The sequence below is a fragment of the Pseudomonas sp. NFPP28 genome (assembly GCF_900115535.1).
GTDB lineage: Bacteria > Pseudomonadota > Gammaproteobacteria > Pseudomonadales > Pseudomonadaceae > Aquipseudomonas > Aquipseudomonas extremorientalis.
Window position 1 is genome coordinate 1 of record NZ_FOWT01000006.1, and the last position, 56,020, is coordinate 56,020.

At 61.0% G+C, this 56,020-nt stretch carries 51 protein-coding genes, 1 rRNA gene and 1 pseudogene (1 of these 53 cut by a window edge); 37 read left to right on the forward strand and 16 right to left on the reverse strand.

The window, feature by feature from the left end:
• Window positions 1-140 precede the first annotated feature (140 nt).
• From rrf to BM110_RS16430, 10 genes are all read left to right on the forward strand, one after another.
• Window positions 141-256, forward strand: a 5S ribosomal RNA gene (gene rrf / locus BM110_RS16385).
• 145 nt (window positions 257-401) lie between these two features.
• Window positions 402-3,854, forward strand: a complete 3,453-nt coding sequence (recC, locus tag BM110_RS16390; protein ID WP_093513836.1) for an exodeoxyribonuclease V subunit gamma — start codon at window positions 402-404, stop codon at window positions 3,852-3,854.
• Complete coding sequence (gene recB / locus BM110_RS16395) at window positions 3,851-7,525, forward strand: exodeoxyribonuclease V subunit beta (protein WP_093513837.1); 3,675 nt, start codon at window positions 3,851-3,853, stop codon at window positions 7,523-7,525. The genes recC and recB overlap by 4 nt, the downstream gene beginning before the upstream one ends.
• Entirely contained in the window at window positions 7,522-9,591 is a 2,070-nt protein-coding gene (recD, locus tag BM110_RS16400) for an exodeoxyribonuclease V subunit alpha (protein WP_093513838.1), read from the forward strand. The genes recB and recD overlap by 4 nt, the downstream gene beginning before the upstream one ends.
• A gap of 142 nt (window positions 9,592-9,733) precedes the next feature.
• Window positions 9,734-10,309, forward strand: a complete 576-nt coding sequence (locus BM110_RS16405; RefSeq protein ID WP_071489142.1) for a regulatory sequestration protein YfiR — start codon at window positions 9,734-9,736, stop codon at window positions 10,307-10,309.
• Entirely contained in the window at window positions 10,306-11,568 is a 1,263-nt protein-coding gene (locus BM110_RS16410) for a diguanylate cyclase DgcN/YfiN (RefSeq protein ID WP_093513839.1), read from the forward strand. Before BM110_RS16405 ends, BM110_RS16410 begins: the two co-directional genes overlap by 4 nt.
• 4 nt (window positions 11,569-11,572) lie before the next feature.
• A complete protein-coding gene (locus BM110_RS16415) occupies window positions 11,573-12,064 on the forward strand; it encodes an outer membrane lipoprotein YfiB (RefSeq protein ID WP_071489144.1) in 492 nt (163 codons plus the stop codon).
• A 485-nt stretch (window positions 12,065-12,549) separates the two neighbouring features.
• On the forward strand, window positions 12,550-13,302 hold the full coding sequence (locus BM110_RS16420; RefSeq protein WP_256575432.1) for a TauD/TfdA family dioxygenase: 753 nt from the start codon (window positions 12,550-12,552) through the stop codon (window positions 13,300-13,302).
• A 53-nt stretch (window positions 13,303-13,355) separates the two neighbouring features.
• Complete coding sequence (locus BM110_RS16425; protein WP_093513840.1) at window positions 13,356-14,204, forward strand: EamA family transporter; 849 nt, start codon at window positions 13,356-13,358, stop codon at window positions 14,202-14,204.
• Window positions 14,204-15,151: a LysR substrate-binding domain-containing protein gene (locus tag BM110_RS16430; RefSeq protein WP_093513841.1), complete on the forward strand. Its 948-nt coding sequence runs from the start codon at window positions 14,204-14,206 to the stop codon at window positions 15,149-15,151. Before BM110_RS16425 ends, BM110_RS16430 begins: the two co-directional genes overlap by 1 nt.
• Before the next feature lie 45 nt (window positions 15,152-15,196).
• Here the strand turns inward: BM110_RS16430 and BM110_RS16435 are convergent, their stop codons facing one another.
• On the reverse strand, window positions 15,197-15,487 hold the full coding sequence (locus BM110_RS16435; protein ID WP_025859400.1) for a DUF3077 domain-containing protein: 291 nt from the start codon (window positions 15,485-15,487) through the stop codon (window positions 15,197-15,199).
• A gap of 314 nt (window positions 15,488-15,801) precedes the next feature.
• On the reverse strand, window positions 15,802-16,749 hold the full coding sequence (locus BM110_RS16440; RefSeq protein WP_092249456.1) for a LysR family transcriptional regulator: 948 nt from the start codon (window positions 16,747-16,749) through the stop codon (window positions 15,802-15,804).
• 129 nt (window positions 16,750-16,878) lie between these two features.
• Between BM110_RS16440 and BM110_RS16445 the strand changes: the two genes are divergently transcribed.
• Together BM110_RS16445 and mmsB are read left to right on the forward strand one after the other, a co-directional pair.
• Entirely contained in the window at window positions 16,879-18,396 is a 1,518-nt protein-coding gene (locus BM110_RS16445) for a CoA-acylating methylmalonate-semialdehyde dehydrogenase (RefSeq protein WP_092249453.1), read from the forward strand.
• Window positions 18,397-18,411: 15 nt separating this feature from the next.
• Window positions 18,412-19,299 carry a 3-hydroxyisobutyrate dehydrogenase gene (mmsB, locus tag BM110_RS16450; protein ID WP_093513842.1) on the forward strand — a complete coding sequence of 296 codons (888 nt, stop codon included), beginning with the start codon at window positions 18,412-18,414 and terminating at the stop codon, window positions 19,297-19,299.
• Window positions 19,300-19,347: 48 nt separating this feature from the next.
• Here the strand turns inward: mmsB and BM110_RS16455 are convergent, their stop codons facing one another.
• Window positions 19,348-19,692: a cupin domain-containing protein gene (locus BM110_RS16455; protein ID WP_010206533.1), complete on the reverse strand. Its 345-nt coding sequence runs from the start codon at window positions 19,690-19,692 to the stop codon at window positions 19,348-19,350.
• 375 nt (window positions 19,693-20,067) lie between these two features.
• On the opposite strand from BM110_RS16455, the gene kynB reads away from it, so the two are divergent.
• Together kynB and kynA are read left to right on the forward strand one after the other, a co-directional pair.
• Window positions 20,068-20,718, forward strand: coding sequence for an arylformamidase (kynB, locus tag BM110_RS16460; RefSeq protein ID WP_093513843.1), 651 nt, complete (start codon window positions 20,068-20,070; stop codon window positions 20,716-20,718).
• On the forward strand, window positions 20,715-21,572 hold the full coding sequence (kynA, locus tag BM110_RS16465) for a tryptophan 2,3-dioxygenase (RefSeq protein ID WP_092249444.1): 858 nt from the start codon (window positions 20,715-20,717) through the stop codon (window positions 21,570-21,572). The genes kynB and kynA overlap by 4 nt, the downstream gene beginning before the upstream one ends.
• 97 nt (window positions 21,573-21,669) lie before the next feature.
• On the opposite strand, the gene BM110_RS16470 is transcribed toward kynA, so the two are convergent.
• From BM110_RS16470 to antA, 4 genes are all read right to left on the reverse strand, one after another.
• Complete coding sequence (locus tag BM110_RS16470) at window positions 21,670-23,073, reverse strand: amino acid permease (protein WP_071489153.1); 1,404 nt, start codon at window positions 23,071-23,073, stop codon at window positions 21,670-21,672.
• A 71-nt stretch (window positions 23,074-23,144) separates the two neighbouring features.
• Complete coding sequence (antC, locus tag BM110_RS16475) at window positions 23,145-24,152, reverse strand: anthranilate 1,2-dioxygenase electron transfer component AntC (RefSeq protein ID WP_092249438.1); 1,008 nt, start codon at window positions 24,150-24,152, stop codon at window positions 23,145-23,147.
• A gap of 216 nt (window positions 24,153-24,368) precedes the next feature.
• Window positions 24,369-24,860 (reverse strand): anthranilate 1,2-dioxygenase small subunit, encoded by a 492-nt coding sequence (gene antB, locus BM110_RS16480; protein ID WP_092249435.1) that lies wholly within the window; start codon window positions 24,858-24,860, stop codon window positions 24,369-24,371.
• Window positions 24,860-26,251: an anthranilate 1,2-dioxygenase large subunit gene (antA, locus tag BM110_RS16485; RefSeq protein ID WP_093513844.1), complete on the reverse strand. Its 1,392-nt coding sequence runs from the start codon at window positions 26,249-26,251 to the stop codon at window positions 24,860-24,862. Before antA ends, antB begins: the two co-directional genes overlap by 1 nt.
• A 312-nt stretch (window positions 26,252-26,563) precedes the next feature.
• Here antA and BM110_RS16490 point away from each other — a divergent pair, with 312 nt between their 5' ends.
• Window positions 26,564-27,544 (forward strand): AraC family transcriptional regulator, encoded by a 981-nt coding sequence (locus BM110_RS16490; protein ID WP_071489157.1) that lies wholly within the window; start codon window positions 26,564-26,566, stop codon window positions 27,542-27,544.
• A gap of 132 nt (window positions 27,545-27,676) precedes the next feature.
• Here the strand turns inward: BM110_RS16490 and BM110_RS16495 are convergent, their stop codons facing one another.
• Window positions 27,677-28,552, reverse strand: a complete 876-nt coding sequence (locus BM110_RS16495) for a LysR family transcriptional regulator (protein ID WP_093513845.1) — start codon at window positions 28,550-28,552, stop codon at window positions 27,677-27,679.
• Window positions 28,553-28,666: 114 nt separating this feature from the next.
• Here BM110_RS16495 and BM110_RS16500 point away from each other — a divergent pair, with 114 nt between their 5' ends.
• From BM110_RS16500 to catA, 3 genes are read left to right on the forward strand one after another with little or no spacing between them, the layout of a single operon-like run.
• Entirely contained in the window at window positions 28,667-29,794 is a 1,128-nt protein-coding gene (locus BM110_RS16500) for a muconate cycloisomerase family protein (RefSeq protein WP_093513846.1), read from the forward strand.
• Between the two features lie 12 nt (window positions 29,795-29,806).
• On the forward strand, window positions 29,807-30,097 hold the full coding sequence (catC, locus tag BM110_RS16505) for a muconolactone Delta-isomerase (protein ID WP_071489159.1): 291 nt from the start codon (window positions 29,807-29,809) through the stop codon (window positions 30,095-30,097).
• A 41-nt stretch (window positions 30,098-30,138) separates the two neighbouring features.
• On the forward strand, window positions 30,139-31,068 hold the full coding sequence (gene catA / locus BM110_RS16510) for a catechol 1,2-dioxygenase (RefSeq protein WP_071489160.1): 930 nt from the start codon (window positions 30,139-30,141) through the stop codon (window positions 31,066-31,068).
• A 122-nt stretch (window positions 31,069-31,190) separates the two neighbouring features.
• Here the strand turns inward: catA and BM110_RS16515 are convergent, their stop codons facing one another.
• Window positions 31,191-31,664, reverse strand: a complete 474-nt coding sequence (locus tag BM110_RS16515) for an Lrp/AsnC family transcriptional regulator (protein WP_003176072.1) — start codon at window positions 31,662-31,664, stop codon at window positions 31,191-31,193.
• Between the two features lie 144 nt (window positions 31,665-31,808).
• Between BM110_RS16515 and kynU the strand changes: the two genes are divergently transcribed.
• On the forward strand, window positions 31,809-33,059 hold the full coding sequence (gene kynU, locus BM110_RS16520; RefSeq protein WP_093513847.1) for a kynureninase: 1,251 nt from the start codon (window positions 31,809-31,811) through the stop codon (window positions 33,057-33,059).
• A 105-nt stretch (window positions 33,060-33,164) separates the two neighbouring features.
• Window positions 33,165-34,571: an amino acid permease gene (locus tag BM110_RS16525; protein WP_093128255.1), complete on the forward strand. Its 1,407-nt coding sequence runs from the start codon at window positions 33,165-33,167 to the stop codon at window positions 34,569-34,571.
• Here BM110_RS16525 and BM110_RS16530 read toward each other — a convergent pair.
• Window positions 34,517-35,407: a LysR substrate-binding domain-containing protein gene (locus tag BM110_RS16530; RefSeq protein WP_093513848.1), complete on the reverse strand. Its 891-nt coding sequence runs from the start codon at window positions 35,405-35,407 to the stop codon at window positions 34,517-34,519. The genes BM110_RS16525 and BM110_RS16530 overlap by 55 nt on opposite strands.
• Before the next feature lie 82 nt (window positions 35,408-35,489).
• Between BM110_RS16530 and BM110_RS16535 the strand changes: the two genes are divergently transcribed.
• From BM110_RS16535 to BM110_RS16555, 5 genes are all read left to right on the forward strand, one after another.
• Window positions 35,490-36,254: a sulfite exporter TauE/SafE family protein gene (locus BM110_RS16535; RefSeq protein ID WP_093513849.1), complete on the forward strand. Its 765-nt coding sequence runs from the start codon at window positions 35,490-35,492 to the stop codon at window positions 36,252-36,254.
• A gap of 120 nt (window positions 36,255-36,374) precedes the next feature.
• Window positions 36,375-36,965, forward strand: coding sequence for an NADPH:quinone oxidoreductase MdaB (locus BM110_RS16540; RefSeq protein WP_071489166.1), 591 nt, complete (start codon window positions 36,375-36,377; stop codon window positions 36,963-36,965).
• 30 nt (window positions 36,966-36,995) lie between these two features.
• A complete protein-coding gene (locus BM110_RS16545) occupies window positions 36,996-37,892 on the forward strand; it encodes a LysR family transcriptional regulator (RefSeq protein WP_092249402.1) in 897 nt (298 codons plus the stop codon).
• A gap of 103 nt (window positions 37,893-37,995) precedes the next feature.
• Window positions 37,996-38,889, forward strand: a complete 894-nt coding sequence (locus BM110_RS16550; protein ID WP_093513850.1) for an NAD-dependent epimerase/dehydratase family protein — start codon at window positions 37,996-37,998, stop codon at window positions 38,887-38,889.
• A 195-nt stretch (window positions 38,890-39,084) separates the two neighbouring features.
• Window positions 39,085-40,530, forward strand: coding sequence for a SulP family inorganic anion transporter (locus BM110_RS16555; protein ID WP_093128265.1), 1,446 nt, complete (start codon window positions 39,085-39,087; stop codon window positions 40,528-40,530).
• A gap of 4 nt (window positions 40,531-40,534) precedes the next feature.
• On the opposite strand, the gene BM110_RS16560 is transcribed toward BM110_RS16555, so the two are convergent.
• Window positions 40,535-40,915, reverse strand: a complete 381-nt coding sequence (locus BM110_RS16560) for a lysozyme inhibitor LprI family protein (RefSeq protein ID WP_071489170.1) — start codon at window positions 40,913-40,915, stop codon at window positions 40,535-40,537.
• Window positions 40,916-41,162: 247 nt separating this feature from the next.
• Between BM110_RS16560 and BM110_RS16565 the strand changes: the two genes are divergently transcribed.
• Genes BM110_RS16565 through BM110_RS16580 form a run of 4 tightly spaced genes read left to right on the forward strand, consistent with a single transcriptional unit; the run spans window position 41,163 to window position 45,248 of the window.
• Window positions 41,163-42,512 carry a GntT/GntP/DsdX family permease gene (locus tag BM110_RS16565; protein ID WP_256575433.1) on the forward strand — a complete coding sequence of 450 codons (1,350 nt, stop codon included), beginning with the start codon at window positions 41,163-41,165 and terminating at the stop codon, window positions 42,510-42,512.
• A 12-nt stretch (window positions 42,513-42,524) separates the two neighbouring features.
• Window positions 42,525-43,385 (forward strand): MurR/RpiR family transcriptional regulator, encoded by an 861-nt coding sequence (locus BM110_RS16570; protein WP_092249390.1) that lies wholly within the window; start codon window positions 42,525-42,527, stop codon window positions 43,383-43,385.
• Window position 43,386: 1 nt separating this feature from the next.
• Window positions 43,387-44,850 (forward strand): N-acyl-D-amino-acid deacylase family protein, encoded by a 1,464-nt coding sequence (locus BM110_RS16575; protein WP_092249387.1) that lies wholly within the window; start codon window positions 43,387-43,389, stop codon window positions 44,848-44,850.
• A gap of 29 nt (window positions 44,851-44,879) precedes the next feature.
• The gene (locus tag BM110_RS16580; RefSeq protein WP_058425714.1) at window positions 44,880-45,248 is read left to right on the forward strand and encodes a glyoxalase superfamily protein; all 369 of its coding nucleotides are present in this window, start codon (window positions 44,880-44,882) and stop codon (window positions 45,246-45,248) included.
• A 326-nt stretch (window positions 45,249-45,574) separates the two neighbouring features.
• On the opposite strand, the gene BM110_RS30185 is transcribed toward BM110_RS16580, so the two are convergent.
• On the reverse strand, window positions 45,575-46,438 hold the full coding sequence (locus BM110_RS30185; RefSeq protein ID WP_370636473.1) for a methyl-accepting chemotaxis protein: 864 nt from the start codon (window positions 46,436-46,438) through the stop codon (window positions 45,575-45,577).
• 39 nt (window positions 46,439-46,477) lie between these two features.
• Window positions 46,478-47,494, reverse strand: a pseudogene (locus BM110_RS30190) (methyl-accepting chemotaxis protein); the annotation flags it as partial.
• A 265-nt stretch (window positions 47,495-47,759) separates the two neighbouring features.
• Between BM110_RS30190 and BM110_RS16590 the strand changes: the two are divergent.
• Window positions 47,760-48,377 carry a BamJ family beta-barrel-assembly machinery protein gene (locus BM110_RS16590; RefSeq protein ID WP_003176055.1) on the forward strand — a complete coding sequence of 206 codons (618 nt, stop codon included), beginning with the start codon at window positions 47,760-47,762 and terminating at the stop codon, window positions 48,375-48,377.
• Window positions 48,378-48,437: 60 nt separating this feature from the next.
• Here the strand turns inward: BM110_RS16590 and BM110_RS16595 are convergent, their stop codons facing one another.
• The 3 genes from BM110_RS16595 to BM110_RS16605 all read right to left on the reverse strand — a co-directional run bounded on the left by BM110_RS16595 (window position 48,438) and on the right by BM110_RS16605 (window position 50,281).
• Window positions 48,438-48,695: a PA4570 family protein gene (locus tag BM110_RS16595; RefSeq protein ID WP_056858344.1), complete on the reverse strand. Its 258-nt coding sequence runs from the start codon at window positions 48,693-48,695 to the stop codon at window positions 48,438-48,440.
• 161 nt (window positions 48,696-48,856) lie between these two features.
• On the reverse strand, window positions 48,857-49,198 hold the full coding sequence (locus BM110_RS16600) for a zinc ribbon domain-containing protein YjdM (protein WP_024077373.1): 342 nt from the start codon (window positions 49,196-49,198) through the stop codon (window positions 48,857-48,859).
• Between the two features lie 114 nt (window positions 49,199-49,312).
• Window positions 49,313-50,281, reverse strand: coding sequence for a polyprenyl synthetase family protein (locus BM110_RS16605; protein ID WP_058425717.1), 969 nt, complete (start codon window positions 50,279-50,281; stop codon window positions 49,313-49,315).
• Window positions 50,282-50,520: 239 nt separating this feature from the next.
• Between BM110_RS16605 and rplU the strand changes: the two genes are divergently transcribed.
• The 7 genes from rplU to BM110_RS16640 form a co-directional block, all read left to right on the forward strand.
• Window positions 50,521-50,835: a 50S ribosomal protein L21 gene (gene rplU, locus BM110_RS16610; protein ID WP_007950961.1), complete on the forward strand. Its 315-nt coding sequence runs from the start codon at window positions 50,521-50,523 to the stop codon at window positions 50,833-50,835.
• A 34-nt stretch (window positions 50,836-50,869) separates the two neighbouring features.
• Window positions 50,870-51,127: a 50S ribosomal protein L27 gene (gene rpmA, locus BM110_RS16615; protein WP_003176049.1), complete on the forward strand. Its 258-nt coding sequence runs from the start codon at window positions 50,870-50,872 to the stop codon at window positions 51,125-51,127.
• Window positions 51,128-51,320: 193 nt separating this feature from the next.
• Window positions 51,321-52,544, forward strand: coding sequence for an Obg family GTPase CgtA (gene cgtA / locus BM110_RS16620; protein WP_010206489.1), 1,224 nt, complete (start codon window positions 51,321-51,323; stop codon window positions 52,542-52,544).
• Between the two features lie 111 nt (window positions 52,545-52,655).
• Window positions 52,656-53,774 carry a glutamate 5-kinase gene (proB, locus tag BM110_RS16625; RefSeq protein ID WP_003176047.1) on the forward strand — a complete coding sequence of 373 codons (1,119 nt, stop codon included), beginning with the start codon at window positions 52,656-52,658 and terminating at the stop codon, window positions 53,772-53,774.
• A gap of 15 nt (window positions 53,775-53,789) precedes the next feature.
• Window positions 53,790-54,254: a CreA family protein gene (locus tag BM110_RS16630; protein WP_015885841.1), complete on the forward strand. Its 465-nt coding sequence runs from the start codon at window positions 53,790-53,792 to the stop codon at window positions 54,252-54,254.
• A 101-nt stretch (window positions 54,255-54,355) separates the two neighbouring features.
• Window positions 54,356-54,838 (forward strand): glutathione peroxidase, encoded by a 483-nt coding sequence (locus BM110_RS16635; RefSeq protein WP_071489177.1) that lies wholly within the window; start codon window positions 54,356-54,358, stop codon window positions 54,836-54,838.
• A gap of 164 nt (window positions 54,839-55,002) precedes the next feature.
• Window positions 55,003-56,020 carry the 5' portion of an NADH:flavin oxidoreductase gene (locus BM110_RS16640; RefSeq protein ID WP_093513852.1) on the forward strand. 86 nt of this gene lie beyond the right edge of the window, so the window shows 1,018 of its 1,104 coding nt (coding positions 1-1,018); it begins with the start codon at window positions 55,003-55,005; its stop codon lies beyond the right edge, outside the window.

The window sequence follows — 56,020 nt, forward strand, 5'->3', positions numbered from 1 at the left end:
TTGACTACTCTAACGAGCATCAGATTGCGGTGTGTGAAGACGAAAATGAACCGAAAGTTCGACGTTCACAAAACACCGAAAGCTGTCACATACCCAATTTGCTGAAGCGAGGCCCAGGCCGCGACTCAGTACCCGAATTTCTTGACGACCATAGAGCATTGGAACCACCTGATCCCATCCCGAACTCAGTAGTGAAACGATGCATCGCCGATGGTAGTGTGGGGTTTCGCCATGTGAGAGTAGGTCATCGTCAAGATTAAATTCCAGAACCCCTGATTGCTAACGCAGTCAGGGGTTTTGTTTTGGGCGGTCGGAAAGACAGCTAACATCCCAATTCGGCCAACAACTGCCCACAGTGCTAAAGTCGCACCCTCGATTTTGCCTTTCCCAAGGAAGCCGTTATGCCGGATGCGACGTCCCTCAGTGCTGGATTCATGGTGGTTCACGGCAACCGCCTGGACGAACTTCGCAGCCTGGTGGTCAGTTGGATGCGCCGGTACCCCTTGGCTCCCTTGGAAAACGAAATCGCCCTGGTACAAAGCAACGGTATCGCCCAGTGGCTCAAGTTGGCTCTGGCCGAAGACCCGGAAGACGACGACATGGGCGGTTGCGGCATCGCGGCGGCAATCGATGTGCAGCTCCCTGGCAGTTTCATGTGGCAGCTCTATCGTATGGTTCTGGGCCGTGACGAAATCCCGCCCAAATCCCTGCTCGATAAAGCCCCACTGACCTGGCGCCTGATGCGCTTGCTTCCGGAGCTTATCGATCAGCCGCACTTCGAACCGCTGCAGCGCTTCCTCACCCACGACACCGACTTGCGTAAACGCTACCAACTCGCCGAGCGCCTGGCTGATCTGTTCGACCAATACCAGGTCTACCGTGCCGACTGGCTGGAAGATTGGGCCGCCGGCCGCCACCAATTGCGTAACGGTCGAGGTGAATCCAAACCCCTTAACCCAGCCAACTGCTGGCAAGCCGAACTATGGCGCGCGCTGCTATTGGATGTTGGTGAAGAAGGCATGGCCGAAAGCCGCGCCGGCGTTCACCAACGTTTTATCGAGCGCATCAATACACTGGAAAAAGCGCCCGAGGGCCTGCCATCCCGCGTCATCGTTTTTGGCATCTCCTCGTTGCCCGCCCAGGCGCTGGAGGCCCTCGCCGGCCTCGCGCGCTTCAGCCAAGTCCTGCTCTGTGTGCACAACCCTTGCCGCCACCATTGGTCCGACATCGTCGCCGACAAAGACCTGCTGCGTAACGAATACAAGCGTCAGGCGCGTAAAGCGGGCATGCCGGTCACCATCGACCCACAAACCCTGCACCAGCACGCCCACCCGTTACTGGCGGCCTGGGGCAAGCAAGGTCGTGACTACATCAGCTTGCTGGACAGCTACGACGACCCCAACAGCTACCGCGCCGCTTTCCGCGACGGCCGCATCGACCTGTTCAGCGACAGCGAGCCGACAACACTGCTCAATCAACTCCAGGACGATATCCTCGAACTGCGCCCACTCAATGAAACCCGCGAACTATGGCCCGCTGTGGATCTGGAGCGTGATACCTCAATCCGCTTCCACATCGCCCACAGCGCCCAACGCGAAGTGGAAATCCTCCACGACCAACTGCTCCAACGCTTCAGCGCCGACCCCACGCTGCGCCCCCGGGATATCATCGTCATGGTCCCTGACGTCGACAGCTACGCGCCGCACATCCGCGCCGTGTTCGGGCAGCTCGAGCGCAATGACCCACGCTTCATCCCGTTCACCCTGACCGACCAAGGCCAACGCGGCCGCGACCCTCTGCTGATCGCTGTCGAACACCTGCTGAAACTCCCCGACAGCCGCTTTCCCGTCAGCGAAATTCTAGACCTGCTTGACGTTCCAGCCTTGCGCGAACGCTTTGCCATCAAGGAGCGCGACCTGCCCACGTTGCACCGCTGGATAGAAGGCGCCGGCATCCGCTGGGGGCTCAACGCCGAACAACGTGCCGACCTCGGCCTGCCAACAGGGCTGGAACAAAACAGTTGGCGTTTCGGCCTGCGCCGCATGTTGCTTGGTTACGCCGTAGGCACAGGTGCAGCGTGTGACGGTATCGAGCCCTATGACGAAATCGGTGGACTCGACGCTGTCCTGATCGGCCCCCTGGTCGCCGTGCTCGACGCACTCAACGATGCGCATCAAGCCCTGTCTCAACCCGCTCCCGCGAAGGAGTGGGGCGAACGCCTGCAACGCTTGATGCAATTGTTTTTCTTGCCGAGTAGCGAACACGACGACTACCTGCTGGGCCAACTCGAACAACTCAGAGAAGCGTGGCTGGAAACCTGCGAGTCCGTCGGCCTTAACGACGACTTACCTCTCACCGTAGTCCGTGAAGCCTGGCTAGCGGGTTTGGACCAAGGGCGCCTGTCCCAACGCTTCCTCGCCGGGGCTGTCAATTTCTGCACCCTGATGCCTATGCGTGCGATCCCTTTCAAGCTGGTGTGCCTGCTCGGTATGAACGATGGTGACTACCCGCGCGCGCAGCCCCCGTTGGACTTCGACCTGATGGGCAGTGACTACCGCCCCGGCGACCGTTCACGCCGCGAAGACGACCGCTACTTGCTGCTCGAGGCGCTGCTTTCAGCCCGCGACCAGCTCTATATCAGTTGGGTCGGCCGCAGCATCCGCGACAACAGCGATCGCCCGGCCTCGGTGTTAATCGGCCAACTGCGTGACCATCTGGCCAGTGGCTGGCACTGCGCTGACAGTGACGAGCCGCTGATCGAAGCCATGACCCAGGAGCATCCGCTGCAACCGTTCAGCGCTCGCTACTTCCATGAGGGCGATTCGCTGTTCAGCTATGCGCGCGAATGGCAGTTGCTCCACGAAGCATCCGATACCACCCCGACAGAACACGACCTGGCGCCCCATCAACAGGACGAGCCCCTGACCCTCGGCCAGCTACAAGACTTCCTGCGCAACCCCGTCAAACACTTCTTCAGCCAACGCCTGAAAGTATTCTTCGAGGCCGCCGAAGTACCGCTGGCCGACGAAGAACCCTTCGTGCTCGACGCGCTGCAACGCTACAGCCTGAGCGATAGTCTGCTCAGTGCAGCACTCACCGAACCCGATCACTTCGACCAGGCGTTGAACGCCCAGGCTTTGCGCCTGCAAAGCAGTGGCCTGTTGCCGATGGTGGGTTTCGGCGAGTGCCTTCGCAACGAACTGATCGAGCCATTGCCCGATCTGCTGCGACGCTACCAACAATTATTGGCCCTCTGGCCCACCCCGCACCCCGGCGCCGAACCGATCAGTTTTGAGCATCGCGGCATTCAGTTGGAAGGTTGGATCAGCGGGCTGCATAGACGCAGTGATGGTGGGTTGCTCAGCGTCACCACCATCCCTAACAGCATCGGCTCGATCAAGACCCGCAAGTGGCATCGCCTGATTCGGCCCTGGGTCAATCACGTGGTTGCCTGCGCTTGCGGTCTGCCGTTAAGCACCGGCTTGGTGGCCAGTGATGACACACTGCTGCTGCCACCGCTGGATCAAGCCAATGCCCAGGAAATTCTCTGCAACTTGCTGCTCGCCTGGCACACCGGGATGAGCAAACCGTTGCCCATCGCCGTCAAGACCGCGTTTGCCTGGCTCGGCCAAACTGACCCGGCCAAGGCCGAAGTGGCCGCGGGTAAAGCCTACGAGGGTGACGGGCTCAATAACGAAGGCGAGCGCCGCGAAACCCCAGCGCTCACCCGGCAATTCCCGGACTACGCCACACTTATTGCCAGCGAAGAATTCGAAGGTTGGTGCGAAACCCTTTATCGCCCCCTGCTCAACGCCCCCTGGCGATCACTCACAAGCGAGGAGGCCGGCGCATGAACCACAAACCCTTGGCCCTGGCCTTCCCGCTCAACGGCAGCCAGCTGATTGAAGCCAGCGCCGGCACCGGCAAAACCTTCACTATCTCCGCCCTTTATCTGCGCCTTGTCCTCGGTCACGGTAGTGAAGGGTCTGGCTTTGGCCGCGAACTGCTACCGCCTCAAATCCTGGTGGTGACCTTTACCGACGCCGCCACCAAAGAGCTGCGTGAACGCATCCGTATCCGTCTGGCCGAAGCCGCACGCTTTTTCCGCACAGAAATTGAACAGCCCGACGCCCTTATCGCTGATCTGCGTGACGAATATCCCGCCGACCAATGGCCGGCCTGCGCCAACCGGCTGGACATCGCTGCGCAATGGATGGACGAAGCCGCCGTTTCGACCATCCACAGTTGGTGCCAGCGTATGCTGCGCGAGCACGCCTTCGACAGTGGCAGCTTGTTCACCCAGACTCTGGAAACCGACCACAGCGATCTGCTCGGCGAGGTGCTGCGCGACTACTGGCGGCTGTTCTGCTACCCGATGCATGACGATGCGCTCAATTGGGTGCGCAATAACTGGGGCGGGCCTGCTGCGTTGATGCCGCGAGTCCGTGCGCTGTTCGGCAGCGAACGGCCCGTCGGAGAGACCCGCGAGCCCGCCGAGCTGATCGACGCCTGCCTCCAAGAACGCCGTGAAGCGCTGATGCAACTCAAGGCACCGTGGCAGCAGTGGGCCGCCGAGCTACGTGATATCTGCCTGCAAGCCGTGGCGGCCAAGGCCGTCGATGGCCGCAAGATGCAAGCCCGCTACTTCGAGCCCTGGTTCGAGAAGATCAGCGCGTGGGCTGCTGACGACACCCTCGAACAACTCGATATCGGCACCGGTTTCACTCGCCTGACACCCGACGGCATGGCCGAAGCCTGGAAGGGCGAGCCGCCGCAGCATCCCGGTATCGATGCCATGGCCGGCCTCAAGGCTGCCCTGGATGCCTTGCCGACGCCCGACGCCGCCGTGTTGCAACACGCGGCCGGTTGGGTCGGCAAACGCTTCGAAGAGGAAAAGCGTCGACGCGCCGAAATGGGTTTCGACGACATGCTCATCCGCCTCAATGCCGCCCTGCAATCCGAGGGAGGCGAGCGTCTGGCGAGCGTGATCCGCGAGCAGTTCCCGGTGGCGTTGATCGACGAGTTCCAGGACACCGACCCGGTGCAATACAGCATCTTCGACAGCATCTACCGCATTGAAGAAAACCACCTCGACAGCGGCCTGTTCCTGATCGGCGACCCCAAGCAGGCGATCTACGCCTTCCGTGGCGCCGACATCTACACCTACTTGCGCGCCCGCCAGTCCACCACCGGCCGCCATCACACCTTGGGTACCAACTTCCGCTCCAGCCATGCGATGGTCGAGGCGGTGAACCATGTGTTCCAGCGTGCGGAAACGGGCCGGGGTGCGTTCCTGTTCCGCGAGCCGGATGGCAAAAACCCCGTACCGTTCCACTCGGTGCTGTCCCAAGGCCGCAAGGAACACTTGCAGGTCGATGGGCAAACGTTGCCGGCATTGAACCTCTGGCACTTGCCCACCGACCAGCCGATTTCCAACGTGCTGTATCGTCAGCAGCTGGCGGCGGCCTGTGCCACGCACATTGTTGAATTGCTCAACGGCGGCCAGCAGGGCAGGGCCGGTTTCCTGCAACCGGACGCGAGCTTCAAAGGCGTGCTGCCGTCAGATATTGCCATCCTGGTGCGCGAGGGCAAGGAAGCCCAGGCGGTACGCACCGAATTGGCCGCCCGTGGTGTGCGCAGCGTTTACCTGTCCGACAAGGACTCGGTGTTCGCCGCCCAGGAAGCCCACGACCTGCTGGCCTGGCTCAAGGCCTGCGCCGAGCCGGACGTGGAGCGCCCTCTGCGTGCCGCCTTGGCCTGCGTCACCCTGAACCTGTCTTTACCGGAACTGGAGCGTCTGAACCAGGACGAACTCGCGTGGGAAAGCCGCGTCATGCAGTTCCGTGGTTACCGCGCAATCTGGCGCACCCAAGGCGTGCTGCCGATGCTGCGGCGCCTGCTGCACGACTTCAAACTGCCGCAAACCCTGATCGCGCGCAGTGATGGCGAGCGTGTGCTGACCAACCTGCTGCACCTCAGCGAACTGCTGCAACAAGCGGCCTCGGAACTGGACGGCGAACAAGCGCTGATCCGCCACCTGGCCGAACACCTGGCGCTCTCGGGCCAGGCGGGTGAAGAACAGATCCTGCGCCTGGAAAGTGATGAGCAACTGGTCAAGGTCGTGACCATCCACAAATCCAAAGGCCTGGAATACGACCTGGTTTTCCTGCCGTTCATCTGCTCGGCCAAACCGGTGGACGGCAGCCGCTTGCCGCTGCACTACCACGATGAACACGGCAAATCCCAGGTCAGCCTGCGCCCAACGCCCGAGCTGATCGCCCAGGCCGACAACGAGCGCCTCGCCGAAGACCTGCGCCTGTTCTACGTCGCCCTGACCCGCGCCAAACATGCGTGTTGGCTGGGCGTTGCCGATCTCAAGCGCGGCAACAGCAACAGCTCCGTACTGCACCTTTCGGCACTGGGCTATTTGCTTGGCGCAGGCGCATCGCTGGGAGAGTCCGCCGGTTTGGCGCGCTGGCTCTTGGACCTTCAAGAAGGTTGCACGGCAATCAACTACGCCCAAGTGCCCGAAGCGCAAGACATCCTCTTCCACCCACCGCGCAACCAAGCCACGCTGCGCGCGCCCCTGCTGCCCAAGCGCAAGGCGGCGGAAAACTGGTGGATTGCCTCCTACAGCGCCTTGCGCATCGGCGACAGCATGAGCGCTGCCACGCTCGAAGCGCCGGAGAGCCCACAGGCCCAAAAGCTGTTCGATGACGAACGCCTCGACCCCGACGCACCCCGCGAAGTGGCGGCGTCCGGCGGTGACATTCACCGCTTCCCACGTGGGCCCAACCCCGGGACCTTTCTCCACGGGCTGCTGGAGTGGGCCGGGGAGGAGGGCTTCAACGTCACACCCGAGGCGATCGAAAAAGCCGTGGGCGCCCGCTGCAATCGGCGCAACTGGGAGGGCTGGATCACCACCCTCGGCAGTTGGCTCGGCCACCTGCTGCAAACACCATTGCCGGTGGAAAACGGTCACGTTTCCCTCAGCCGGTTGCAGCAGTACCAGATTGAAATGGAGTTCTGGTTCGCCAGCCACAAAGTCGACGTACTCGCCCTCGACAAACTGGTGTGCCAATACACCCATAACGGCGTCTCCCGCGTCGCTGCCGAACCGGTGCTGCTCAACGGCATGTTCAAGGGCTTTATCGATTTGACCTTCGAACACGACGGACGCTATTACGTCGCCGATTACAAATCCAACTGGCTTGGCCCCGACGATTCGGCCTACACCCCGGACGCCATGGAACAGTCGATCCTCGAGCATCGGTACGACCTGCAATACGTACTTTACCTGCTGGCCCTGCACCGCCAACTCAAGGCGCGCCTGCCGGACTACGACTACGACCGCCATATCGGCGGTGCGCTGTACATTTTCCTGCGTGGTACGCAGTCCGCGAGCCAGGGGGCGTATTTCACCCGGCCGCCACGAGAGCTGATCGAAGGCCTGGACCTGCTGTTCCAGGGCAAGCCGATCCCGCCCAGGGTTGAGCCCGCCTGGGAACAAGGAGTGTTGTTATGAGCCTGTCGCCATTACCGCTGGAGGAGCTGTCACCCCTCAGCCGCGCCGCCGACCTGGTGCAATTGCTGGCGCGTTGGGTGGAGCGTGGCTGGTTGCGTGCCCTGGACAAAGCCTTCGTCGGCTTCCTGCACGAGCTCGATCCACAGGCTGACCCGCTGGTGCTGCTGGCCGCCGCGCTGACCAGCCATCAATTGGGTCATGGTCACGTCTGCCTCGATTTGTTCGAAACCCTCAAGGCGCCCGATTTCGCCCTGTCGCTGCCGCCTGAAGGCGACCTGCAAACCGGCGCCATGCTGCTGCCATCGCAGTTGCTCGACGGCCTCGACGGCGCCCACTGGTGCCACGCGCTCGCCGCCAGCCATCTGGTCGCCCTGGCCGTCGATGGCAGCGAGCCCGCCCAAAGCCGTCCGTTGGTCCTATCCGGCAAACGCCTGTATCTGCGCCGCTACTGGACCTACGAGCGGCGCATCGATACCGCCTTGCGTCTAAGGCTCGCCACCCAGGAAAACGTCGCCGCCGATCTGCCGCAGCGCCTGAGTCGTTTGTTTGACCAACCGCCGCCCGACGGCGTGATCGACTGGCAAAAACTCGCCTGTGCCTTGGCCACTCGCGGCGCATTCAGCATCGTCACCGGCGGCCCTGGCACTGGCAAGACCACCACCGTGGTGCGCCTGCTCGCGCTGTTACAGGCGCCCGCCGTGGAAGCCGGCAGTCCGTTGCGCATTCGCCTGGCCGCACCGACCGGCAAGGCTGCCGCACGCCTCACCGAGTCCATCAGCCAGCAAGTGCTGTCGCTGAAAGTGCCGGACAACGTGAAGGAAAAAATCCCGACCCAGGTCACCACTGTCCACCGCCTGCTGGGCAGTCGCCCGGGCACGCGGCACTTCCGGCATCACATTGGCAACCCATTGCCCCTGGATGTGTTGGTCGTGGACGAAGCCTCGATGATCGACCTGGAAATGATGGCCAACCTGCTCGACGCCTTGCCGCCCCATGCACGCCTGGTGCTGCTGGGCGACAAGGACCAACTCGCGTCGGTAGAGGCGGGTGCAGTGCTCGGTGACTTGTGTCGCGACGCCGAAGCCGGCTTCTACAGCACCGAGACCCGCCAATGGTTGCAAGCGGTCAGCGGCGAAGACCTCAGTGCCAGCGGCCTGCAGGAAGACCCCGACGCCAGCCACCCATTGGCCCAACAAGTGGTGATGCTGCGTTACTCGCGGCGTTTCGGCGAGGGCAGTGGCATCGGCCAACTGGCGCGTTGGGTCAACCAGCAAAATGCCGAAGAGGCGCGCAAGCTGCTGGCGGCGCGCAGTCACGATGATCTGTTCTGCGTCAGCCTGAAGGGCGAGCACGACCACGCCCTGGAGCGTCTGGTGCTGGACGGGCAGGGTGATGGCGCCCACGGTTATCGCTATTACCTCAACCTGCTGCACAGCGCCCGCCCGTCACTTGATACCCCACGGGAAAGCGACGCCTGGACCCACTGGGCGCAACAACTGCTGCAGGCCTTCGATGCGTTCCAACTGCTCTGCGCGGTACGCAAAGGCCCCTGGGGCGTGGAAGGCCTGAACCTGCGCATCACTGCTGCCCTGCGCAAGGTACGTTTGATCGAAGGCGACGAGCAATGGTACGAAGGCCGCCCGGTGCTGATGACCCGCAACGATTACGGTCTTGGTCTGATGAACGGCGATATCGGCATCGCCCTCAAATTGCCCGAAAGCGACGGCGGCCCCCAGGTGTTGCGCGTGGCCTTCCCACGCAACGATGGCCAGGGCGGTGTGCGATTTGTGCTGCCTAGCCGTCTGAATGATGTGGAAACTGTTTACGCCATGACCGTGCACAAATCCCAGGGCTCCGAGTTCACCCACACCGCATTGATCCTGCCGGATGCGTTGAACCCCGTGCTCACCAAAGAATTGATCTATACCGGCATCACGCGGGCCAAGCGCTGGTTCAGCCTGATCGAGCCCCGAGGTGGTGTGTTTGAAGAGGCGGTCAGGCGCAAGGTCAAGCGCTTGAGTGGGCTGATGCTGGAATTGGGCCACGAACCGGAAAAAACTGACTGACAGGTCATGCCATTTTTCTGATTCAGTCGACTGATTTTTCTGGAAAAATAGCGGCCCCCGTGAAGACCTACTCTTCGCGGGGTTTTGCGCCGCTGTGCTATCGTTGCGGCATCATCTAAAAAACACCTGAGAGAATCGCTGCATGAACGTGGCTGTCTCGCCCACAGAGCGCAGTTTGAGCTGGAGACGCATGCTGCTGGTGGCGTTGCTGTGCGTACTCGCGCCGCGCGCCTTCGCCCAAGCGCCCGACCCCGCTGATCTTGCCGCCCAGCGCGCCCAAGCGGTCACTCAGGTGGTACTCGGTATCCTCAGTTATGCGCGCTGGCCGGTCGAGCCTGCGCAATTGCGCCTGTGCGTCGTCGGCCCGACCCAATACACCGACGACCTGATCAAAGGCACCACCCAGGCCACCGGTCGTCCGGTGGTGGTGCAGCGCCTGCTGGCCAACCATCCCGATATCGTCAACGCGTGCGATGCGGTGTACATCGGCAAACTGAGTGCCGATGAGCGTAGCCAGTTGTTTACCTCGTTGATCGGTCACCCGGTGCTGAGCATCAGCGAAGGCGGCGACCAGTGCACCGTGGGCAGCCTGTTCTGCCTGCGGGTGAGTGATGAGCAAGTGTCCTTCGAGGTCAACCTCGACTCCGTGGCGCGCAGCGGCGTGCGCATTCACCCCAGCGTGCTGCAGTTGTCCCGTCGGCGAGCGCCTGCGCCATGACTGTCACCAAAATGCGACCTACCCTGCGCTCGGTCATCGGCAGGGGGCACCTGATCCTGGCTCTGGTGGCGGTGACCCTGGCCAGCATCTCGCTGACCCTGCTGGGTGTGCTGGCGCTGCGGGTGTATGCCGAACACAACCTGCACCTGATCGCGCGCTCCATCAACTACACCGTGGAAGCGGCAGTGGTGTTCAACGACAGCGCGGCAGCCACTGAAGCGCTCAGCCTGATCGCCTCCACCGAAGAAGTGGCCCAGGCCGAAGTCTTCGACGCCAATGGCAAGTTGCTGGCGCAGTGGATACGTCCGGATACCGGCATGCTCTCGCGAGTTGAACTGGAGCTGGCGCACACCCTGCTCGAACAACCCATCAGCCAGCCTATCCTCCACCAAGGGCGAGTCATCGGCAGCACTCACCTCACCGGTCACGGCGGTAGCCTGCTGCGTTTCCTGCTCAGTGGCCTGGCCGGGATCCTCATCTGTACCGCGCTCAGCGCATGGATCGCTCTGCACCTGGCGCGACGCTTATTGCGCGGTATCACCGGCCCACTGCAAAGCCTCGCCGCCGTGGCCCACGCCGCCCGCAGCGAACGCGACTTCGATCGCCGTGTGCCGCCGGCGCGAATCGCCGAGTTGGACAGCCTGGGCAGCGACTTCAACGCTTTGCTCGGCGAGATGGAAGCCTGGCAAAACCATCTGCAAAGCGAAAACGAATCCCTCGCCCACCAGGCCAATCACGACAGCCTCACCGGCCTGCCTAACCGTGCGTACTTCGAAGGCCGTCTGATCCGTGCCCTGCGCAGTGCGGCCAAGGCCAAGGAACAACTGGCGGTGCTCTACCTCGACAGCGACCGTTTCAAAGAGATTAACGACAGCTTTGGCCACGCCGCCGGCGATGCCGTTCTCGTAGCGGTGGCCGAGCGCGTGCGTGCGCAACTGCGTGAGGATGACCTGGTCGCGCGCCTGGGCGGTGACGAGTTCGCCATCCTGCTGGCGCCGCTGCACAAGGTGGAAGACGCCGAGCGCATCGCCGACAAAATCATCGCCAGCATGGACCTGCCGATTCCGGTGCCCGGCAACACCCAGGTGTTGACCTCACTCAGTATCGGTATCGCCATCTACCCTGATCATGGCGCCACACCCGGCACCTTGCTCAATGCCGCCGACGCGGCGATGTACCAGGCCAAGCGTTTGTCCTCGGGCGGCCAGCAAACGGCGGAGTCGGAGAATTCCGTCGTCAACGTTCAACACAGGAGTTGACCCCTTGTTCACGACCGCGCGTTTCATGTTTATCACCTTGCTGGTGGCCCTGCTCGCCCTTGGCGGCTGCCAGACCGCTCCACCCAAAGGCCTCACCCCGGCACAAGTCGCGGTCCTCAAGCAGCAAGGCTTCGAACTGACCGACGAAGGCTGGGCCTTCGGCCTGTCCGGTAAAGTGCTGTTTGGCAGCGACGTCGAGACGCTCAACCAACCCAGCACCGACATCGTCCAACGCATCGGCAAGGCCCTGCTGGGTGTCGGCATCGAACGCGTGCGCGTTGATGGCCACACCGACGCTTCCGGCAAGGAAACCTACAACCAGCAACTGTCCCTGCGCCGCGCGAAAAGCGTGGCGGCGGTGTTGACCGGTGTGGGCATGAAAGAAGAAAACATCCAACTGCGCGGGTTGGGCAGCAGCGAGCCGGTGGCCTCCAACGATACGGCGGCAGGGCGCACGGAGAATCGGCGGGTGTCGATTGTGGTGATTGCGGACTGAACCCGTCCCGCCAATCTCAATGTGAAACCCAATCAACTGTGGGAGCTGGCTTGCCGGCGATAGCGGTGTCTCAGTAGCGGATGTACTGGCTGACACACAGCCATCGCCGGCAAGCCAGCTCCCACAGTTGGTTTGGCGGTGTGCATGAAACAGCGTTTGCTAAGTAACTTCTACGTAGGAAAGCTCTGCCATGACGAATTTTGATGGCTAGGTTGACGAGGTTTCGCTTTTTCGCAAACGGTGGGCTTAGTTAAATGAACGCTCCAACTAACCACCGTAAAGGATTGCGATGAACATAAACGTCAGTGATTTCCGGCAAGCAGTTTCCAAAGTTAGATATTTCAAAATGTGCCTTCGATGAACTTTTGAGCGCAAGAGAGTTGCTAGCATCTGAAAGTCAGGGGGCTCGATTCGATACCAAGGCTGCCTACATCAATTCTCTACAATCATCCGTCTTGAGTGAGGAGCTAGATAGAATCCGAACCATGATCGACCATGAATGCCATGTCTTGATTCTTGATGGTTTTAAGGTCGAGAAACTTGAAACCTTTAAATCACTGATATGGACATTTGGTTCGCTACTCGGCGTACCCATGGTACAGAATCATCTGGGTCACAAGGTGATTGAGGTTTATGACAGAGGCGTTAAGAGTAACGAGGAGGGGGCTAGATACCATCAAACCCGTCAAGGTGCGTACGTACACAACGATGGAGTGAGCGATCCGCTACCTATCGATTACTTGATCCTGGCTTGCGGACAGCCAGCGCTTTTGGGCGGCGAGAGCATCCTGATTGATGCAAGCGCGGTATATGCGGAGCTGATGGCGTTTCCGGAAATATTGGAAGAGCTTAAATGCAACTTCTTTTTTGAAAACCGCGGTATGTCAGATGAAGAGCAGCTTTTCAAGGCGCCCATTCTGAGTTTTTCCAATGAAGGCATTCCACTGATCAGATACTTTCGGGTCTACATTGAATCCGCCCACATCAAGGTGCGAGTACCGTTAACGGTGGCTCAATGTCAAGCGCTGGACTTTCTGGATACTGTTCTCGATCAGTCATCCGTTCAGCATCGAGTGTTGCTGGAACCAGGGCAGGTACTTATTTCGGCCGATAATAAGTTTCTTCATACTCGCACGCACTTCATTGACAGGAATACGCCACGTTGTGCGATAGATGATGCTGAGTCTTTGAGCGATCTAAATCGCTACATGCTAAGGATGTGGTTGCGTAAACAATGACACCTCGATGCCCATAGCGTACATCCTCTACTATCCGCCATAAGCCGAGCCCCATGGACAACTCCGATATCGCGATCACGCTGGTCTTGATCTCAGCCTTCATGCACGCCACCTGGAACGCTGTCGTCCGCGCCGGCAGCAGTCGCTTCATGACCTTGGCCATGGTGGATGGCACCGCCCTGGTGATATGCCTTTTGGCGTTGCCGTTTGTCAGCGTGCCGAGCCTGGAGGTGTGGGGCTACATCCTCGTCTCCGTGGGACTCAATACGGTCTATCGGCTATTTCTGATCAAAGCCTACGAAGCGGGAGATTTCGGGCAGGTGTACCCGGTGATGCGTGGGATACCGCCGGTACTGGTCGCGTTATTTTCCTACTTTCTGTTGCATGAGCAGTTATCACGCGAGGCGCTGGCGGGTGTGGTGTTGATTTGTGTTGGCATTATCAGCCTGACCTTTGTGCGCAGGATGACGGCGCAGATGCTCAAGCCGATCCTGATGGCGGTGTGTGCCGGGGCGTTTATCGCGGCTTACACGGTGGTGGACGCCAAAGGCGTGAGAGCCAGTGAAACGGTGTTGCAATACATCATCTACCTGACGGTATTCCAGAGCATTCCGATTCCGGTGCTGGCGTTTTCCAGGGAGCGTTTGGCCTTGATGCGAGCGATACGTGGGCATTGGCGAGTCGGCCTGTTGGGCGGTGTTTTTTACCTGGCGTCTTACGGATTGGTGTTGTTTGCGTTGTCGCTGGACGCGGTGGCCAAGGTCTCAGCGCTGCGGGAAACCAGTGTTATTATCGGCGCCATTGTTGCCGCGCTGTTCTTTCACGAACAGTTCGGTTGGCGACGGATGCTGTCGGCATTCGTCATTGTTTGCGGGATCATCTTGATCAAAGTGAGCACCTGATGGCCCAGCGTCCGCCTCCCACTCCGATGCTTCAAGCGTTCGTCAGCGCTGCGCAATCCGGTAGCTTTGCGCGTGCGGCGTCGCAGCTTAACCTCACCGCCAGCGCCATCAGCCATCAAATTGCAGGCCTGGAGGAATGGTGGGGCGTGCAGTTGTTTGAGCGGCATTCGCGCGGCGTCAAGCTGACGTCCGCAGGGCAGGCTTTGTTGCCGGTCACCGACGGATTTTTCAAGGCGCTGGATGGGGTCTTGCATTCACTCAACCCCGCAAAGTCCCGTCCGCTGTACCTCTCATGCACGTCCTCGCTCTGTTCGACATGGCTGATCCCCAGGATGCACGGCTCTCACACTGAGGCTTCGTTCAACCTTGACCTGGTGTTGACCAGCGCCGACATCAACAGCACCAGTCTGGAAGCGCATCAATACGATGTCGCGGTGGTGATGGGGTATGGCGATTACCCGGATCATCATGTTGAACTGCTGATGCGTGACGCGGTGTTCCCCGTTTGCTCGCCGGAATTTCTAAGGCCGAAGGGGGATATTGCGCCGGAGGATGTCGCCCAATACCCGCTGATTCATAGGGTGGACGATCAGGTGTGTCCGGGGTGGGAAAGCTGGTTTGCGTTTCAGGGCCTGCCGACGCTGCCTTATCACCATGGGCCGCGCTTTCCGGATTCGAGCCTGGCGATCAGTCTGGCGGTAAAGGGCGCAGGGATTGCGCTGGGCAGGACTGCGTTGGTGTATGACCAATTGGAAAACGGTGCATTGGTTGCGTTGAAAAGCCCCGTGATGATGTCCCCAGCGGCCTACTACATCATTTGTCGAAATGGGCGGCAGTCAGAGCCGGATATTGCGCGTCTGATTGAATGGCTCAAAACCCGTGCGGGTGAGTTCCTGCGCGAAGTTCGGGCTCGGTATCCACAAATAGCCGGGACTACCGCCGTTTAAATGTTGGGAGGAGCAGGGCTCCTCCCGCATTCGAACGGTGTTCGCTTAACGGCCCGGTGTCATCGCTTGCGTGAGGTCATCGACCACGGCTTTGCCCATCTCACACAGGTAATGCGCGGCCCACGCGTATTGCTCGCCGCGTACATCCATGGCGGCTTCCATCGCGAGTTTCTTGGAGTAGAACAGCAGGGTGGAGGCGTGCTCCAGCGCTTCCTCAATGGGCATGCCGGCGTTGACGCGGAACAGGGGTTTTTCGTTTTCGCCGTAGTCGCCGAAGGTGACGACGCCGAGGGTGGTGATGGAGGAGAGCGGTGGATCGGGGACGATTTTAGTCATGATCTATACCTGGGAGTTTAGGGAGCCACCCACTCATGTCGCTAAACATGAAAGGGTGGCAGCTGTACGCAGGTTAGCGAACCGGACCCAGGACCCGGCAGACCCGAAGGTCTCCCACGCACAGCCGCCATAACACGACAACGACAAGCATGAAGCGCTTGACGTTGGAGGCTGTGTCCGGGTTCGGGTCGCTAAACCCGTTCGCTGATGTCAGCGAAGTACGGAGGCTAATGACTCGAACCCTAAGGCACAATAGGCCGGAGATTCTCTAGGAAACGTCCTGCAAATTAAAGCGAATCATCGTTGATGGCCCTTTAATCCGCGAACCTGATCTCCCTGGTCTCCCCCATCAACAGCCCCTGATTCTGCTCCGTCACCTCCCTGATGTAGTCCCACAACAACGTAATCCGCTTCAACTTCCTCAGATCCTCCCGGCAATACATCCAGAACTGGCGAGTGATGGAAATCTGCTCCCCCAGCACCGGTAACAACCGTGGATCCTGCGCCGCCAAAAAACACGGCAGTATCGCCATCGACCGCCCTTGCTGCGCCGCCACGTACTGCGCAATCACGCTGGTGCTGCGCAAACTGGCGCTGGCGCCGGGCACTACGTTTGCCAGGTACAGCAGCTCCGAGCTGAACGCCAAGTCATCCACATAGCTGATAAACGGATGCTCGGCCAAGTCCACTGGTTTGCGGATCGGCGGGTGTTGATCGAGGTATTCCTGGGTCGCGTACAGCTGCAATTTGTAGTCGCACAGTTTGCAGCACACATACGGCCCGTGTTCCGGGCGTTCCAGGGCGATGACGATGTCGGCTTCGCGTTTGGACAGGCTGATGAAGTGCGGCAGGGGCAGGATGTCTACCGAGATGGCCGGGTAGGTGTCGATGAAGTGACTCAGTTGCGGGGTGACGAAGAAGCTGCCGAACCCTTCGGTGCAGCCCATGCGCACGTGGCCGGACAACGCCACGCCGGAGCCGGAGACTTGTTCGCAGGCCATGTGCAGGGTGCTTTCGATGGACTCGGCATAGCCCAGCAAACGCTGGCCCTCGCTGGTGAGTACGAAGCCGTTGGTCCGGGATTTTTCGAACAGCAGGGTGCCGAGGGACACTTCCAGCGAACTGATGCGCCGCGACACGGTGGTGTAGTCCACCGCCAGGCGCTTGGCGGCCACGCTGGCCTTGCGGGTGCGGGCCACTTCGAGGAAAAACTTCAGGTCATCCCAGTTGAGGGAGCCCAGGGACGTGATGTTTTTTTGCATATTGGTCCGGCTTTTATGTGCGTTCTTATTAGAGATTTGCACATCTATACTCCAAAAACAGTCCGAACGCCTCATTTCCCAAGGCGGTTACGCGCCTTGTCTCTGCATAAATATAAGATTGGAGACCACATGAACGCATCTGCCGATATTTCCGTGCAACAGGTCAAGTTGCTGATCAACGGCGAGTGGGTCGAGTCCAAGACCACCGAGTGGCAAGACATCGTCAACCCGGCCACCCAAGAGGTGCTGGCCAAAGTCCCGTTCGCAACTGCCGATGAAGTCAACGCTGCCATCGATGCTGCCCACCGCGCCTTCCAGACCTGGAAGCTGACGCCGATCGGCGCGCGCATGCGCATCATGCTCAAGCTGCAAGCCTTGATCCGCGAACATTCCAAGCGCATCGCCGTGGTCCTCAGCAACGAGCAGGGCAAGACCATTGCCGATGCCGAAGGCGATATTTTCCGTGGCCTGGAAGTGGTGGAACACGCCTGCTCCATCGGCACCCTGCAAATGGGCGAGTTTGCTGAAAACGTCGCTGGTGGCGTCGACACCTACACCCTGCGCCAACCCATCGGCGTGTGCGCCGGTATCACCCCGTTCAACTTCCCGGCGATGATTCCGCTGTGGATGTTCCCGATGGCGATCGCCTGCGGGAACACCTTCGTCCTCAAGCCCTCCGAGCAGGACCCGCTGTCGACCATGCTGCTCGTCGAGCTGGCGCTGGAAGCTGGCGTGCCGGCTGGCGTGCTCAACGTGGTGCACGGCGGCAAGGACGTGGTGGATGCACTGTGCACCCACAAAGACATCAAGGCTGTGTCCTTCGTGGGCTCGACCGCCGTGGGCACTCACGTCTACGACTTGGCCGGCAAACACGGCAAGCGTGTGCAGTCGATGATGGGCGCCAAGAACCACGCCGTGGTGCTGCCGGATGCCAACCGTGAACACACCCTCAATGCCCTGGTCGGTGCGGGTTTCGGTGCGGCGGGCCAACGTTGCATGGCCACTTCGGTGGTGGTGCTGGTGGGCGCGTCCAAGCAATGGCTGCCGGACCTGAAAGCGCTGGCGCAAAAGCTCAAGGTCAATGCGGGGAGCGAAGCCGGCACCGATGTCGGCCCGGTGATTTCCAAGCGTGCCAAGGCACGCATTCTGGAGCTGATCGAAAGCGGTGTGAAAGAGGGCGCCAAGCTGGAGCTGGATGGCCGCGACATCAAGGTGCCGGGCTTCGAGCAAGGCAACTTTGTCGGCCCGACGCTGTTCTCGGGCGTGACCACCGACATGCAGATCTATACCCAGGAAATCTTCGGCCCGGTGCTGGTGGTGCTGGAAGTGGCGACCCTCGATGAGGCCATCGCCCTGGTCAACGCCAACCCGTTCGGCAACGGTACCGGCCTGTTCACCCAGAGCGGCGCGGCGGCGCGCAAGTTCCAGAGCGAAATCGATGTAGGCCAGGTCGGCATCAACATCCCGATCCCGGTGCCGGTGCCGTTCTTCAGCTTCACCGGTTCCCGTGGTTCCAAGCTTGGCGACCTCGGCCCATATGGCAAGCAAGTGGTGCAGTTCTACACCCAGACCAAGACCGTCACCAGCCGCTGGTTCGACGACGACTCGGTCAACGATGGCGTCAACACCACCATCAACCTGCGCTGATTCCGGGAGACGACCATGAAGATTGCATTTATCGGCTTGGGCAACATGGGCGCTCCCATGGCCCGCAACCTGATCAAGGCCGGCCATGCGCTGAACCTGTTTGACCTGAACCAGGCGGTGCTCAAGGAACTGGCCGAGCTGGGTGGCAACATCAGCGATTCGCCGCGTGATGCGGCCACCGGCGCTGAGCTGGTGATCACCATGCTGCCCGCCGCCGCCCATGTGCGCAGCGTCTGGCTGAATGAAGACGGTGTACTTGCCGGCATCGGCAAAGGCGTACCGGCGGTGGATTGCAGCACCATTGACCCGCAGACCATCCGCGACGTAGCGGCTGTGGCGGCCGAACAAGGTGTGGCCGTAGCCGACGCCCCGGTCTCCGGCGGCACGGGCGGCGCCGCAGCCGGGACGCTGACCTTCATGGTCGGCGCCACCCCGGAACTGTTCGCCACCCTGCAACCGGTGCTGGCGCAGATGGGCCGCAACATCGTGCACTGCGGTGAGGTGGGCACGGGGCAAATCGCCAAGATCTGCAACAACTTGTTGTTGGGGATCAGCATGGTCGGCGTCAGCGAAGCCATGGCGCTGGGCGACGCGCTGGGCATCGACACCCAGGTACTGGCCGGCATCATCAACAGCTCCACCGGACGTTGCTGGAGTTCCGATACCTACAACCCATGGCCGGGGGTGATCGAAACCGCACCGTCGTCCCGTGGTTATACCGGTGGGTTTGGGGCTGACCTGATGCTCAAGGACCTGGGCCTGGCTACTGAGGCTGCACGTCAGGCCAAGCAACCCGTGATTCTGGGCGCTGTGGCCCAGCAGTTGTATCAATCGATGAGCCAGCGTGGGGAAGGGGGCAAGGACTTCTCGGCGATTATCAATAGCTATCGCAAGCCCAAGTAGGGGCGGTTCCGGGAGCCTGCTAATAGTGGGCTCCCGGGTTTTTGCGGCTCAAGCAAACACAAAATATTTACGCACCGTCTCGACCACTTCCCACGTCCCCTTCATCCCCGGTTCCACCACGAAGATATCCCCAGCTCGCAAGTGAATCGGCTCCAGGCCTTCCGGCGTGATGATGCAGTAGCCTTCCTGGAAGTGGCAGTATTCCCACTTCACGTAGTCCACGTACCACTTGCCCGGGGTGCAGATCCAGGTGCCCATGATCTTGCTGCCGTCTTCGCTGGTGTAGGCGTTGAGGTTGACGGTGTGCGGGTCGCCTTCGAGTTTTTCCCATTTGCACGCGTCCAGGACCGGCAGGGGATGAGTGTCGCGCAGTACGGTGATGGGCTTGGACATGATGACTCCGAGGAAGGGAATGGAAGGATGCACCCTAAGGCCTAGGGCGTTGCGTCAGTGGTCTGAACTCGACATCGGGATGCCCAGAAGCGCAGCGGTGTGATGATCCGGAAATTACCGCGAACCCCTGTGGGAGCCGGGCTTGCCCGCGATAGCGGAGTGTCAGGCTATGAAGATGCAAGCAGTGCCACCGTCATCGCGGGCAAGCCCGGCTCCCACAGGGCACGGTGACGCATCCGGACGATATATTTGTGCGATTTCTCGTCCGTTCTTCGCAGTAAGTGCGAAAGATTTCCCGCTTCACGCCAGAATTCGCAAGAAAATTCGCAGCCGGCCCTCGTATCATTCACCCCAGTAACCGCCGAGAGCCTTGAAATGAACCCAATAAAAACGTGGTGGGATATCAGCCCGCCCTTGAGTACGGCGACCCCGACCTGGCCGGGGGATACGCCGTTCCAGGAAGAGCGCGTGTGGCAGTTGGGCCCGGAGTGTCCAGTGAATGTCGGACGCATTACCTTGTCGCCGCACACCGGCGCCCACGTGGATGCGCCGCTGCATTACAGCGCGGACGGCGTGGCCATTGGTGAGGTGTCGTTGGATGTGTACATGGGGCCTTGCCGCGTGCTGCATTGCCTGGACAGCGGTGCGCTTATACAGCCGCACCAACTTCAAGGCCGTGTGGATAACTTGCCGGAGCGCGTGTTACTGCGTACTTATCCACAAGCGCCGCTGACCGAATGGGATTCGAATTTCACCGCCATCGCCCCGCATACCATCGAGCTGCTCGCCAGCCTCGGAGTGCGCTTGATCGGCATCGATACGCCCTCGCTGGACCCGCAGCAGTCCAAGACCATGGATTCCCACAACGCCGTGGCGCGCCATGGCATGGCGATTCTCGAAGGCATCGTGCTCGATGACGTCCCCGAGGGCGATTACGAACTGATCGCCCTGCCGCTGCGCTTTGCCAACCTCGACGCGAGCCCTGTCCGCGCCATTCTCCGCCCGCTCAAGGAGCCCACGCGATGAGCCAATGTCCCTTCTCTGTTGACTATCAGCCGCCCGAAGAATGGCATAACGCCGAACTGAATTTTTCCGAGTCTATGAGCTACGGCGATTACCTGGACCTGGGCAAAGTCCTCAGCGCCCAGCACCCGCTGTCGCCGGACCACAACGAAATGCTCTTTATCATCCAGCACCAGACCTCGGAGCTGTGGATGAAGCTGATGCTCCACGAACTCAAGGCCGCCCGCGAACATGTACGCCTGGGCGAGCTGCCACCGGCGTTCAAGATGCTGGCGCGGGTGTCGCGGATCTTCGATCAGCTGGTGCACGCCTGGGCCGTGCTGGCGACAATGACGCCGTCGGAATACAAAGCGATCCGCCCGTTCCTGGGGCAGTCGTCGGGGTTCCAGTCATTCCAGTACCGCGAGATCGAATTTATCCTCGGCAATAAAAGCGCGGCGCTGTTGCGGCCCCATGCCCATCGGCCGGAACTGTTGAACGAGTTGAAAGTGGCAATTGCCACGCCGTCGCTGTATGACGAGGCGATCAACCTGATGATCAAGGCGGGCCTGGCGATTGATCCAAAGCGGGCCGAGCGCGACCCGACGGCGGCGACGGTTCACGATGAGTCCGTGGAGGCGGCGTGGCGTGAGGTGTACCGCGACCCGAAGCGTTACTGGGATTTGTATCAGTTGGCCGAGAAGTTTATCGACCTGGAGGATTCGTTCCGTCAGTGGCGTTTCCGCCATGTGACGACGGTGGAGCGGATTATCGGCTTCCAGCCGGGCACGGGTGGCACGGAAGGTGTGGGGTATTTGCGCAAGATGCTCGATACCGTGCTGTTCCCAGAACTGTGGCGAGTACGTTCCACGCTGTAAACAAAATGTGGGAGGGGGCTTGCCCCCGATGGCAGTGTCAGTCAGTACATCGGGTACTGATAGACCGCTATCGGGGGCAAGCCCCCTCCCACAGGCATCACTGCGCGTTGACTATCGCGTGACTTCTGCGAACCCGCAGCCGATAGGCAATGTAGATAATCCCCACCCACACCGGCATCGCATACACCGACTCGCTGATGCCTGGAATCGCCAGCATCACGCTGATGATCATCACCATGAACGCCAGGCACAGGTAGTTGCTGAACGGGAACCAGAAGGTCTTGAACGACGGCGTCAGGCCCTGTTCGCCCATGGCCTTGCGGAACTTGATGTGGGTGATGCTGATCAGCGCCCAGTTGATCATCAGCGAGGCAACCACCAGCGCGAACAGCAACTCCAGGGCGCTCTTCGGTGCGACGTAGTTGACCACCACGCACAGCATCGTCACCAGGGCCGAAATCGCCAGGGCGCGGATCGGCACGCCTTGCTTGTTCAGCTTCATCAGCGACTTGGGCGCATCGCCTTGCTCGGCCAGGCCGAACAGCATGCGGCTGTTGCAGTACACGCCGCTGTTGTACACCGACAGCGCCGCGGTCAGCACCACGAAGTTGAGAATGTGGGCGGCGGTGTCGTTACCGATCAGCGAGAAGATCTGCACGAATGGGCTGCCGCTGTAGGCATCGCCCGACGCGCCGAGGGTTTGCAGCAGTTGGTCCCATGGGTAGAGCGACAACAGCACGGTCAATGCGCCGACGTAGAAAATCAGGATGCGGTACACCACCTGGTTGATCGCTTTCGGGATGACCTTGCGCGGTTCGCTGGCTTCGGCGGCGGTGATGCCCACCAACTCCAGGCCACCGAAGGAGAACATGATGAACGCCATGGACATCAACAGCCCCATGCCGCCATTGGGGAAGAACCCGCCGTGGCTCCACAGGTTGCTGACTGACGCCTGCGGGCCGCCGGTGCCGCTGAACAGCAGGTAGCAACCGAGCACGATCATGCCGACAATCGCCACCACCTTGATGATCGCGAACCAGAACTCGGCTTCACCGAAGAACTTCACGTTGAGGGTGTTGATCAGGTTCACCGCCACGAAGAACACCAGCGCGCTGACCCAGGTCGGGATCTGCGGCCACCAGAACTGGATGTACTTGCCCACCGCCGTCAGTTCGGCCATGCCCACCAGCACGTAGAGTACCCAGTAGTTCCAGCCGGCCAGGAAGCCTGCGTAGCCGCCCCAGTATTTGTGAGCGAAGTGGCTGAAGGAACCGGCCACCGGCTCTTCGACGATCATCTCGCCAAGCTGGCGCATGATCAGGAATGCGATAAAACCGGCAATCGCGTAGCCCAGGATCATCGACGGCCCCGCCGACTTGAGTACCCCGGCCGAGCCGAGGAACAACCCCGTGCCGATCGCCCCTCCCAAGGCGATCAACTGAATGTGCCGGTTCTTCAGGCCACGCTTGAGGCCCACCGGGTTAACCATGTCATCCGCCATTAACATTCCCTTCTACTTGTTTTTCTCAGGGTGGAGTGCACGCCGCATCTACCCCTCAGAAGTGCTGAGGGTCAGATATTACTCTGCGTGAACTTTTCGTAATACAGCTGAACGCCATCAAGTGCCTGATCCGCCAGCCATTGTTGGACGGATTCGACCATTGGAGGGGGGCCGCACAGGTACATATCCGCCGATCTGTCCCGCCATTCGGCCAGGTCGAAATGCTCGGTGAGGTAACCGCGCTTGCCGGGCCATTCGTCCGAGGGCGCGCTGAGCACTTCGGTGTAGCGAAAGTCCGGGATTTTCGCGGCGTAGGCCTGGATGCGCGCCGCTTCGCACAAGTCTTCTGCGCCACGTACGCCGTAGTACAGGTGCACGGGCTGGTCGCAGCCGTTGGCGGCCAGTTCATCGAGCATGCCCAGCAACGCCGATAACCCGGTGCCGCCCGCCACCAGCACCAAGGGTTTGCAGACGTGCCGCAGGTAGAAAGCGCCGAGGGGTGCTTCCATCACCAGTTCATCACCCACCTGGCAACGCTCGCGCAGGTAGTTGCTCATCACCCCATCCGGCAGCAGGCGCACCAGGAATTGCAATTGATTGCCCGGAAGGTTGGCGAAGGAATACGAGCGCCAACTGTCCGTGCCAGGCACCGACAGGCGTGCATATTGGCCCGGCAGGAAATCCAGTGCCTGATCCAACTGCACCTGCAGGATCGCCGTGCTGGCCGACACCTGCTCCACCGCGCTCACGGTGCCCTTGACCTGAACCGGCCCCGGCGCATTGCACAGGCTCGAATCAAAGTCGAAGTAGAACGTCGCATCGGACTTCACCCGCGTCTGGCAACTGAGCATCTTGCGCTGTTGCAGGTCGAGGTTGGACAGGGCCTCTTCGTCGACATAATCCTGGCTGTACTCGCCGGATTCGCAACGGCCCTGGCAAGTGCCGCACACGCCTTCACGGCAATCCAGCGGGATCTTGATGCCGTTGCGCAGTGCTGCATCCAGCAGGATTTCATTGGCGCCGACGGGGAAGAACAGCGTCTTGCCGTCGGCAAAACTGAACGCCACTTTGTGATTCATGTGTTGCTCTCCGCATATTTATAACGTGCGCATAACTTGTGGCGAGCGGGCTTGCCCCGCTTTGGGCTGCGAAGCGGCCCCAATAAGACCACCGCATTTTTCCAGCTGATAACCCGGTGTCTTCCAGAGGGGCCGCTACGCAGCCCAACGCGGGGCAAGCCCGCTCGCCACAAGAAGCCCGGTTGCCACAAACCCCTGTGCCATAAAAGGTCGCTGCTAGAGGTGATAGAAATCCAGCACCGAGTTAATGGTGTCGTTGAGCAGCAGCGCATGCTTGCGGGTGATCAACCAGCTGTCGCCTTCCGGTTTGAGGGTATAGGTGGCGTGGCCGTAAAACTGCTCCGACGTGGCCAGGCGATAGAACAGCGTGTGCCAATTCAGTCGCACCTCCAGCGTGCCATCCGCCTGCTCGGCAACGCGCACGTTGTTGATCATGTGCAGCGTGCGCGGCATCGGTGTGGCCGACGCCGCCTTGCCGGTGCGCAAACGGAACACGCGGTCTTCCAGGCCCGAACGGTTCGCGTAGTAGATCAGCGACATTTCGCGCTTGGGGTCGCGGGTGTAGACGTGTTCCGAGTCCCACTGCGGCAAGTGGAACTCACTCTGCGGGTCGAACAACTGCACATAGGCGTCCCAGTCCTGGGCGTCGCACAGCTCGGACTTGCGGTAGAAGAACTGTTCGATGCGGTACTGCAATGGGGCATTCATCATTTCACCTCCCGCAGTTTCAGCGCTTGTTGATCGAGGCCGTTGAGCAGGAACTGCTGCCAGTTGCGGTGCTGGTTCACGTAGAGGCCTTCATGGGTGAATTCTGTGCCGGTCATGGCCGGCTGGATGCCGATGGCTTCGCTGTTCGGCGTAGGCCCGGTTGCCCAGCGGTGGCTGCCGCGTGAGATGTCGCTCCAGCGTTCAAGCCGGCCTTGGAACCCGCGCTGGGCTTCGCGGAACTCCACCAGGTCATCCGGCGTGCCCATGCCCGACACGTTGAAGAAGTCTTCGAACTGGCGGATGCGGTTCTCGCGATCGGCGTCGGACTCGCCCTTGACCCCCAGGCATTGGCTGATGATCTCGGTCTTGTTCCACGCCACCGGGCGGATGATGCGCAGCTGCGAGCTGATCTGGTCGAGGAAGAACAGGCTCGGGTAGATATTCAGGTTGCGCAGGCGGTGCATCATCCACTCGGCCTTCTGCTGGCCGTGCTCCCGCACCAGGCGCGGCATGATGGTGGCGTAGCCGGAGCGCACGCTGGGGTTGGGCATGTCGCTGAACAGCACACTGTGGCCATTGTGGAAGGCGAACCAGCCGTCATCGGTATTGGCGTCGCCGGCGCCGAGTTTGCTGTAGTCCAGGGTGCTGCCGGCCCCTGTGCCGTTCTCGGTGTTCACCTGCTGGCGATGCTGCACGGTGGCCACATAGTTGTAGTGCACGGTGCTGACGTGATAACCGTCCAGGCCGTTTTCGTTCTGCAGCTTCCAGTTGCCGTCGTAGGTGTAGGCGGATTTGCCCGGCAGTACTTCCAGTTCGCCGGTGGCGGACTGCGCGACCATCATGTCGAAGAACACTTTGGCGTCGCCGAGGAAATCCTCCAGGCTGTCGCTGCCATTTACGTCCAGGCTGATAAACACAAAGCCCTTGTAGCTCTCGATGCGCGCCTTTTTCAGGCCGCGCGTGGCCTTGTCGAAACCGTCCGGGTATTCCCCCGGCGCCTTGACCTTCACCAGCCGGCCATCGCTCTTGTAGCACCAGGCATGGAACGGGCAGGTGAACGTGGATTGGTTGCCTTTGCCGACCCGCGTCAGCGTGGTGCCGCGGTGCTGGCAGGCGTTGATCAACGCATTGAGGCGGCCTTCGCCATCGCGGGTGATGATCATCGGCTGGCGCCCGGCGCGCAGGGTCACGAAGTCGTGGTTGTTGGCCAGTTCGCTTTCGTGGCAGGCGTAGATCCAGTTCTTTTCGAAGATCAGTTCCATCTCCAGATCGAACAGTTCCGGCTCGGTGAACATGTCGCGGGCGATGCGGAATACTTCATCCACCGGGCGAAAGTCCAGGCAACCTTCGATAAACGTTTTCCACTGCTCGACGCTTCTTGCACCACTCATGGGAGGCACCTTTTTGATAGGGGCTGATCGGTGGTTTATTAGAGGCAGCGCGGCAGGACGCGGGCTATCCGCTTAGTGGGGGAACCTGCGCCGGATAATTGGGCAGCAAATACCCAACCCGGTGCGCAGCGGTGACGGGATGCGCTACTGTCTTGCAGGGCAGTGGTCGCAAAAGCCGGGGTCTTATCCACTTAGTCGACCCTTGCTATCCACCCGCTGGCCATTGCGCCGGCGTGGCGCATTAATTGCTGTCGAACAACAACGACGCGCCGCCAGAGCGCGCAACAGCCTAACCGCCGTGGGTGCACCCTGATGAGCAGCCAAACGATTCAACGCTTCGACCTGGAAGGCGCCCGCAGCTGGATGTCGGGCATTTGCGGGCCCCATCGCCTGGCCACCAATACGCCGGAGCGCCTGCGCTTTCACCACAGCGCCAACGTGTTCAAGTCCCGCGCCACCACCCTGGGGGTGATCGAGTACGGCACCGACGTGACCATCGACATCGAAGACGCCGAGCATTTCAGCAGCTACAGCCTGAGCCTGCCGCTGGTGGGCGAACAGGAGTTGAGCAAGAACGGTGAGCGCCTGAGTTCCAACCGCGACCAGGGCGTGATCATCTCGCCCAATGAGCATCAGGTGCTGGCGATCTCCGGCGATTGCCGAAAGTTGCAGGTGGTGATCACGCGGGCGGCGATGAGTGAATCGCTGGAAGGTTTGCTGCAACGGCCGATTGAGGCGCCGCTGCGCTTTGAGTCGGTGATGGACGCAGTGGACGGCGCTTCGGCGTCGTGGTGGCGCATGGCGCGCTACTTCATCGCCGAGCTTGAGCATGGCAGCGAGTTATACGAGCAGGCCGCTTTTACCCGCGACCTGGAAAGCTCGCTGATCAAGGGCCTGATCCTGGCCCAGCCGAACAACTACTCCGAAGAACTGCGCGATGTCCTGGGCGTGAAACTGCCGCATTATCTGATCCGTGCGCGGCAGTACATCCATGACAACGCTCGGGAAGCGGTGCACCTGGAGGACCTGGAGGCCGCTGCGGGGGTGTCGCGGTTCAAGCTGTTCGATGCCTTTCGCAAATACTTTGCGCTGTCGCCGATGGCCTATTTGAAGAAATACCGGCTGGGCGTCGTGCGCCAGGAAATCCTTGAACACGGCTCTACCCGTACCATCTCTGAGATCGCCCTGGGCTGGGGCTTTACCCACCTGGGGCGGTTTTCGGCGGAGTATCGAAAATTGTTCGACGAGTCCCCTAGCCAAACCCTGCAGCGCAAGCGCCTGCGCAGCCTTTGAATACAATGAAGATCCAAATGTGGGAGCTGGCTTGCCTGCGATAGCGATGTGTCAGTCAGCTGATGTGCCAGCTGACCCACCGCTATCGCAGGCAAGCCAGCTCCCACAGGGGTTTGTAGTGTTTGGGATAAATCAGATGAGCTCTTCCACCAGTTGCAGGCAATGATTCAGCCCTGGCGACTGGTCATTCAACCGTCGGCTGAGGATGATCGGCGAGGTCGCCGTGGCCTCCACCACCGGCGTGTAGCCGATGTCCGCGCGGTGCAGCACTTGCACCGAGGCGGGCACCAGCGTCACGCCCATGCCGGCGCCGACCAGGCCAATGGCGGTCTGCAACTCGTTGGTCCACTGCGCCACCTTGAGGCTCAAGCCATGGGCGTCGAACAGCGCGATCACATGGTCGGCGTAGCTGGGGCGTGGGTTGCCGGGGTAGAGCACAAAAGGTTCGGCGGCCAGTTGGGCGAGGGTGGCGGGCGCATCGAGCAACGGGTGACCGGCAGGCAGCACGGCGACCAGCCGGTCCTCCACCAGCACGCGCTGGACGATGGCCGGGTCATCGATGCGAATTCGCCCGAACCCCACGTCGATGCGCCCGGCCTTGAGCGCTTCGACCTGCTGCAAAGTGGTCATCTCCGACAGCCCCAACTCCAGCTCCAGCGCCTCATGGGTACGCAATCGGCGGATCAATTCGGGCAGCACGCCGTATAGGGTCGACGGCGCAAAACCGATGCCCAGCCATGTCTTCTCGCCCTGGCCGATACGCCGGGTGTTGTCACAGACCTTGTTCAATTGCTCCAGCAGCACGTTGGCGTGTTCATAAAAAAAACGCCCGGCCTCGGTCAGCCGCAGCGGTCGGCCACGTTCAAGCAAAATGACGCCCAGTTCATCCTCCAATTGCTGGATCTGCCGACTCAATGGCGGCTGGGCGATGTGCAGGCGTTCGGCGGCGCGGGTGAAGTTGAGGGTCTCTCCCAGCACCTGGAAGTAGCGCAGGTGACGCAGTTCCATGACGGCTCCTTTCATACCTTCAGGGTATTGTGCGAGACCCATTCTATATTGGAAGCCTTGAAAAATACGGCACAGAATCGGCTAAAACCTATAAAGAACCCAACGGGTATAGCCATGCCGATTTGCGCCATCGAGTCGATCGACACGATCATCGTCGACCTCCCCACCATTCGCCCGCACAAGCTGGCGATGCACACCCTGCAAAACCAGACCCTGGTGATCATCCGCCTGCGCTGCGCCGACGGTATCGAAGGCATCGGCGAAGCCACCACCATTGGCGGCTTGAGCTATGGCAATGAAAGCCCCGACAGCATCAAGGTCAACATCGACCGCCACTTCGCGCCGCTGCTGATCGGCCAGGACGCCAGTAATATCAACGCTGCCATGTTGCGCCTGGAGCGCAGCATCCGTGGCAACACCTTTGCCAAGTCCGGTATCGAAAGCGCGTTGCTCGACGCTCTCGGCAAACGCCTGCACCTGCCGGTCAGCGAACTGCTCGGTGGGCGTGTGCGCGACGCGCTGCCGGTGGCCTGGACCCTGGCCAGCGGCAACACCGAGCAGGACATTGCCGAGGCCGAAAAGATGCTCGACCTGCGCCGCCACCGCCTCTTCAAGTTGAAGATCGGCGCCGGTGAGGTCAGCCAGGACCTGGCCCATGTGATCGCGATCAAAAAGGCCCTGGGCGACCGCGCCAGCGTGCGCGTCGACGTCAACCAGGCCTGGGACGAAGCGGTGGCACTGCGGGCGTGCCAGGTGCTCGGCGACAACGGCATCGACCTGATCGAACAGCCCATCTCGCGCAATAACCGTGGCGGCATGGCACGGCTCAACCTGTCGAGCCCGGCGCCGATCATGGCGGATGAATCCATCGAGTGCGTCGAGGACGCGTTCAACCTGGCCCGCGAAGGCGCGGCGTCGGTGTTCGCCCTCAAGATCGCCAAGAACGGCGGCCCACGTGCCGTGCTGCGCACCGCCGCGATTGCCGAAGCGGCGGGTATCGGCCTGTACGGCGGCACCATGCTCGAAGGCGGCATCGGCACCCTGGCGTCGGCGCATGCCTTCCTTACGCTGAACAAACTGGCGTGGGGCACCGAGCTGTTCGGCCCGTTGCTGCTTACCGAAGACATCCTCACCGAGCCGCCGGTGTACCGCGACTTCCAGCTGCATATCTCCACCGCACCGGGCCTGGGCCTGGCCATCGATGAAGAGCGCCTGGCGTTCTTGCGTCGTGACAAACACTAAGAGGCGCCTGCCATGTTGTTCCACGTAAAAATGACCGTGAACCTGCCGCTCGACATGAACCCCGAGCGCGCAGCCCGCCTCAAGGCCGATGAAAAGGCGCTGGCGCAGCGCCTGCAACAGGAAGGCAAATGGCGTCACCTGTGGCGCATCGCCGGGCACTACGCCAACTACAGCGTGTTCGATGTCGACAGCGTGCAGGCGCTGCATGACCTGCTGATGCAACTGCCGCTGTTCCCCTATATGGCCATCGAAGTGAACGCCCTGTGCCGGCACCCGTCGTCGATCCATGACGACGACCGCTAGGCCGGTTTCCAGACCAATAACTACAAGATGAGGAATGCACCATGTCCATCCGACTGTCCCAGACTGCCCATGCCCAACAGTTTCTCGAAGAAGCCAGCGGCAACCTCAACGACGCTGGCAACCCGCGCACCAAGGCGCTGATCTACCGGATCCTGCGCGACACCGTGAACATCATCGAAGACCTGGAAGTGACCCCGGAAGAGTTCTGGAAGGCGGTCAACTACCTCAACGAGCTGGGCAAGCACCAGGAAGCCGGATTGCTCGCCGCCGGGCTGGGCCTTGAGCATTACCTGGATTTGCTGATGGACGCTGCCGACGAGGAAGCCGGCAAATCCGGCGGCACGCCGCGCACCATTGAAGGCCCGCTGTATGTGGCCGGGGCGCCGTTGAGCAAGTACGAGGCGCGGCTGGATGATGGCAAGGACGATGCGGTGCCGCTGTTCATGCGCGGGCAGGTGCGCGATACCAACGGCAAACCGCTGGCCGGGGCGATTGTGGACGTGTGGCAGGCCAATACGGGCGGTACTTACTCGTGGTTCGACCCGACGCAATCGGAGTTCAACCTGCGCCGACGCATCGAGACCGATGCCCAGGGCAACTACCGGTTCCGCAGTATCGTGCCGTCGGGCTACGGTTGCCCACCGACCGGGCCGACCCAGCAACTGCTGGATCAGCTCGGGCGCCACGGGCAGCGGCCGGCGCATATCCACTTCTTTATTTCGGCGCCGGGGCACCGGCACCTGACCACGCAGATCAACCTGTCGGATGACCCGTACCTGCATGACGACTTTGCCTATGCGACGCGGGATGAGTTGATCGCCGAGATTCGCTTCTGCGACGACCCGCAACTGGCGCGGGAGTTTGGCGTGGAGGGGCGGTTTGCGCAGATTGATTTTGACTTTGCGTTGCAGGTAGCGGATGCGCCGGTAGAACAAAAGCGCATGCAACGCGTGCGTGCCCTCGAAGATTAAACGCGATTCAAAATGTGGGAGGGGGCTTGCCCCCGATGGCGGCGGTGAAGCCAATATATTAATTGGCTGAACCATTGCTATCGGGGGCAAGCCCCCTCCCACAGGGTATTGTGGTGGCGTGGTTATTTGCGTACCACCAAGTCCAGCACCTCATCCCGATCCTTGATCTTCTGCAACACAATCTCCGAACGGATATCCATCACCCCCGCCGTGCGGTTCAGATGGTTCACGATAAAGTCCGAAAAGTGCTTGAGGTTGCGCGCCTGCACCCGCAGCACATAGTTGCTGGCGCCAGTGATCACGTAGGCGCTGGCGACCTCCGGCCAGCCCTGCACCTTCTTGATGAACGTCTCGTGCCAATCCTCCACATCCTGGCGCAACGACAGGTGCACGATGGCCTCCAGCTCAATCCCCAACTGCTCCGCATTCAGCACCGCACGGTAACCGCTGATGATGCCCTCGCTCTCCAGCAGGCGCAGACGGCGCAGGCACGCGGACGGCGACAGCGCGACTTTTTCGGCCAGTTCCTGGTTGCTGATGCGGCCATCCTGCTGCAGGAAATGCAGGAGGCGCAGGTCGGTGGCGTCGAGAATCATGGTTAGAATAAATCCGCGTGTTTGGGGGTTAAATTCGAATTTCCTACAGCTTAATTAGCCTGTTGCCCGCCACTTTGCACGAAAATTCTCTAAAAGTTCGTTCATTATTTGGTCCATTCTTACCTATAAAAACCAGGACAGCCCATGACCACGCGAAGCCACTGCCTAGCCCTCGACGAACAAGATCCGCTGGCGCCACTGCGCCGCCAGTTTGCGTTGCCGGAGGGCGTGATCTATCTCGACGGCAACTCCCTCGGCGCACGCCCGGTGACGGCGTTGGCACGAGCCCAGGCAGTGATTGCCGAAGAATGGGGTAATGGCCTGATCCGTAGTTGGAACAGCGCCGGCTGGGCGGACCTGTCCCAGCGCCTGGGTAACCGCCTGGCGCCGTTGATCGGCGCGGGCCACGGTGAAGTGGTGATCACCGATACCACCTCGATCAACCTGTTCAAGGTGCTCAGCGCCGCGTTGACCGTACAGCGTCAACGCCAACCGCACCGCAAGGTGATCGTCAGCGAGGCGAGCAACTTTCCGACCGACCTGTATATCGCCGAAGGCCTGGCCGAGCTGCTGCAACAGGGCTATGCCCTGCGCCTGGTGAACAGTCCGGACGAATTGCCCCAGGCCATCGACCAGGACGTGGCGGTGGTGATGCTCACCCACGTCAACTACAAGACCGGCTACATGTACGACATGCAGGCGCTGACCGCCCTGAGCCATGAGTGCGGCGCGCTGAGTATCTGGGACCTGGCGCACTCGGCGGGCGCGGTGCCCATCGACCTGCATCAGGCCGGTGCCGATTATGCGATTGGCTGCACCTACAAGTACCTCAACGGCGGCCCGGGCTCCCAGGCGTTTGTGTGGGTCAACCCGGCGTTGGTGGATGTGGTGCGCCAGCCGTTGTCGGGCTGGTTCGGCCACACCCGGCAGTTCGCCATGGAATCGAACTACGCGCCGAGTGCGGGTATCGCGCGTTACCTGTGCGGCACCCAACCGATCACCTCGCTGGCGATGGTGGAATGCGGGCTGGAGATTTTCGCCCAGACCGATATGGCGAGTCTGCGCAGCAAGTCCCTGGCGTTGACTGATCTGTTTATCGCATTGGTCGAAGCACGTTGCGCTGCTCATGAACTGGTGCTGATCACCCCGCGTGAACACGCCCGGCGCGGCAGTCATGTGAGCTTTGAACACCCCGAAGGCTACGCAGTGATCCAGGCCTTGATCGCCCGTGGCGTGATCGGCGACTACCGCGAGCCGCGCATCATGCGCTTTGGGTTTACGCCGTTGTACACAAGCTTTACCGAGGTGTTTGACGCTGTGGAAATCCTGGGCGAAATCCTCGACAACCGCACCTGGGACCAACCGCAATTCAAAGTCCGCAACAGCGTGACCTGACCACAACGCAGATAAAGATGTGGGAGGGGGCTTGCCCCCTCCCACAGGGAATTTGTGACAACAGTTAATAAATAGTGCAATCACAATAATAATGGGGCACACCACATGACCACGCCAGACACCGGCTTTGCCGAGATCACCCACCGCGAACTGGGCCTGCGGCGCCAGCTCACTTCCGGCCAGATGAGCATGATCGCCATCGGCGGCGCCATTGGCACCGGGCTGTTCATGGGCAGTGCCTATGCCATTGGGTATGCCGGGCCCAGTGTGCTGGTGAGCTATGCCATCGGCGCGTTGATCACCTTGTTATTGATGGGCTGCCTGGCGGAGATGACGGTGGCGCATTCCACCTCGGGCTCGTTCGGCGCTTATGCCGAGTTCTACATCAGCCCGCTGGCCGGTTTCCTGGTGCGCTACGCCTACTGGGCGGCGATTGTGCTGGCGGTGGGTGCGGAGGTTACGGCGGTCGCGATGTACATGAAGTACTGGTTCGCCAACGTGCCGGAATGGGTGTGGATCGTATCGTTTTCCAGTGTGCTGATCCTGCTCAACGCCATCAGCGTGAAGACCTTCGGCAACTTCGAATACTGGTTCTCGACGATCAAGATCAGCGCCATCGTCGGCTTCATCCTCCTCGCCGTGTACGTGGTGTTCGGCTCCGGCAACCCGGAGTACGGCGTGCAGAACTACACGGCCCACGACGGCTTTTTCCCCCATGGCCTGAGTGGCATGTGGATCGCCGTGATCGTGTCGATCTTCAGCTACCTGAGCGTGGAGATGATCGCCGTGGCCGCCGGTGAAGCGGCCGACCCGGAACAGGCGGTGAAGAAAGCCTTCCGTGCGACCATCGTGCGCCTGGTGGTGTTTTACCTGCTGACCCTGGCGCTGATGCTGGCCATCGTGCCGTGGAACCAGGCCGGGCAGACCCAGAGCCCCTTCGTCACGGTGATGCAGACCATCGGCATTCCCGGCGCCACCGGGGTGATGAATTTCGTGATTTTGATCGCAGCGTTGTCGGCCATGAACAGCCAGCTCTACATCACCACCCGCATGATGTTCAGCCTGTCCCGTGCCGGCTTCGCGCCCAAGGCCATGGGCGCCTTGAGCAAGAGCGGCATTCCGCTGAATGCGTTGCTGCTGTCCAGTTCGGGCATCGCCCTGGCGACGTTGCTCAACGTGGTATACCCGCAAAGCTCGTTCACCTTGATGATGGCGATCTCGATGTTCGGCGCGATCTTCACCTGGTTCATGATCTTCCTTACGCACCTGTTCTTCCGTCGCTACCGCCAGCGTCACGGTGGGCCGACGCTGTCGTTCCAACTGCGATTTTTTCCCTACAGCACCCTGCTGGGCCTGGTGCTGATGGGCGCGGTGATGATCACCACGTATTTAACCGAGGCGTTCAAGATGACGCTGGTGTTTGGCGTGCCGTTCCTGCTGATCTTGTCGGCGGTGTATTACGGGTTTTTCCGCAAGGGCAGGGCCAAGGCGTCGAACAAGGCCTTGGCGTAACCGGGCAGGAGTTCGAACGAGCGCGCGCATAACAGCAGCTTCCGGCAGGCCCACTCTTCTTGCAGGGGGTGGACCTTGAAGCTGGATTCCAGCGGCCAGCGCTCCAGTGCCGCCTGGGGCACGATACCCAGGCCGGCGCCGCGCGCGACCATGCGGATCACCCCATCAAACCCCTCGGCGCGGATGCGTGTTTGCAGGCGAAAACCCGCGTGCAATGCCTGTTCTTCGAGGTAAACCGTCAACGCGCTGCGGGAGGCAAGGCCCACAAAGTCGTGTTGCAGGCTATCGATAAAGCTCCCTGCGGTGAACGGATGATCCTGCGGGGTGATCAGCACGAGCGGGTCATCGCGAAAGGGCAGGGTCTGCAGGCCGTGGGTGTCTACCGCGTCGGAAATGATCCCGAGGTCCGCTGTACCCTGGCGCAAGGCCTGGGTGATGCGCAGGCTTGGCAGTTCCTGCAAGTCGATGTCGAGGTTGGGGTGTTCACGCAAAAAGTCCGCCAGCAACTCCGGCAGGTATTCGCTGAGGGCCGTGGTGTTGCACAGCAGGCGCACCTGGCCCTTGATGCCGTTGGCGTATTCCGCGAGGTCCTGGCGCAGATGCTCGGCCTGTTGCAGCAACAGGCGGGCGTGGCGGGCCAGGGCCTTGCCTGCGGGCGTTGGGGTAACGCCACGGCGGCCACGTTCAAGAAACTCGATGCCCAGCGAAGCCTCCATCGCTCGGATGCGGGCGCTGGCCGCCGCGAGGGACAAGTGGCTGCGGGCTGCTCCGGCGGTGATATTGCCTGTGTCGAAGATATGCAGGTAAAGGCGCAGGTCTATCAGGTCAAAATGCATGGCGCCAGCCTCTGGCAAAACAAGAGTCTGCCTCAGTATATGGCGAATTTTCGGCCTCATCGAAAAACCGCACTATCACCCCATGAATACATTCCTCGCGTTTTACCAAGATATCGGCCCAGCCCTGACACTGCTGGTGATCGGCACCTTCATGCTCGCCGGCACCGTCAAGGGTGTGATTGGCCTGGGCTTGCCGACAGTCTCCATGGGCTTGCTCGGTCTGGCTATGTTACCGGCGCAGGCTGCAGCGTTGCTGATCATCCCATCGACGATCACCAACCTGTGGCAACTGGCGTTCGGCGGTCATTTGAGTGCGTTGCTCAGGCGCTTGTGGCCGATGCTGCTGCTGATCTTTCTCGGTACCGGGTTTGGCACGCTGTGGCTGGGCCTGAGTGGAGGGCGATGGGTAGGCCATGCGTTGGGCGGGGCGTTGCTAGCGTATGCAGTGAGCGGGCTGTTCCTGCCCGCCTTCAAGGTGAAGCCTCGAACCGAACGCTGGTTGGGCCCTTTGTGTGGTGTTATCACCGGCATCATCACCTCGTCGACCGGTGTGTTTGTGATCCCCGCCGTGCCCTATCTGCAAGCCCTGGGCTTGGACCGCAATCAGTTGGTGCAGGCGCTGGGGCTGTCCTTCACCGTGTCGACCCTGGCGCTCGCTGCCGGCATGGCGTTGGACGGCACGCTCGGAGGTGGGGAGATCAATGCTTCATTGTTGGCATTGGTGCCGGCGCTGCTGGGCATGTGGTTGGGCCAGGCGGTGCGTCAGCGCATCAGTGCGGTGTTGTTCAAGCGCGTATTTTTCATCGGCATGGCGTTGCTGGGCGCCCATCTGCTGATCAGCGGTTAACAATGCGCGGGTAATTCGTGCCTTTTGGTCAAATGTATTTTGCCGCATCACCGCTTATTCCGAGGGGCCGATGTCGATAGCCTGCCGGCAGACATTGTTAACCCCTCTGGATACCCTCCCATGAAAAAAGTCCTCCTGCTCAACGGCGGCAAGAAATTCGCCCACTCCGATGGCCGCTACAACACCACCCTGCATGACACCGCCGTGGCGGCGTTGGACCGTGCGGGCATCGACGTCAAGGTCACCCACATCGACGAAGGCTACGACGTGGCCGAAGAAGTGGCCAAATTCCTCTGGGCCGATGTGATCATCTACCAAATGCCCGGCTGGTGGATGGGCGCGCCGTGGATCGTCAAGAAGTACATCGACGAAGTCTTCACCGAAGGCCACGGCAGCCTGTACGCCAGCGACGGTCGCACCCGTTCCGATGCCTCGCAGAAGTACGGCAGCGGTGGCCTGATCCACGGCAAGCAGTACATGCTCTCGCTGACCTGGAACGCGCCGCAGCAAGCCTTCGATGACCCGACCGACTTCTTCGAAGCCAAGGGGGTGGACGCGGTGTACTTTCCGTTCCACAAGGCCAACGAGTTCCTCGGCATGACCGGCCTGCCGACGTTCCTGTGCGTGGACGTGATGAAACGCCCGGCCATCGACGCTGATGTAGCGCGCTACGAGCAGCATCTGGCGCAGGTGTTCAATTTCTCGGTGTAAGCTGCGCTGAACCGATAACGAGGAGCGCCTGTGAAAGCCCGGTCCGATGAGCTGCAGATCTTCGTCAGCGTGATTGAATGCGGTTCGATTTCCGCCGCCGCCGAGCAAGTCGGGCAGACGCCCTCGGCTGTCAGCCGCACCTTGTCGCGCCTGGAAGCCAAGCTTGACACCACGCTGATCAACCGCACCACACGACGCATGGACCTGACCGAAGAGGGCAAGTACTTCTTCGAGCAGGCCAAGGTGATCCTGGCGCAGATGGAAGAGTTGGAGGAGCGCCTGTCATCACGCCAGCAGAAACCGGCGGGGCGCCTGCGCATCAACGCTGCCGTGCCGTTCATGCTGCATGGGATCGTGCCCTACATCGCCGAATTTCGCGGCCTCTACCCGGACATCCAGCTGGAGCTGAACAGCGATGACTTGATCATCGACCTGCTGGAGCAGAGCACCGACATCGCCATCCGTATCGGCGTCCTGGCCGACTCCACCCTGCATGCGCGGTCTCTTGGCTGTACGCCGCTGCATATCCTCGCCAGCCCCGACTACCTCAAGCAATACGGCGTGCCCACCACGGTGGCCGAGCTGGCCGATCACACGCTGTTGGGGTTCACCCAGACCGAAACCCTCAACCACTGGCCGCTGCGCCATGTGGAGGGCGATCGCTGGCTGATCCAGCCCGGCGTGGCGGCGTCCAGCGGCGAAACCGTGCGCCAGTTGGCGCTGGAAGGACAGGGCATCTGTTGCCTGTCGAACTTCATGACCATCGACGATATCGAGGCCGGGCGCCTGGTGCCGGTGCTGGAGGCGTTCAACAGCGGTTATCGCCAGCCGATCCACGCAGTGTTCTACCGCAACTCGCAGCTGGCATTGCGTATCCAATGTTTCCTGGACTTTATCCAGGCCAAGCTGGCGCGGTATGCCTGCTGATTCGTGAGCTGCGCGCAAGAGTGAATTGGGCGGTAGGGGCTTATTCGTCAGGGATGAGTGCTTGATACTGGGTTCATCACTTACCCAGTCAGGAGAGTCCTCCATGAATGTATTCATTACCGGCGCAGCAGGTTTTATCGGCGGTTCCATTGCCACCGGCCTGGTCAAGGCCGGCCACACCGTTACCGGCCTGGTGCGCAGCGCCGAGCAGGCGGCCGAGATGACCGCGCTGGGCATCAACCCAATGATCGGCACCCTGGATGACGCGGCTGTATTGACCGAGCAAGCGCAAAAGGCCGATGCGGTGATCAACGCCGCCAGCAGCGACCACCGTGCCGCCGTGGAAACCCTGCTCGCGGCGTTGAAGGGCTCGAACAAGCCGTTCCTGCACACCAGTGGTTCGAGCATTGTCGGGGATGCATCGGGCGGCAAGGCCAGCGATGTCATCTACTTCGAAGACAACCTGCCGGAACCGACGGTCGACAAGGCGGCTCGTGTGGCCATCGACAACCTGGTTCTGGCGGCTGCCAAAGACGGCGTGAACTCGGCGGTGATCTGCAACACCTTGATCTACGGCCACAGCCTGGGCGTGAAGCGCGACAGCGTGCAACTACCGCGTCTGCTCAAGCAGGCACGCAAGAGTGGTGTAGTACGCCATGTGGGTAGCGGGCAGAACATCTGGTCCAACGTGCACATTGAAGACGTGGTGGCGCTGTACCTGTTGGCGCTGACCAAGAATGTGCCCGGTACCTTCTACTTCGTGGAAAGTGGCGAGGCCGCGTTTATCGACATGACCACTGCCATTGCCGAAGCGCTGGACCTGGGCAAACCGCAGGATTGGCCATTGGCCGAGGCTGAAGCCGAGTGGGGCTATGAAATGGCCAACTATGGCCTGGGCTCCAATAGCCGGGTGCGCGGCAAGCATGCGCGTGAACTGCTGGGCTGGGCGCCGAAGCGTACGTCGGTGGTGGAGTGGATTCGCAACGCAATGGTGTGATGTTCACGTGATCTCCAAGTGTTGCTATCGGGGGCAAGCCCCCTCCCACACTAGACTGCACTCCACAGTTGGAACTCGGTCAACTGTGGGAGGGGGCTTGCCCCCGATTGGCACGACTCGGTCTCCGAGACTAGCCCCATCTCCCTCAATTCCGTACCATTCCCCGCCTTATCCCCCGCATTACCCTGGTACTCCATGAACCTCACCCGTCTGCGCGCCGATGCCCTGGCCGGCCTCACCACGTCTTTTGCGTTGCTGCCCGAATGCATCGCCTTTGCCCTGGTGGCCCACCTCAACCCGTTGATGGGGCTCTACGGCGCTTTCATCATCTGCACCCTCACCGCGTTGTTCGGCGGCCGGCCAGGCATGGTGTCCGGTGCGGCCGGCTCGATGGCGGTGGTGATCGTCGCCCTGGTGGTGCAACACGGTGTGGAGTATCTGCTGGCCACGGTGGTACTGGGCGGGCTGATCATGGTCGCGTTCGGCGTGCTGCGCCTGGGCAAGCTGGTGCGCATGGTGCCGCACCCGGTGATGCTCGGCTTCGTCAACGGCCTGGCGATCATCATTGCCCTGGCGCAGTTGGAGCATTTCAAAAACGGTGAAACCTGGCTCAGCGGCACGCCGCTGTACGTGATGACCGGCCTTGTGCTGGTGACCATGGCCATCGTCTACCTGCTGCCGCGCATCACCCGCGCCGTGCCGCCTGCGTTGGTGGCGATCCTCGGCGTGGGGCTGGCGGTATACCTGCTCGGCCTGCCTACCCGCACCCTCGGCGACATGGCGCATATCGCCGGCGGCCTGCCGACTTTCGCGCTGCCGCAGATTCCGTGGACACTGGACACCCTCGGCATCATCGCGCCGTACGCGTTCCTGATGGCGATGGTCGGCCTGCTGGAAACCCTGCTGACGCTGAACCTCACCGACGAAATCACCGAGACCCGTGGCTACCCCGACCGTGAAAGCGTGGCCCTCGGCGCGGCCAACATGGTCTCCGGTCTGTTCGGCGGCATGGGCGGCTGCGCGATGATCGGGCAGACCGTGATCAACCTCAGCTCCGGTGGGCGCGGGCGTTTGTCCGGGGTGTTTGCCGGGGTGATGATCCTGCTGTTCATCCTGTTCCTGTCGCCGTTCATCGAGCGCATTCCGCTGGCGGCGCTGGTGGGCGTGATGTTCGTGGTGTCCCAGCAGACCTTTGCCTGGGCCTCGCTGCGGGTGATCAACAAGGTGCCGTTCAATGACGTGCTGGTGATTCTTGCAGTGACGGTGATCACGGTGTTCACCGATCTGGCTACCGCCGTGCTGTGCGGGATCGTGATTGCGGCGTTGAATTTCGCCTGGCAGCAAGCGCGGGAGCTGTATGCCGATGAGTATCTGGAGGCCGATGGCAGCAAGCTCTACCGCCTGCACGGCACCTTGTTTTTCGCCTCGACCACGCCGTTTTTGAATCAATTCGACCCGGCCAACGACCCGGCCCAGGTGACGCTGGATTGCCGTCACCTGAGCTTTGTCGATTACTCAGCGATTGCCGCGCTCATGACCCTGCGCGAGCGTTACAGCAAGGCTGGCAAGCACCTGCGGGTGCTGCATCTGTCGGAGCGTTGCAAGAAGCTGCTCAAGCGTGCGCGGGTCCATCATGAGTAAGTGATCAAGGCCCGACCAGGTCTTCCAGCTCCTGGGCACGGGTCTGGGTCATGTCGAGTATGCAGCCGGAACCGTTGACCTGGTCGATGGTGCCGCCGGTGGCGGAACCGGCGAAGGCGCAATTGGCGTCACGGTACTTTATCCACAGGCGTTGCACGTCTTGCAGTTGCTGCTTGCGCGGGCCTTCCTGGGCGGCGAGGGCGGTCTTGTAGGCGCGGTTCAGGCGGGTGTCCTGCACCTTGGCTTCCTTGGTATTGCACGTGACCATGTCGGCGGTCGTGTTGGCGCTGTCCATGCACTTCTTCAGCGCTGGGTTGTCGGCGGCAGAAGCGGTGCCGCTTAGGGCGAGGAGCAGGGCGCCGGCGGCGAGGGATGTGCGAATCATGGTCGGTTTCCTGGTCATGAAGGGTTGCGCATTCTATGACTCAACGGCAGCGTTCGAGTTTCCGGCATCCTCTGATCTTCATGTAAGAACACCCCTCGAATTTTCATTCACCCCTGTCGGGCATATCCCAACGCGACAGCGCTTATCTGTGGGCGAAAGTTATTTTCATAAAAATTGAAAATACTCCTCGGTAATGATTTATGAGTTTCACAACCAATTCGACGTGACCCTTTCCGAGGAGTACCGCATGGCCGCATCACCGGGCTTCGGGCTATTGGCATACGCTGCCATTGCCATCATTGCTTTGATCGTGCTGATTGCACGTTACCGACTCAACCCGTTTATCGTCATCACCCTGGTGTCCATCGGCCTGGCGCTGATGGCCGGGATGCCGGCGGACACCATCATGGGGTCCTACGAAGCGGGCGTAGGCAAGACCCTTGGGCATATCGCCCTGGTGGTGGCGCTGGGCACCATGCTCGGCAAGATGATGGCCGAGTCCGGCGGTGCCGAGCAGGTGGCGCGCACACTGATCAGCCGTTTTGGCGAGCGCAACGCGCACTGGGCCATGGTGTGCATCGCGTTCCTGGTGGGGCTGCCGCTGTTTTTCGAGGTGGGTTTTGTGTTGCTGGTGCCGATTGCCTTTACCGTGGCGCGGCGGGTGGGCGTGTCCATCCTGATGGTGGGTTTGCCGATGGTCGCCGGCCTGTCGGTGGTGCATGCCCTGGTGCCGCCGCACCCGGCGGCGATGATGGCGGTGCTGGCGTATAACGCGTCGGTGGGGCAGACCGTGCTCTACGCCATCCTGATCGGTATCCCGACGGCAATCATCGCAGGGCCCGTCTACGCCAAATTCATCGTGCCGCGTATTCACCTGCCGGCGGAAAATCCGCTGGAGCGCCAGTTCATCGAGCGTGAACCGCGTACCCGCTTGCCCAGCTTTACCCTGACCATGGGCACTATCCTGTTGCCGGTAGTGTTGATGATGATCGGTGGCTGGGCCAACGTGATTTCCACACCGGGCACCGGTTTCAATCAGTTCCTGCTGTTCATCGGCAACTCGGTGATTGCGCTGCTGGTGGCGACGTTGGTGAGCTTCTGGACCTTGGGTATCGCACAGGGCTTCAACCGCGAATCGATCCTCAAGTTCACCAATGAATGCCTGGCGCCGACCGCCAGCATCACCTTGCTGGTGGGCGCGGGCGGCGGGTTGAACCGCATCCTGGTGGACGCAGGTGTGACCCACGAAATTCTCGGCCTGGCCCATGCCTTTCACCTGTCGCCGTTGGTGATGGGTTGGCTGTTCGCCGCGCTGATGCGAATTGCCACGGGCTCGGCCACCGTCGCCATGACCACCGCATCCGGTGTTGTCGCGCCGGTCGCCCTGGGCCTGGGTTATCCACACCCTGAACTACTGGTGCTGGCCACCGGTGCGGGTTCGGTGATCTTTTCCCATGTTAACGACGGCGGCTTCTGGCTGATCAAGGAATACTTCAATATGACGGTGATCCAGACCTTCAAGACCTGGACCGTGTTGGAGACTTTGATTTCCCTGGTCGCCTTCGGTCTGACCTATGGTCTGTCCTGCATCTTGTAACCCGGAGAGCCCATGGACATCCTCTACCAGATCCGCGCCCGCCAGGACGCCTTCAGCGCCGGCGAAGGGCGTATCGCCAAGCTGATGCTCGATGACGTGGGGTTTGCCGCATCGGCCAGCCTGGAAGCATTGTCGCAACGGGCCGAGGTCAGCACGGCCACCTTGTCGCGGTTTGCGCGCAGTGTGGGGTGCCGGGATTTACGTGACTTGCGCCTCCAGTTGGCCCAGGCCAGCGGCGTCGGCAGTCGCTTCCTCGACCCGGCGGGGTTGCCGGAGCAGTCGGCGTTTCATCGGCAGATCCTGGGGGATATCGAGGCGACGTTGCGTCAGCATCTCTCCGGTTTCAATCAGGCCAGTTTCGTCGATGCGGTGAGCCTGCTGGGCAAGGCGCGGATGATCCATGCGTTTGGCATGGGCGGGCCGTCGAGCCTGTGCAGCGATGAGTTGCAGGTGCGCCTGGTGCGCCTGGGCTATCCGATTGCGGCCTGCCACGACCCGGTGATGATGCGGGTCACGGCGGCGACGCTGGGGCCTGAGCATGCGTTGATTGTGTGTTCCTTGACTGGCCTCACCCCCGAACTGCTGGACGTGGTGGAGCTGGCGCGCAATTACGACGCGCGCATCGTCGCCATCACCCTGGCCGACTCGCCCTTGGCCCAATTGGCCGATGTGCTGCTGCCGCTGCAGCCGGCCGAAACCAGTTTTATCTACAAGCCCACCGCTGCCCGCTACGGCATGCTGCTGGCCATCGACCTGCTCGCCACCGAGCTGGCCCTGGTCTCGCCGGACGACAACCAGGAACGCCTGCGCCGGATCAAGCTGGCCCTGGACGATTATCGCGGCGGCCCTGACAGCCTGCCGCTTGGAGACTGATATGAAGTACGACACGCTGATACGCCAGGCATTGATCATCGATGGCAGCAACACCCCAGGCTATGTGGCTGATGTTGGGGTGCGTGACGGGCGCATCGAGGCGATTGGCGATTTGTCGACGGCTGTGGCCGAACATGAAGTCGAAGCTGCGGGCCGTGTGCTGGCGCCGGGTTTTATCGACGTGCACACCCACGATGACACGGTGGTGATCCGCCATCCGCAGATGCTGCCCAAGCTTAGCCAGGGTGTAACGACGGTGATCGTCGGTAACTGTGGCATCAGCGCGTCGCCGGTGACGTTGCGCGGTGATCCGCCCGATCCGATGAACCTGCTGGGCAGCGCTTCGGCGTTTGTGTACCCGCGTTTCAGTGACTATCGAGCGGCGGTCGAACAGGCTCACCCGGCGGTCAACGTTGCCGCACTGATCGGTCACACGGCACTGCGCAGCAATCATATGCAAGACCTGCATCGCAGCGCTTCAGCGGATGAAATCGCTGCCATGCGCATGCAACTGCAAGAGAGCCTCGAAGCCGGCGCCCTGGGGTTATCCACAGGCCTGGCCTACGCCAGCGCGTTCAATGCCGAGACCGATGAGGTGCTGCAACTCAGTGAAGCATTGACGGATTTTGGCGCGGTGTACACCACCCATTTGCGCAGTGAATTCGAGCCGGTGCTGGAGGCGATGGATGAGGCGTTTTTGATCGGTCGGCATGCCCAGGCCCCGGTGATCATTTCCCATCTCAAATGTGCCGGCGCCGGGAATTGGGGGCGCAGTCCGCAACTGTTGGCATCGCTGGAGCGGGCGGCGAAAACCCACCCGGTAGGCTGTGATTGTTATCCCTATGCCGCGAGTTCTTCGACCCTGGATCTCAAGCAGGTGACTGACGCGTTTCGCATCACCATCACCTGGTCGACGCCTTACCCGGAGATGGGCGGGCGCGACCTGCAGGATATCGCCGCTGAGTGGGATGTTTCGCTGATGGACGCAGCGCGTCGCCTGCAACCGGCGGGGGCGGTGTATTACGGAATGGATGAAGCGGATGTGCGACGCATCCTGGCGCATCCGCTGTCGATGGTCGGTTCGGATGGGCTGCCGGAAGATCCGTTCCCGCATCCGCGTTTGTGGGGCGCATTTCCAAGGGTGCTGGGGCATTTCAGCCGGGATGTCGGGTTGTTCCCGTTGCACACCGCCGTGCACAAAATGACCGGCTTGTCGGCGGCGCGATTTGGTTTGGCCGAGCGCGGTGAAATCCGCGAAGGGCACTGGGCCGACCTGGTGCTGTTCGACCCGTTGCGCGTGCGCGATGTGGCGGACTTCAAGCAACCGCAGCGGGCGGCGGAAGGCATTGATGGGGTGTGGGTCAACGGTGTATTGAGCTACAGCGACGGGCAGGCGAACGGTCAGCGGCCGGGTCGTTTCCTGGCGCGCAGTGGGGATTTGCGTCGGGGATTTTCGTCTCTATAGTGGGCGCTCTTATGAACGGAGCGATTGCCATGCACTTAGGAAAAGTCACCCCCATCCTGCGGATTTTCGACGAGGCCAAGGCGTTGGAGTTCTACGTGGACTTTTTGGGGTTCAAGGTGGATTGGCAGCATCGTTTCGAGGCGAATTTTCCGTTGTACCTGCAGGTATCGCTGGGTGAATGCGTGTTGCATTTGACTGAGCACCATGGCGATGCGTCGCCGGGCGCGGCGGTGCGGATTCAGGCACAAGGGGTGGACGCGTATCAGCAGCAGTTGGTTGGCAAGGATTATCGGTATGCCAAGCCAGGGGTTGAGGAAACGCCTTGGGGATCGCGGGAGATGAGCATCAAGGATCCGTTTGGGAATCGGCTGGTGTTTGTTGAGGAAGGCGAGGGCTGAGGGGTAAATCGCGGGCAATAAAAAACCGCCTTGGTAGGGCGGTTTTTTTGCAACACCAGTTAGTGGCTGGGGTTGCTCTCTCAAAGGACGCAACCGACTCGCGTCCGAAGGCTCACGTGTTCCGGTAAGTGTGCTGGAGGTAAGGCCCAACTCACGGAGGGCCGAGTATGTCTAGGTTTGCCTGTGGCGAGGGAGCTTGCTCCTGTTGGGCTGCGTAGCAGCCCCAAGCATTCACTGCGCTCTCAACTTCAAATCTGCATCAACTTGATCAGGGCCGCTTCGCGCCCCAACGGGAGCAAGCTCCCTCGCCACAGGGACTGCGGTTCTTAAACCCGGAAGTGGCTGACCATCTGCTGCAACTGGCTGCCCAACCGCGCCAGTTCCACACTCGACTTGGCCGTCTCGTCACTCGCCGTAGCGGTCTGCTCCGACACATCACGCACATTCACGATGCTACGGCTGATCTCTTCAGCCACGGCGCTTTGCTGCTCGGCGGCGGCGGCGATCTGCTGGTTCATCGACTGGATATTCGACACCGTACGGGTGATGTTTTCCAGCGACACACCCGCCTTGCGGGTCAGCTCGACACTGCTGTCGGTGAGGCTGCGGCTGTTGTTCATCACATTGGCCACTTGCTGGGTGCCGTTCTGCAAACCGGCGACCAGGCCTTCGATTTCTTCGGTGGATTTTTGCGTGCGCTGGGCCAGGCCACGTACTTCATCGGCCACCACGGCAAAACCACGCCCGGCTTCACCGGCACGCGCTGCTTCGATCGCCGCGTTGAGGGCCAGCAGGTTTGTTTGCTCGGCCACGGCCTTGATCACGTCCATCACACTGCCGATCTTGTTGCTCTCTTGCTGCAGGTGGGTCATGGCGTCGGTGGAGCGCGCGACTTCGGCGGCCAGGCGTTCGATCTGGGCGATGGCCTCGGCGACCACCTTGTCGCCGGCACGGGCTTGACCATCGGCGTCGGCAGCGGCGAGGGAGGCTTGTTCGGCGTTACGCGCGACTTCCTGCACGGTGGCGGTCATTTCGTGCATCGCCGTGGCAACCTGGTCGGTCTCGATTTTCTGGCTGTTCACGCCAGCGCTGGTCTGCTCGGTCACGGCCGACAGCTCTTCGGCGGCGCTGGCGATCTGGGTCACGCCGTCGCGGATGCCGCTGATCAATTCGCGCAGGGTGGTGCCCATGCGCTGGATGCCTTGTTGCAGCACGCCCAGCTCATCGCGACGGGTAATCTGGATATTGTGGCTCAGGTCGCCGGAAGCGATACGTTCCACCACTGCCAGGGTTTCCTGGATCGGGCGCGTGATCTGGCGCGTGATAACCAGCGCGGCAATCACGCCGACCAGCAGGGCCAGCAAGGTGCTGATCAATTGCAGGCTGCGGGCCTGGGCGCTTTCGGCGTCGCGGCGGTTCAGCTGAATGTCGTACAGCTTGTCGCTGATGGTCACGATATCGGCGCCTTGGGTGGTCATTTCGGCCCGGGCGGTGACGATGTTGGCATTGGCCGCCTTGTAGTTCTGCACGGCAGTGCGGTAGGCGCCCAGAGCGGTTTCCAGCGAGGTCAGTGCGTTCTGTTGGCTGCTACCGAAAGCGGCGCTGAGGTCTTTCAAGCCGGCGATGGTTTTTTCAATCTGTGCGGCGGCACGGGCTTCGGTGTCCGGGTTGACGTTGCCGGTGTAACCGCGCACTTCGTAACGCGCCAATTGGAATTGCAGCTTGGCGTCGGCCACGGCCTGGAACTGGGCCAGGTGCTCCGCACTGTCAGGCATTTGCTTGACGCTGCTCTCCAGCGCATTGATCTGGGCGTTGGCGATGTCGGCTTTGTCGCCCATCACCTGGCGAGAGGCATTGCCGTTACGGTAGGCCTCGCGCATTTTGGTCAGCGACTGTTGGTAAGCGGTGATGATCGCTTTCTGCTCGTTGAGCAGCTTGAGGTTTTCTGGGCTCTTGAAGCTGTCGAGCAGTTTCTGTTGCTGGGCAGCAAAGGCATCCAGGTTGGTCTGTACGTTCTGGGCCACGGCCTCGTCGCCGTTGGCGAGCATGTATTGCAGGCGCACGATGCGCAGCTTGGTCAGGGACGCGTTGAGCTGGGTGATGTCGCTCATCCAGTTGCTGCGGTCGATCAGGCCGCCCAGGCTGGTCCAGCCGGTGAGGGCCAGGATCGAGGTGAGGACCAGCACCAGGCCGAAGCCCAGGCCGAGTTTGAGGTTGACGCTGATGTTACCGAACCAGCTGTTCATCGAATGCTCCGCAAAAGTGATGTCTGTCTGCTGGGCGGTGTTGTTGTTTGAGCCAGCCAAGATGTGTAGGGCTGTATCGGCGGACGAGTTGGAATCTGAAACTTTTTATTCGTGCATCAATGGGTAACCCCCCCTGACCGACCAACGCAAGCCCGCAGGCATGAGGCGCGGGGTTCATCGTGCATGCCGGTTTTATGCTAGTCTGCGGGCCCTTTTAGTTTTGGATGGCGCAGGAAACTGTGTCGCCCTACAGCGGAGCCTCTTCATGTCCGAAGTTAATCTGTCCACCGACGAAACCCGCGTCAGCTACGGTATCGGCCGTCAGTTGGGCGACCAACTGCGCGACAACCCGCCACCGGGCGTGAGCCTGGATGCAATCCTGGCCGGCCTGACCGACGCCTTCGCCGGCAAGCCAAGCCGTGTTGACCAGGAGCAAATGGCTGCCAGCTTCAAGGTGATCCGCGAAATCATGCAGGCCGAAGCCGCTGCCAAGGCTGAAGCTGCGGCGGGTGCCGGCCTGGCGTTCCTGGCTGAAAACGCCAAGCGTGATGGCATCACCACCCTGGCTTCCGGTCTGCAATTCGAAGTGCTGACCGCCGGTGATGGCGCCAAGCCGACCCGTGAAGACCAAGTGCGTACTCACTACCACGGCACCCTGATCGACGGCACTGTGTTCGACAGTTCCTACGAGCGCGGCCAGCCTGCAGAATTCCCGGTGGGCGGCGTGATCGCCGGCTGGACCGAAGCCCTGCAACTGATGAATGCCGGCAGCAAATGGCGTCTGTACGTGCCGAGCGAACTGGCTTACGGCGCTCAAGGCGTTGGCAGCATCCCGCCGCACAGCGTTCTGGTGTTCGACGTCGAGCTGCTCGACGTTCTGTAAGGCCTGCTGATTACCTGTGGGAGCGAGCCTGCTCGTCCCCACAGTGTTTTGCGGTTGTGCTCATGGATGGAACTTGCCATTGAGCTCCGTGGCCGGGCGCAACGCTCGGGCATAGCAGAACAGAAACAGATTGCGCACCACCTCCTTCAACACCCCAGGTTCACTGGAACTCAGGCCATTGACGTCCAGGTCGCCCTGATCCTGCAGTTCACTCAACGCTTCTTCTTCCAGTACCGCACAGACTTCACCGGTTTCCCGATGCAGGATCCGCAGGTAAGGGTGTGGGCGGTCCAGCCAGGCATCTATCAAATAAGTCATGGGTCGCATCTCCTTGATGGGTTTCAATGAGAATAATTCTTATTCGTAGAATAGCAAGTGCCTATTGGCGATTTCCGGGTTTTTCTGTGTGGATATTGCGAGAGGTCAACGCAGAGGGCGAAACGCCATCCCGCGGCGGGCGCGGGATGGATACAGCGGGTTCAGACTTTACGCACGAACTCGGACTTGAGCTTCATCGGGCCGATGCCGTCGATCTTGCAGTCGATATCGTGGTCGCCGTCACACAGGCGGATGTTCTTGACCTTGGTACCGACCTTGACTACCAGGGAGGTGCCCTTGACCTTGAGGTCCTTGATCACGGTGATGGTGTCGCCGTCCTGCAGGACGTTGCCTACAGAGTCTTTCTTCACGGTTTCATCGCCGGCCGCTTCGGCCTCGCCAGTGGCGGACCACTCATGGGCGCATTCCGGGCAGATCAGCTGGGCGCCATCTTCGTAGGTGTATTCGGAATTGCATTTCGGGCAGGGTGGCAACGTGCTCACTAAAGCTCCTTGAAAGTCAGGATGGCTAAAAGTCGCACATTATATAGGGATTTGTGGTCTTACAGGTTGTATGAAATCTAAATGTGGGAGGAGCGCCTCCCACATGGGCCCGCATCAATGGGTACGGGCGACCGCAAACTCACTCAGTTCAACCAGGGCGTCCCGGTATTCGCTGGCTGGCAGGGCTTCCAGGCACTGAATGGCTCGGGCCACGAAATCACGCGCCAGCTGCGCGGTGTAGTCCAGGGAACCCGACGCTTCGACAGCGGCGCGGATGGCTTCCAGATCTTCGATCCCGCCTTTCTGGATCGCCTTGCGCACCAGGGCGGCCTGTTCCGGCGTGCCTTCGCGCATGGTGTAGATCAGCGGCAGGGTCGGCTTGCCCTCGGCCAGGTCATCACCGACGTTCTTGCCCAGGGTTTCGGCGTCGCCACGGTAGTCGAGCAGGTCGTCCACCAATTGGAACGCCACGCCCAGGTGATCGCCAAAGGTGCGCAGCGCTTCGGCCTGTTCGGCGGTGGCGTTGCACAAGGCTGCGGCGCTGTGGGTGGAGGCTTCGAAGAGCATCGCGGTCTTGCCGCGAATCACTTCCATGTAGGTTTCTTCGGTGGTGCTGGCGTCGCGGACCTTCGACAGTTGCAACACTTCGCCTTCGGCGATGATGCGTGTGGCCTGTGAAAGAATCTTCATCACCGGCATCGAGCCGAGTTCAACCATCATTTCGAACGAGCGCGAGTACAGGAAGTCGCCTACCAATACGCTGGGGGCGTTGCCCCACATGGCATTGGCGGTCTCACGGCCACGGCGCATGCCGGACATGTCGACCACGTCGTCATGCAGCAGGGTGGCGGTGTGCAGGAACTCGATGGTGGCTGCCAGCAGGCGCAGGTCATCGCCTTCACGGCCCAGGGCCTTGCCGCACAGCAACACTAATAAAGGACGCAGGCGCTTACCGCCCGCCGACGTAATATAGTCGCCAATTTTGGAGACCAGCGGCACTTTAGAAGTCAGCTGCTTCTTGATGATGCCGTCGACGGCGCTAAAATCGTCCGCGACCGCGCGGTAGAAAGCTTGGGGTTGCATCAGCGACAGTCGCTCCAGAAGGGTTGCGCGGCATGCTAGGACCCAGGCCCCCGGGTGTCAAGGCGCGATGGACGGCCACTTGCAACACCCCTTTACCTTGCGTACAATCGCGCACCCTGAACTTCCTGGGCAGCACCTGCCTTACGCAATTGCATTCGGGACGTCCATCCCATGCAGCCATGCCAGCCAATACCTCTTCTTATAAAGCGCTGGGTGAGCAGGATTATCGGAGAAATACCATGTCGTACGCAGTAATTGTTACTGGTGGCAAGCAATACAAAGTCGCCCCAGGTGAATACCTGAAGATCGAAAAACTGGAAGTCGCTACCGGCGAATCCGTTACTTTTGATCGCGTTCTGTTGGTCGCCAATGGCGATGACGTGAACATCGGCGCTCCAGTTGTTGCTGGCGCTACCGTTGTGGCTGAAGTGATCTCCCAAGGTCGTCACGATAAAGTCCGCATCATCAAGTTCCGTCGTCGTAAGCACCACATGAAGCGTATGGGCCACCGCCAGTGGTACACCGAGATCAAAATCACCGGTATTCAGGCTTAATTTCAGCCTAATTCCTCACTAGGAGAATTGACTCATGGCACACAAAAAAGCTGGTGGTAGTACCCGTAACGGTCGCGACTCAGAAGCCAAACGCCTTGGCGTTAAGATGTATGGCGGCCAGAAAATCATTCCGGGCAACATCATCGTGCGTCAGCGCGGCACCCAATTCCACGCCGGTTACGGTGTAGGCATGGGTAAAGATCACACCCTCTTCGCGAAAATCGAAGGCGTGATCAAGTTTGAAGTAAAAGGCGCGTTCAACCGCCGTTACGTGAGCGTTGTCGCAGCTTAATTGCGAGATCGCTGGAAAAGCCCTGTCTTGCGACGGGGCTTTTTCGTTTGTGGGGTGAGTCTCTTGCAAAGCTGTTTGTAATGGGCTCAAGCGCTGGTTTTGCGGTCGCTGGTTGAGGTCGCTGCGCTCATTTTTGCAAGAGTCTTATGTCTTGGTTTCTTAAGCTCGTCCAAGCGGCGAGAGGCGTTTTGTTATGAAGTTCGTTGATGAAGTTTCCATCCGAGTAAAAGCAGGCGACGGCGGTAACGGTTGCATGAGTTTCCGTCGCGAAAAATTCATCGAAAATGGTGGCCCCAACGGCGGTGACGGCGGTGACGGCGGTTCCATCTACATGATGGCCGACGAAAACCTCAACACCCTGGTCGACTACCGTTACACCCGGCACTTCGATGCCGAGCGTGGCTCCAACGGCGGCAGCACCGACTGCACCGGTAAAAAAGGCGAAGACCTGGTACTGCGCGTACCGGTCGGCACCACGATCATCGACTCTGCGACCCAGGAAGTGATTGGCGACCTGACCAAGGCTGGCCAGAAGCTGATGGTAGTGCAGGGCGGCTGGCACGGTCTGGGTAACACCCGATTCAAGTCCAGTACCAACCGTGCACCGCGCCAGACCACGCCAGGCAAGCCGGGCGAGCAGCGTGACCTCAAGCTGGAAATGAAGGTGCTCGCCGACGTGGGCCTGCTGGGCCTGCCGAACGCCGGTAAAAGTACCTTCATCCGTTCGGTCTCGGCCGCCAAGCCGAAAGTCGCCGACTACCCGTTCACCACTCTGGTGCCGAACCTGGGCGTGGTCAGCGTCGACCGTTGGAAAAGCTTCGTGATCGCCGACATTCCCGGTCTGATCGAAGGTGCCTCCGATGGCGCAGGCCTGGGCATCCGCTTCCTCAAGCACTTGTCGCGTACCCGTTTGCTGTTGCACCTCGTGGACATGGCGCCGCTGGATGACACCAGTGCACCGGACGCCGCCGAAGTGATCGTCAGCGAACTGACCAAGTTCAGCCCGTCCCTGGCCGAGCGTGATCGTTGGCTGGTGCTGAACAAGTGCGACCAGATCCTCGAAGAAGAGCACGAAGAGCGCGTCAAGGAAATCGTCGATCGCCTGGAGTGGGAAGGCCCGGTCTACGTGATCTCGGCCATTGCCAAAGAAGGCACCGAGCGCCTGACTCGCGACATCATGCGTTATCTCGAAGACCGTGCCGACCGCCTGGCGGCCGACCCGGTATTCAAGGCAGAGCTGGCCGAACTCGACCAGCGCATCGAAGACGAGGCACGTGCTCAGCTGCAGGCTCTGGACGACCAGCGTGCCCTGCGCCGCAGCGGCGTGAAGTCGGTCCATGACATCGGCGACGACGATTGGGACGAAGAAGACGTGGATGATGAAGACGGTCCTGAAATCATTTACGTGCGCGACTGATTCGTTGCGATAAACTTGAACGCCGCTCCTTATAGAGCGGCGTTTTAGTATCCGGGTTTAACGTTATGGGCCGCGCTGGGTCGCGCAGCCCTCAATCTAAGGTTGAAGATGATGCGGAGCAAAGTGACAGGTGCGCAGCGCTGGGTCGTAAAGATCGGCAGTGCGTTGCTGACGGCGGATGGCAAGGGGCTGGATCGCGCGGCCATGAGCGTCTGGGTCGAGCAGATGGTGGCCTTGCATGAGGCCGGCGTAGAGTTGGTGCTGGTGTCGTCCGGGGCGGTTGCCGCCGGGATGAGCCGCCTCGGCTGGACCGCGCGACCCAGCGCGATGCACGAACTGCAAGCCGCCGCCGCCATCGGCCAGATGGGCCTGGTGCAAGCCTGGGAATCCAGCTTTGCCGAGCACGGTCGCCATACGGCGCAGATCCTGCTGACCCACGACGACCTGTCCGACCGCAAGCGCTACCTCAATGCCCGCAGCACCCTGCGCGCGCTGGTGGAGCTCAAGGTCATCCCGGTGATCAACGAGAACGACACGGTGGTCACCGACGAAATCCGCTTCGGCGACAATGACACCCTGGCCGCCCTGGTGGCCAACCTGGTGGAAGCCGACCTTTTGGTGATCCTCACCGACCGCGACGGCATGTTCGACGCCGACCCGCGTAACAACCCCGACGCCCAGTTGATCTACGAAGCCCGTGCCGATGATCCGGCGCTGGACGCCGTGGCCGGCAGCGTTGGCGGCGCCCTGGGCCGTGGCGGCATGCAGACCAAGCTGCGGGCTGCACGCCTGGCGGCACGTTCCGGTGCGCACACCATCATCGTCGGTGGGCGCATCGAACGTGTGCTGGATCGCCTCAAGGCCGGTGAGCGCATCGGGACGCTGCTGTCGCCGGAACGCGGCATGCTCGCGGCGCGCAAACAGTGGCTGGCCGGTCATCTGCAAACCCGTGGCACCCTGGTGCTGGACGATGGCGCTGTGTCGGCGCTGTCCCAAGGCAACAAGAGCCTGCTGCCGGTGGGCGTCAAGTTGGTGCAGGGCAGCTTCCGCCGTGGCGAGATGGTGGTGTGCGTCGCGCCGGACGGTCGCGAGATCGCCCGGGGCCTGGCCAACTACAGCGCGCTGGAAGCCCAGAAAATTATTGGACAATCCTCCGATGCGATTGTCGGACTCTTGGGTTACATGGCCGAACCGGAACTGGTTCACCGCGATAACCTGATCCTGGTTTAACCAAAGGAATACACCATGCGTGTCATGAAGGGATTGCTCGGCCTGCTGCTGGCCATGCCGTTGCTGGCCTCGGCCGAGGAAATCGGCCAGGTGTCGACGGTGTTCAAGTTTGTCGGGCCCAACGACCGGATCGTCGTCGAAGCCTTTGACGACCCCAAGGTCGACGGCGTGACCTGCTACCTGTCCCGTGCCAAGACCGGCGGCGTGAAAGGCGGCCTGGGCCTGGCCGAAGACCGCGCCGAAGCCTCGATCGCCTGCCGCCAGGTGGGGCCGATCCGCTTCAAGGGCGAGCTCAAGGACGGCGACGAAGTGTTCAAGGAGCGCACCTCGCTGGTGTTCAAGACCATGCAGGTGGTGCGCTTCCTCGACAAGAAGCGCAACACTCTGGTGTACCTGGTCTACAGCGATCGCCTGATCGAAGGCAGCCCGCAGAACGCCGTGACGGCGATTCCGATTTTGCCCTGGCCGACCGCTCAGTAACCTGCAGGCGAGTTTTGCAATCGGCGTCTATGATTGCAGGCTTGCGGGCTGTAATCTCAAAGCGCCGCAATGTGAAGAACATGGGATATCTGGAGTTCGTCATGAGTGCTTTCCACGACCTGAAACTCAAAGCTTTGGACGGACAAGAGCTGCCGCTGGCGCCCTTCAAGGGGCAAGTGGTGCTGGTGGTCAACGTGGCCTCCAAATGTGGCTTGACCCCGCAATATGCGGCACTGGAAAACCTCTACCAGCAATACAAGGACCAGGGGTTTACCGTGCTTGGCCTGCCGTGCAATCAATTTGCTGGCCAGGAGCCAGGGACAGAAGAAGAGATCCAGGAGTTCTGCAGCCTGAACTACGGGGTGACCTTCCCGTTGGGCAGCAAACTTGAGGTCAACGGTCCTGACCGTCACCAGTTGTACCGCCTGCTGGCGGGCGAGGGCGCTGAGTTTCCTGGGGATATCACCTGGAACTTCGAAAAATTCCTGCTGGGCAAGGATGGGCGAGTGCTCGCGCGCTTTTCCCCACGCACTGCACCGGATGACCCGACAATTGTCCAGGCCATCGAAAAAGCCCTCAGCTAAGCGCTGCAGTTGTAATGAGCGGGCTTGTCCCGCGCTGGGCTGCGAAGCAGCCCCGACCGGCCATCACTTTTACCCCTTAATCACCCAGATCAATAGTGCTACCCAGCACGTCGCACTCTCCATATTATCCACATCATAAATCCCGTCTTCCGTGGAGTGCCCCCATGCCTGTCCAAGCCTTGTTCAAACCGTTCCAGCTCGGCGCATTGCAACTGTCGACCCGCGTCGTCATGGCGCCGATGACCCGCTCGTTCTCGCCGGGTGGCGTGCCCAACTCCAAAGTGATTGAGTACTACCGCCGCCGCGCCGCTGCCGGTGTGGGGCTGATCATCACCGAAGGCACCGTGGTCGGCCATCAGGCCTCCAACGGTTACCCCAATGTCCCGCACTTCTACGGTGAAGCCGCCCTGGCCGGCTGGAAAAAAGTGGTCGACGCGGTACACGCCGAGGGCGGCAAGATCGTCCCGCAACTGTGGCATGTAGGCAGCGTGCGCCGTATCGGCACTGAACCTGACGCCAACGTACCGGCCTACGGCCCGATGGAGAAACTCAAGGATGGCAACGTGGTCGTGCATGGCATGACCCAGCAAGACATCAAGGACGTGATCAACGCCTTCGCCCAAGCCGCCAGGGATGCGCAGCGCATCGGCATGGATGGTGTGGAGATCCACGGCGCCCACGGCTATCTGGTCGATCAGTTCTTCTGGGAAGGCAGCAACCAGCGTACCGACGAATACGGTGGCAGCCTGGCCAACCGCTCGCGCTTTGCCATCGAGCTGATCCAGGCTACCCGTGCTGCCGTCGGCCCGGAATTTCCGATCATCTTCCGCTTCTCCCAATGGAAGCAGCAGGACTACACCGCGCGTCTGGTGCAAACTCCCGAGGCGCTGGGCGAGTTTCTCAAGCCGTTGTCTGAAGCGGGCGTGGATATTTTCCACTGCTCCACTCGGCGTTTCTGGGAGCCGGAATTCGAAGGGTCCGACCTGAACCTGGCTGGCTGGACCCGCCAGCTCACCGGCAAGCCGACCATCACCGTGGGTAGCGTCGGCCTGGATGGTGAGTTCCTGCAGTTCATGGTCAATACCGACAAGGTCGCGCAACCGGCCAGTCTGGAAAAACTGCTGGAGCGTTTGAATAACGACGAGTTTGACCTGGTCGCCGTGGGCCGTGCCCTGTTGGTGG

What these genes read in the sequence shown, in the direction of transcription:
- recC (WP_093513836.1), top strand. Translation starts at nt 402, where the DNA reads ATGCCGGATGCGACGTCCCTCAGTGCTGGATTCATGGTGGTTCACGGC.
- recB (WP_093513837.1), top strand. Translation starts at nt 3,851, where the DNA reads ATGAACCACAAACCCTTGGCCCTGGCCTTCCCGCTCAACGGCAGCCAG.
- recD (WP_093513838.1), top strand. Translation starts at nt 7,522, where the DNA reads ATGAGCCTGTCGCCATTACCGCTGGAGGAGCTGTCACCCCTCAGCCGC.
- BM110_RS16405 (WP_071489142.1), top strand. Translation starts at nt 9,734, where the DNA reads ATGAACGTGGCTGTCTCGCCCACAGAGCGCAGTTTGAGCTGGAGACGC.
- BM110_RS16410 (WP_093513839.1), top strand. Translation starts at nt 10,306, where the DNA reads ATGACTGTCACCAAAATGCGACCTACCCTGCGCTCGGTCATCGGCAGG.
- BM110_RS16420 (WP_256575432.1), top strand. Translation starts at nt 12,550, where the DNA reads ATGATCGACCATGAATGCCATGTCTTGATTCTTGATGGTTTTAAGGTC.
- BM110_RS16425 (WP_093513840.1), top strand. Translation starts at nt 13,356, where the DNA reads ATGGACAACTCCGATATCGCGATCACGCTGGTCTTGATCTCAGCCTTC.
- BM110_RS16430 (WP_093513841.1), top strand. Translation starts at nt 14,204, where the DNA reads ATGGCCCAGCGTCCGCCTCCCACTCCGATGCTTCAAGCGTTCGTCAGC.
- BM110_RS16435 (WP_025859400.1), bottom strand. Translation starts at nt 15,487, where the DNA reads ATGACTAAAATCGTCCCCGATCCACCGCTCTCCTCCATCACCACCCTC.
- BM110_RS16440 (WP_092249456.1), bottom strand. Translation starts at nt 16,749, where the DNA reads ATGCAAAAAAACATCACGTCCCTGGGCTCCCTCAACTGGGATGACCTG.
- BM110_RS16445 (WP_092249453.1), top strand. Translation starts at nt 16,879, where the DNA reads ATGAACGCATCTGCCGATATTTCCGTGCAACAGGTCAAGTTGCTGATC.
- mmsB (WP_093513842.1), top strand. Translation starts at nt 18,412, where the DNA reads ATGAAGATTGCATTTATCGGCTTGGGCAACATGGGCGCTCCCATGGCC.
- BM110_RS16455 (WP_010206533.1), bottom strand. Translation starts at nt 19,692, where the DNA reads ATGTCCAAGCCCATCACCGTACTGCGCGACACTCATCCCCTGCCGGTC.
- kynB (WP_093513843.1), top strand. Translation starts at nt 20,068, where the DNA reads ATGAACCCAATAAAAACGTGGTGGGATATCAGCCCGCCCTTGAGTACG.
- kynA (WP_092249444.1), top strand. Translation starts at nt 20,715, where the DNA reads ATGAGCCAATGTCCCTTCTCTGTTGACTATCAGCCGCCCGAAGAATGG.
- BM110_RS16470 (WP_071489153.1), bottom strand. Translation starts at nt 23,073, where the DNA reads ATGGCGGATGACATGGTTAACCCGGTGGGCCTCAAGCGTGGCCTGAAG.
- antC (WP_092249438.1), bottom strand. Translation starts at nt 24,152, where the DNA reads ATGAATCACAAAGTGGCGTTCAGTTTTGCCGACGGCAAGACGCTGTTC.
- antB (WP_092249435.1), bottom strand. Translation starts at nt 24,860, where the DNA reads ATGAATGCCCCATTGCAGTACCGCATCGAACAGTTCTTCTACCGCAAG.
- antA (WP_093513844.1), bottom strand. Translation starts at nt 26,251, where the DNA reads ATGAGTGGTGCAAGAAGCGTCGAGCAGTGGAAAACGTTTATCGAAGGT.
- BM110_RS16490 (WP_071489157.1), top strand. Translation starts at nt 26,564, where the DNA reads ATGAGCAGCCAAACGATTCAACGCTTCGACCTGGAAGGCGCCCGCAGC.
- BM110_RS16495 (WP_093513845.1), bottom strand. Translation starts at nt 28,552, where the DNA reads ATGGAACTGCGTCACCTGCGCTACTTCCAGGTGCTGGGAGAGACCCTC.
- BM110_RS16500 (WP_093513846.1), top strand. Translation starts at nt 28,667, where the DNA reads ATGCCGATTTGCGCCATCGAGTCGATCGACACGATCATCGTCGACCTC.
- catC (WP_071489159.1), top strand. Translation starts at nt 29,807, where the DNA reads ATGTTGTTCCACGTAAAAATGACCGTGAACCTGCCGCTCGACATGAAC.
- catA (WP_071489160.1), top strand. Translation starts at nt 30,139, where the DNA reads ATGTCCATCCGACTGTCCCAGACTGCCCATGCCCAACAGTTTCTCGAA.
- BM110_RS16515 (WP_003176072.1), bottom strand. Translation starts at nt 31,664, where the DNA reads ATGATTCTCGACGCCACCGACCTGCGCCTCCTGCATTTCCTGCAGCAG.
- kynU (WP_093513847.1), top strand. Translation starts at nt 31,809, where the DNA reads ATGACCACGCGAAGCCACTGCCTAGCCCTCGACGAACAAGATCCGCTG.
- BM110_RS16525 (WP_093128255.1), top strand. Translation starts at nt 33,165, where the DNA reads ATGACCACGCCAGACACCGGCTTTGCCGAGATCACCCACCGCGAACTG.
- BM110_RS16530 (WP_093513848.1), bottom strand. Translation starts at nt 35,407, where the DNA reads ATGCATTTTGACCTGATAGACCTGCGCCTTTACCTGCATATCTTCGAC.
- BM110_RS16535 (WP_093513849.1), top strand. Translation starts at nt 35,490, where the DNA reads ATGAATACATTCCTCGCGTTTTACCAAGATATCGGCCCAGCCCTGACA.
- BM110_RS16540 (WP_071489166.1), top strand. Translation starts at nt 36,375, where the DNA reads ATGAAAAAAGTCCTCCTGCTCAACGGCGGCAAGAAATTCGCCCACTCC.
- BM110_RS16550 (WP_093513850.1), top strand. Translation starts at nt 37,996, where the DNA reads ATGAATGTATTCATTACCGGCGCAGCAGGTTTTATCGGCGGTTCCATT.
- BM110_RS16555 (WP_093128265.1), top strand. Translation starts at nt 39,085, where the DNA reads ATGAACCTCACCCGTCTGCGCGCCGATGCCCTGGCCGGCCTCACCACG.
- BM110_RS16560 (WP_071489170.1), bottom strand. Translation starts at nt 40,915, where the DNA reads ATGATTCGCACATCCCTCGCCGCCGGCGCCCTGCTCCTCGCCCTAAGC.
- BM110_RS16565 (WP_256575433.1), top strand. Translation starts at nt 41,163, where the DNA reads ATGGCCGCATCACCGGGCTTCGGGCTATTGGCATACGCTGCCATTGCC.
- BM110_RS16570 (WP_092249390.1), top strand. Translation starts at nt 42,525, where the DNA reads ATGGACATCCTCTACCAGATCCGCGCCCGCCAGGACGCCTTCAGCGCC.
- BM110_RS16575 (WP_092249387.1), top strand. Translation starts at nt 43,387, where the DNA reads ATGAAGTACGACACGCTGATACGCCAGGCATTGATCATCGATGGCAGC.
- BM110_RS16580 (WP_058425714.1), top strand. Translation starts at nt 44,880, where the DNA reads ATGCACTTAGGAAAAGTCACCCCCATCCTGCGGATTTTCGACGAGGCC.
- BM110_RS30185 (WP_370636473.1), bottom strand. Translation starts at nt 46,438, where the DNA reads ATGGGCACCACCCTGCGCGAATTGATCAGCGGCATCCGCGACGGCGTG.
- BM110_RS16590 (WP_003176055.1), top strand. Translation starts at nt 47,760, where the DNA reads ATGTCCGAAGTTAATCTGTCCACCGACGAAACCCGCGTCAGCTACGGT.
- BM110_RS16595 (WP_056858344.1), bottom strand. Translation starts at nt 48,695, where the DNA reads ATGACTTATTTGATAGATGCCTGGCTGGACCGCCCACACCCTTACCTG.
- BM110_RS16605 (WP_058425717.1), bottom strand. Translation starts at nt 50,281, where the DNA reads ATGCAACCCCAAGCTTTCTACCGCGCGGTCGCGGACGATTTTAGCGCC.
- rplU (WP_007950961.1), top strand. Translation starts at nt 50,521, where the DNA reads ATGTCGTACGCAGTAATTGTTACTGGTGGCAAGCAATACAAAGTCGCC.
- rpmA (WP_003176049.1), top strand. Translation starts at nt 50,870, where the DNA reads ATGGCACACAAAAAAGCTGGTGGTAGTACCCGTAACGGTCGCGACTCA.
- cgtA (WP_010206489.1), top strand. Translation starts at nt 51,321, where the DNA reads ATGAAGTTCGTTGATGAAGTTTCCATCCGAGTAAAAGCAGGCGACGGC.
- proB (WP_003176047.1), top strand. Translation starts at nt 52,656, where the DNA reads ATGCGGAGCAAAGTGACAGGTGCGCAGCGCTGGGTCGTAAAGATCGGC.
- BM110_RS16630 (WP_015885841.1), top strand. Translation starts at nt 53,790, where the DNA reads ATGCGTGTCATGAAGGGATTGCTCGGCCTGCTGCTGGCCATGCCGTTG.
- BM110_RS16635 (WP_071489177.1), top strand. Translation starts at nt 54,356, where the DNA reads ATGAGTGCTTTCCACGACCTGAAACTCAAAGCTTTGGACGGACAAGAG.